The sequence below is a fragment of the Streptomyces sp. NPDC048473 genome (assembly GCF_043200155.1).
In the GTDB taxonomy this organism is placed as follows: Bacteria; Actinomycetota; Actinomycetes; order Streptomycetales; family Streptomycetaceae; genus Streptomyces.
Genome location: NZ_JBICXE010000029.1, coordinates 1 through 57,432 on the forward strand (window position 1 = coordinate 1; position 57,432 = coordinate 57,432).

The following is a 57,432-nucleotide window of genomic DNA, read 5'->3' on the forward strand; positions in this document are numbered from 1 at the left end:
GCGCCGGACCGGCTAACGGTCCGGCGCTGCTGTGCGCTCTGTTCCCGAGGTCTGCGCGGGCCGGTGATTCGTCCGTGGCGTCAGCCCACCATCGGGGAGGAAGTCAATCATCTTCGAGTTGCTCCGGGCCTGCCGCGAGGGTGGCCCGGTTTGCCGCTCCCTGCAGGCGGCCAGATACCCGCTGGAGGCGACACGTGGGAGACCAGGGCCGCGGTGCCGGGCGAAGCAGGAGCAGACGCTGCGCCAGAACACCAGCGACGTGGTCGGCGGGCTCCCCGGTGGGTTGCCGGGGCCTCGTCATGTCCGGTCGGTCGTGGCAGGCGATCGTGATTCCGCCGGCGCATGGGCCGGGCGGCGGAGGGCGGCCTGTAGGGGACGTCGGCAGCAGGATCTACTCGCCGCATGCTCCGCCGTAGGGCTTCATGAAAGCTTCACGGGCCCACCCGCACAGGGCAGATGGGTGGAGGAGAGCGTCAGCGGGCCTCCGGCAGATCCGCGGAGAGGTGTACGGCCCCGGTGCAGGCCAGTCGGTCCGCCATCTCGACGCACGCCTCGGCCCCCTTCGGGCTGGTTGCGGGTAGCATCGGGCTGCTTTTGCCGTGCGTCACCCTGTCCCGGTGCGAGGCGAGCAGCTCGTCCGATCCGGATCGGATCGAGACCTCTTGGGCGCCACCGCGCGCGTCCGTTTCCACCTCGGACCAGACAGTGGCGCAGGACGGGCTGAACCGGAGCCGTACGGCGTAGGCATCCTCAGTGACGGTGCTCTCAGTGCGGGCATCCCGGTTGCAGCGGGAGGAGTCCGGATACTGCCCCCGGCAGCTTTCCTTGCGGCAGGACGCCGCTTGCCGGTCCGGGCTGCCGCCCGACAGGGCCGGGGCACCCACGGCGCAGGCCACGGCGCCAAGCATGGCGGAGACAGCCAGCACGACGGCCGTCCGCAGCCGTTGCACCCGGGCAGCCACCGCTGGCGGCAGCCGCGGCGCAGGGGGCTGGGGCGCCGCGCTCAGCGGTCTGGTCTCGGCCCGGCAGGCGTTCTCCCACAGGGCGACCAGCGGCGCCATCTCCGTGTCCCCGAGTCGCCCCAGCGCCTCGACAGCGGTACGCGGCGGGAGCTTGACGCCGTTGAGATAACGGTGCCATGAGGACTTGCTGTGGGCGGTGCGTGTGGCCAGTGCGGCCAGGCTCAGCCCGGTCTGCTGTTTGAGGTCGCGCAGCCGCTCCACCAGCAGCTGCCCGTCGGGGCCGAGTGAGTCGGGCAGTTGCTGCCAGCGAGCCGTCGCTTGCTCCTTCATGCCGTTCCCAGTCCTTCTATCAGGCATCCGGTTCATTCCGGATCGCCTGATGTGTGCCCTGGGGGCAGGGCGGCCACACGCACGGCCGGAGTCATCGGGCGATCGGCTTGTAGTACAGAGAGAAGGTGCGGTCCGAGGGCGGGCCCTGGGTGAAGCCAAGGCACAGCCAGGGCCCGCCCCGGCGCAGCACAGCCAGGCCCTCCGGCTCGCGCGGGTAGAGCCCCCTCGCAGTGTGGTCCAGCACCTGCTGCACCACGCGGCCGGTACGCACGTCGATACGGAACAGACGGACGTCGCCGGCCGAGCCGGCGGGGTTGTCAGTGCCGTATCCGTGGCCGAGCAGCTGGTAGGCGTACGGGCCGTACAGCGCCATGCCCTGGAAGGGGAGACCCAGTTCGGTGCCGGGCTGAGCGAAGCCGGTGACTGGCCGGAAGTTCCCGGCCGCGAACTGTTTGAGCCCGTACACCCCGTAGCGCGGTTTGCCGCCCACCTTGTACCGCAGCAGCAGCCGGTTGTGCGCCGGGTCGAGGGCAACCTGGTTGTTCGTGGAGCCGGGGAGCGGGCGATGCGTGGCAATCCTGCGGCTGGCGCGGGTCAGCACCCGGCCCGAGGTGAAGGTGAAGCGGCAGATGCCGCGGCCGTAGCCGGAGGCCGGCTGTGCGTCCCACTCCGTCCACAGAGCGCCGGCGCGGCGGGCCGTGTCCTCCACGCCGAGGGCGCTGCCGTGGCCGAAGCCCAGCAGGTACATGTCGCCGGTGAGCGCGCCGCCCATGGTGAGCCGGTTCAGGCACATGTCGCCGCGGGCCGCGCGCTCGGCATGGGTGTACGCGCGCGGCTCGCCCGGCAGGCGGACGCCGCCCTCCATGACCTGGAGCGCGTACATGTGGCCGTGCCGCTCGTCGAAGGCGAAGGACTGCAGCACGGTGGAGTGGTGCAGCCGTACACCCTGGATCCACGGCTTGCCCGCCGGTGCCAGGCTGGTCGGCTGAGCCTTCGGCTGGGCTTCTGCCCTGCCGGCGGGGAATGCGGCGGCCAGTGCGACCGCAGCTCCGAAGCCGAGGACGGCTCTGCGGCCCGGACTGGATGGAAGGGAAAGGGACATGGGGGTCTCCTCGCTTGCTCGTGAGCTTCGTGGAACGGGCCCGCCCGCCCCGTGAGCGGGGCGGGCGGGCACAGCGGCTCAGCACCAGGGGATGGCGCTCACGTTGCGGACGTAGCGGGCGGAGACGTAGCCCTTGCCGTGGGAGAGCTTGTACCAGCGGTGGTTGCCGCGGACGTTGCTCCCGTACTTCTTGCAGGGGATGTGGACCGTGCTGGCGGGACGCAGCGAGCCGATGACCCGGTAGCCCGTACCCGGGCCGGAGCGGATCCTGAGCGGCATGTGGCGGGTTACCACACGGCCCTGGACGTAGCCGGTGCTGGTAACGGGCCGGGTCGTGGAGTGGCTGGGCGCCCACAGCTGGGGCGGGGCCGTGCGTCGGTGGGGCATCTGCTGGTGAGGCGCCGTGTGCCGCTGCTGCGCGGCAGCGGTGTCGGCGGAAACGACTGCAGCGGGCAACACCGCGATCGCCGCAATCGTGGCCACGAGGCTGCGCTGGATCGTGCGATTCATGGACTCTCCTATGAGGGTGTCTTCAGGATCGGCTGAGCGAGACCCTGTGGCGCTCAGCGTTTCCTAGCCGTCGGACAAAGATTCCGTCCCACGCGTTTCCGGGAGAAAGTGGGACGTCCCACCCGAGGGGACGGTTGAGTCTCAGCCGCCGTCGCCCGGGAGGCCAGCCCCACTTCCCGCCAGGCTGCGGATGAGGGCCCCGTCAGGGTGGGCGGTGGCCAGCTGTTCGATCTCGTCTTCCAGTGCCTTGAGGCGGGCCTTGCCGGCCGCCGGCTCGTCGGCGAGTTCGCGGATGAGTTCGGCGGTGCGCCGTTCGCCGGGACGCGCGACGTGGTGGGCCTGTGCGGAGTTCACGGCGGCGTCCGCCTGGGCCTGCGCCACGGTCTGCTTGCTGACGCTGTGCCTGCCCAGGTAGCCAGCGATGCGGGTGGTTCCAGCGCGCCGGATCTCGCTCGCGGTGAAGTAGCGGCCCGGCAGGATGAGTCCGGACTTCGTCGTGGGGTCCACGGCGCGTTCCGGGCCGGGGTGGATGCCCGTGAGCAGATCCCGCGGACACGAGGTCCGCGCTGTGGCGCCCTGCGGACGCGGTGGACTGTGCCGCTTGGGATTCGTAAGGAGGTAACGGAGTTGCTGCTGCCTGCAAGCCGGCCGCGGCGGTGTGGGAGCGGGGGCGGCCGGCCGGCAGCGTTGCTCTGGCCGCCGTCGACATCGTCGTCGTGGTGTACGTGATGCGCGGCGCGTTTTCCCTTCGGGACGGCTGTTCGCCGCGGATCGAATGACCTGAACTGCGGGTCGCTGGGCGAGACCGGCATGGGCGACGAGATGGTCGGCGATGGGGGAGTGCGCCGGCGTCGGTCCGGGTTACGCGAAGTGTTCGTGGTCGGTCAGGACCGCGTCGATCACATCGAGATGGATGGCGACTCGAACTCCCTTGCGGCGTCCGCTACTTGCGGCGAAAGCGTCACCTCTCGGTGAAGTACACCTGCGTCCGGGGGTGCTGGGTCCGGCCAGCATGTTTCTTACAGGCAACGACACCATCACGCCCTCGCAGTGCAGACAACGAGTGTCCAAGGTCCTCACCCCAGCCGAAACCCGACAACTACATGAACACGCCTTGGCGGCAGAAAGATCGAGTGTCCGAGATCACGGGGAAACGTCAGTTCAGGGCGCACCTACGAGGCGGTCCAGCGATGGCGCCAGAACCGGGGCAAGCGCATCGGCGTATGCCTCCGAGAGGTGGCTGTCGTCGCGGTAGACGGCGGTGTCGGCGACGACTACAGGGCAGATTCCGGTGCGGGGGGCGCAGAGCCAGGGGGTAGGGTCGATGACTGTGGCGGCCGTTGTGGATGCGGCGGTGCGGAGGGCGGTACCGCGGGTCGCGTTGCGGGTCGTGTCCGGCAAGTTGTTCGCGCAGGTGCGTAGTTGCAGGGAGTTCCTGGCGGCGCAGTCGATCGGGTCGCCCTTGGGCCATGGGGTGTCGAGCAGGGCGGCGACCCGGGCGCCGGAGGTACCCAGGTTGCGGAAGGTGTTCTCGAAGCCGGTGGTCCACTGGTGGAGGGGGTCGGTGGCTGAGTGGGCCGGGTCTCCGGCGTCCGAGGAGGAGACGACGACCAGGTCGGGGCGCAAGGTCTTGATCCTTGCCATGGCGTTGGAGCGCCAGGTGTCGCAGGCGGTGTACGGCTTGTGGCCGCTGACGATGGTCACGTCGGCGACCTTGCAGGAGGCCTTCGTCAGCGAGACCAGCTTCCAGCCGCGTGAGGTCGCGAGCCGTTGCAGGGCCGGGAACCACTGGGCCGCGTGGGAGTCGCCGAAAAGGACGACCGTACGGGAGGAAGTCCGGTCGCCGTAGACGCAGGGCCGGGTGCCGGTGGCGGCGTAGTCGACGTGGCAGCCGTCCCGGTAGACCGCGGAGCGGGAGGACTTCACCTTCGGCAGGGGCGGGGCGAGGTTGCTCGGCAGGGCGGTGGGGGAAGACGCCAGGAGTTCGGTGAGACGCGCCTGCGGGGCCGGTGCGTCGGAGAGAGCCTGCGCCAGCGTGGGCGCGGGGTCGCCCACCTCGATCGTCGGCGGGACCGCCGTCGCCGTCAGGGACAGCGCCGAGGCGCCAGCCGACAGCGCGGCCCCGAGAACCAGGGCGCGGCCGGGGCGCCTGCGGAAGGCCCGGTGGAAGCGGACCGGGTTCTCGACGAGGCGCAGGGTCAGCCACGCCAGGCCCAGCGCCGCCGCGGACAGCCCGAGCGCGAGCGGCACGTCGGCGGTGCCGTCTGCGCGGCCCAGCGCCGCCGGAGCTATGACCAGCAGCGGCCAGTGCCACAGGTACCAGCCGTACGAGAGTCCGCCGAGCCACACCAGCGGTCGCCGCCGCAGCAGCCACCCCGCGCCGTGTGGGGTGGGCGCGCAGCCGCCGGTCAGGACGAGCGCGGTACCGGCGACCGGCAGGAGGGCGTGGTAGCCGGGGAAGGGCGTCTCGCCGTCGTAACAGACCGCTGCCAGCGTGACGCAGGCCAGGCCGAGCCAGGTCAGCGGGGCCGCGAGGGCGGCGGGCAGCCGTTCCAGCCGGCCGGTGCCCAGCGCCAGGAGCGCGCCGACACCCAGTTCCCAGGCCCGGGTAAGGGAGCCGAAGTACGCCCAGGGAGCCGAGGAGTTCGTCACGAGGACGCCCGCCGCGAACGACCCCAGGCACAGTACCCCGAGCGGCACCGCGACCAGTCGGCGCCGACCGCGGGCGACCCGCCAGGTGAGCAGCAGGAGCAGCGGCCACACCAGGTAGAACTGCTCCTCCACGGCGAGCGACCAGAAGTGCTGGAACGGCGACGGCTGGCTGTTCTGGGCGAGATAGTCCGTACCGGCCGCCGCCAGCCGGAAGTTGACCGCGTACAGCGCGCTGGCGAGGGCGTCGCCCGCGTACTCGGCGAGCCGCGCCTTCGACAGGAACAGCCACGCCCCGCCCAGCGTGACGGTGATGACCAGGGACGACGCGGGAAGCAGCCGCAGTGCCCGGCGGGCGTAGAAGGAACGGACCGAAACCCGGTCGGTGGTGGCGAGTTCGCGCAGCAGCAGCGACGTGATGAGGAAGCCGGAAATCACGAAGAAGACGTCGACACCGATGTAACCGCCGCTGATCTGAGACACGCCGGCGTGGGAGAGCACCACCAGCCCGACGGCCACCGCGCGCAGCCCCTGGATGTCGAGCCGCAGGGCGTGGCCTTTGGGTGGTGCGGATCTGTCGCTCGCCGGGACGGTACATATCTCGGCGGACGGGATACTCGACATCAGGTGACTCCTCGGGGTGACTGACATGCTTCGGCTAAGAAGATCGGTCCGGCCGCCGCACGGGGTTCCGCTGTTGTCGCCCCAACTTCGCCTCAGCCGCGAAGGTTCAACCGTGTGAAACCATCGGTTCACCCCCATTCAGCCTTGTGACAAGAGACATCGAGCCCTTTGAGCGTTGCCCCTCCAGGGTGGGGTTTGGTCCGTGACCGGTCCGGAAGCACTGGTCGGGAGGGGTGCAGCAGTGGGAGGAAATGGGAGTCAGCACGCAAGCCGGGCTCGGTCGAGAGCGGGCTGAGTGAAAGGCGCCTGACGGGTGAAAGCCCAGGTCAGGCGCCTTTTCTTGTGCGTCTAGAAGAAGCCCAGCTTCTTCGGCGAGTACGACACCAGAAGATTCTTGGTCTGCTGGTGGTACAGCAGTGGCATGCCGTGTGACCTGTGTGAACAGCTACTCGCCGGAGGCCGCCGGCCCGTGGCTGGTCCGGATCTTGGCTGGACAGGGCTTGAAGCTGTTTGTTGTCCACGGCTGAACATGCCGACGCGCGGTCACCGGCTCGCCGAGCCCGTGCCGCTTCAGCTCCGGTTGGGAATGCGCTGCGAGTTGGACCACCGCTGGTGCGCTCAGAATCAGCCGTGAAGAGTCTCGCCGACACCCCAGCAGGTATCGCCCTTCGATGCTTGATTGTTCATCCGCGTGCGGCTGGGGCGTTCACGTGTACGCCAGGTTGAGGTCTTCATGCCGAATGGGCCGGCCCGTGCCGTTGCTGGCCGACTAGAGGTCGAGGACGACTTCGGTGGTCGGTTTGCTGCAGCAGACGAGGATGGTGCCGGCCTCGGGGAGTTCGAGAGGCTGGGTGCTGTAGGTGATGTCGCCTGCCACCAGGTGGGTGATGCAGGTGTGGCAGACGCCGGTGCGACAGGACCAGCGGGTGGGGATGTCGCAGGCTTCGGCGAGATCGAGGAGTGATGCGTGAGCGGGTGACCACGGGGTGATGATGCCGCTTCGGGCGAAGGTGATGAGGGGGCCGGTGCCCGGTGGACCGGGTGGGTGGTGCGGCCGGATCGCGGCCGTGGGCATTACGCCGGGATTGATGGCGGGCAGGGCGCTGAACTGTTCCGTATGGATCCGCTCGGGGCGCAGGCCGTGATCGCGCAGGTATTCGCCGAGGTCGTCCATGAAGGCGGGCGGTCCGCAGAGGTAGGCGTCGGCGTCGGTGGGAATGCCCATGGCCGCGAGTGAATGGGCGGTCGGACGCCCCTGGGTGATGTGGGGCTCGTCGAGATGTGGGGCGGCCTCGGCGGTGTAGTGGATGTGCTCGTGGGCGTTGGGGAGTTGCGCCAGGAGCGCGTGGGTCTCCTCCGCGAATGCGTGGTGGGCGCGGTCGCGGGCGATGTGGATCCACCAGATGGGGCGCGGGTCTCGTGTGGCGGCGAGTTGGTGGAGCATGGCGAGCACGGGAGTGGCACCGATCCCTGCGGAGATGAGGACGATCGGGCGAGTGCCTTCTTCGAGTACGAACGTTCCGCGGGGGCTGGCGATGTCCACGAGGTCCCCGGGATGGAGCGTGGCATGGATGTAGCTGCTGACTTTCCCGTGGGGCTCGTGCTTGACGCTGATGCGGTAGGTGCTGGCTGTGGGCGCGGAGGACAGTGAGTAGCTGCGTACTGCGGGGGCGGCATCGCCGATGGCGAGGCGGATGGAGAGGTACTGGCCTGGGCGGGCCTCGAGTAGTGGTGTGTTGTCGGTGGTGCCGAGGTAGATCGATGAGACGGTGGGGGTCTCGGGGACGATGCGGGCGACGCGCATGGTCTTGAAGCCCGGCCATCCCGGCGCTTCTCTGGGCTGTTGGGTGCTGGTGAGTTCGCCCGGCCATCCCGGTTCCTGTTTGGGCTGCTGGGCAGCGGCGAGTTCACGGAAGGACTGCTGCCATCCGGGGCTGAGGGCGGGGATGTTCAGTGCTTTGCGCAGCTTCGCAGGGTCGCGGTCGGGGAGGTAGAGCAGTGCGTCGGTGTCGGCGACGCTGAGTTCTTCGGGGCCCTTGCGGGTCAGGGTGATCTCGTCGCCGGCTTGGACGCGTCCCCCGGCGAGGACGCGCAGGTAGAAGCCGGGGCGGTGGTGGGCGACCAGCAGGGAGGCCATGGCGGGTTCGCCCAGGCGCATGCCGACGCGGTAGCAGGTGACGCGCGGCTGGGTGACTTCGAATTCGGCTTCGCCGATGCGGTACCGGTCGCCGATGCACACGTCGTCGTCGGGCATGCCGTCGACGGTGAAGTTTTCCCCGAAGATCCCGAAGGTCAGGTCGTCGCGACCGAGTTGCTTTTGCCAGTACTGGTAGGACTGCAGCTGGTAGACGAGGACGGCACGAATTTCGCCGCCGTGCCCGGCCAGGTCACCTTGGCCGTCTCCGTCGATGTTCAGCCGACGCACCATCCGGGGGCCGTGCACGGGGGACTTCCAGGCTCCGGTGTGGACGGTCCTTCCCTGCCAGGAGACGTCCTTGGGCATTCCTACGTTGACGGACAGCAGCGTCGCCATTGCGGACCTCCTGCGGGGTGGCCGGCCGGGTCAGCCCCTCATGGCGCTGTGATCTGTGCGCTCGGGCCGATAGTAGTTCGTGTGCCGGTGCCGCCGCGATTCCGTGATCACGAATTGTTTGGTGCATTCGCTGAGATTCTTCGAACGAGGGACCGGCAGGGAAGGCTGTGCCCATTCGTTTTTCCTGGGCGGATCATTCAAATCGTGCATGCTTGCAAGGTGGCGGGGCTGTTGCCGCGCTGCACCGGAATGATCACATGGAGTACAAGCTCGAGGTTGTCATCCTGCCTGTGAGTGATGTCGACCGCTCTTTGGCCTTCTATACCGAGCGTCTGGGTTTCAACCTGGACGTGGACTACGGACCAGCCCCGATTTCCGTGTCGTGCAGCTGACGCCTCTCGGCTCTGCGTGCTCGGTGCAGATCGGAGTCGGTCTCACCGACGCCGAGCCTGGCTCGGTGCAGGGCCTGTACCTGGTGGTTGCCGACCTTGAAGCTGCTCGGGCCGAGCTGGCGGACCGCGGCGTCGACGTCGGGGAGATCAGGCACAAGGCACCTCCCGACACGTGGCAGGGCGACTTCGAGCCCGGCGCCGACCCGGAGCACCGCGACTACGCGAGCTTCGGCGAGTTCACGTATCCCGACGGCAACGCGTGGACGCTGCAGGAGCGCGGTTTTCGTCCCTCGTGAGGTGAAGCCGCCGGATCCGGCTTCCTGACTTTGCTGTACGTCTCCGGGCCCGTACCCGTCATTCCAGCTCGGCGGTCGGACCCATACGCCGGGTACGTCCGCAGCCGATCACCAGGAATCACGCATGGCCACTTTGCGGGCGCTGGAGTGTCTGGTGGCGTTGGCCGACGAGGGCTCGGTGCCCAAAGCCGCAGGCGTACTGCACATCTCGCAGCCGGCGCTGTCCCAGCAGATCGCGGCACTGGAAAGAGAACTGGGTACCGCGGTGGTGGATCGGCTGGCCCGGGGCATCCGGGTCACGGCTGCCGGGCAGGCCGTTGCCGAGGAAGCCCGCGTGACCCTGGCGGCCGCCTCGCGGGCGTTGACCAGCCAGCAGTCCAGGCCACGGGCCTCCAGAAGGAAGAGGAACGGCCGCCAGTAAGCGCCGGTCGCTTCCATGACGACCCGGCTCACGCTCCGGCAGACCAGGCGATCACCCAGTTCGAGGATCCCGGCCGTGGTCGCCGGGACATTCCACCCTTCCTGCCTGCGCCGCCCCGAATGCTTTGGGTGCGGCAGGCGCATGCACACCATGCCCGACGCCTTGGCGATGTCGATCGCCGCGACGCGTACCACCAACTCCCCACTCCGGTCAGTCTCTTCCACATCCGCCATGGAGTCTCACCTCGTTTCGCGGTGAGACGGTCACGGGTGCGGCTGCCTGCGAGCGGAAGGGAATCTGAACGGCGTGCTCTCGGCAACAGTGCGCGGTCCCTCAGGCCAGCTACTGCACCGGACTGTGTTCGCGGGATCGATCTCTCAAGGCACTACCGGCGTCGACGGGCAGCCGCACACCGATTTTCGCGCCGGCGAGGCGTGCTGTCAGGGACATGGTGGACTGTGAACCAACTGATCGTCTTGTTCACAGGCACTGACTGAGAGGACTGCCGGAGGTGTTACTCGGCTGTGCCGTCGCGGGTGCGCCGGTAGTGGCGCCTGGCCTTCATCCTGTTGCCGCAGACGGCCATGGAACACCAGCGGGCCTTGTTGGTCTTACTGCGGTCGAGGAGGAACCGTCGGCACTCCGGGTTGGCGCACGGCCGCAGCCGGCCAGGCATCGTCTCCTGCAGCGCGCTCCACGCCATGACCGCCTCTACCGCCATCCGGCGCTCCATAGGGGCGTCCAGCTCCCAGGACATCCCCACAGGGGAGAGGCGCGGGCGGGAGACGACGTCCTTGAGGAGCGGGGCCAGCGACGCGGTCGGCCGGCTGGCGCGCACCATGCCTTGCAGGGCATCGCGCGCCTGTAGGAGGTGTCGGTGCTCCTCTGTGCTGCCATTGCCGCCGTGCGCCTGCTGCCAGGTCCTGGCCGCATCCGGGTCTGCCAACTGGTCCCGGACCACCCCGTTGACGACCGGCGTGGTGTTGAGGAGCTCCAGCAGCGCGTCCTGCTGCTCTCGGTCGGCCACCATTGCCGCCTCCTAACCAGATTGGTTCGTTTGGCAGGTTGCATGGACTAGGCCATCTTAACTAGAGAAACGAATTTGATCGGTTAGTTTCATTCTCGGCTGAGGGGCTGCATCAGCCGGACGGGCGGCGGGCGCGACGGGAAGGCCGGCGCCCGGGCATCTCAGGCCGGTCGGTCACTCCATGAGGGTTCAGAGCCGAGGCGACGCGCTCCTGACGCAGCGCGAGGCAGGCGGACGGGCATCGACCGCCCGGGCGGGCTCAGGGCAGGCGGCTGCGCTGGCTGGTGACCATTCATGGGCGGAGGCTTGAGGCAGGTCGATGTCCTGCCGTCCGAGCTCGGCGACGTCCCCAATCGCATCCGGAATATAACCAGCAAAAGCATCTTAACGGGTTAGGTTGAGCGTGCTCGACTGAATGTATAACCACTAAAACTCGACAGAAGGGTTAGGGAGATGGTCTTCGCAGTTCACCACCGCACTGCCACCGTCAACGGTCTCGAGGTCTTCTACCGGGAAGCCGGCGACCCGAAGGCACCCGCCGTGGTCCTCCTCCACGGCTTCCCGACCAGCTCGCACATGTTCCGCCATCTGATCCCGGCGCTCGCCGACCGCTACCACGTGATCGCTCCCGACCACATCGGGTTCGGCCAGTCCGCGATGCCCGCCCTGCAGGACTTCCCGTACACCTTCGACGCCCTCACCGAGGTTACCTCCGGCCTGCTCCAGCACCTGGGCATCGACCGGTTCGCGATGTACGTACAGGACTACGGCGCCCCTATCGGCTGGCAGCTCGCCCTTCAGGCCCCGGACCGCGTCACCGCGATCATCACTCAGAACGGCAACGCCTACGAAGAGGGCTTCGTCAAGCCCTTCTGGGACGGCGTCTTCGCCTACGCCAAGGCCCCGGGACCGGACACCGAAGCACCCATGCGCGGCGCCCTGACCCTTGAGGTCACCCGCTGGCAGTACCTGAACGGAGTCGCCGACCCGAGCCTGGTCAGCCCCGACAACTGGGTCCACGACCAGGCGCTGCTGGACAGGCCCGGCAACGAAGAGATCCAGCTCAAGCTCTTCCGCGACTACCCCACCAACGTGGACCTCTACCCGCAGGTCCACCAGTACTTCCGCGACTCCCAGGTCCCGCTGCTGGCGGTCTGGGGCGCCAACGACGAGATCTTCGGCCCCGACGGCGCCACGGCGTTCAGCCAGGACCTGCCCGATGCCGAGATCCACCTGCTGAAGTCCGGGCACTTCGCCCTGGAAAGCCACCTCGAGACCATCACCGAGCACATCCGCGGCTTCCTCGCCCGCGTCCTCGCCTGACGCGCAGGGGGCAAGGCGGCTGCGGCAGCCGCGGACCACACACCCCCCTCCCACCGCGGCCGGCAAAGGACTCGCCATGCGACACCTCGCCCAACACGCCTTCAGCGCCACCCCGCAAACCGTGTGTACCGCCCGCGACTTCGCGATGCAGGCCCTCGACACCTGGGGCGGGTGCCGCCGCCGCGACGACATCAGGGCCTGCGTCTCGGAACTGGCCGGCAACGCCGTCCAGAACGGCAGCCCGGACGGCCGCGACTACCTGGTCCGCGACGACTGGGGAGTCAGGGCCCTTACCGGCGAGGGCAATGCCGTCTGGACCTGCTACCGCAGACCCGAGGCACACACCTCCCGCTGTTTCTGCACGCCCTGATCGACAACAACCACCCCACCCCGGGGTGCGGCTACCCGTCCACCCCGCACCGGAAGGAACCCGCCATGGGACTGTCCTGGCAGCAAGGCCCCCTCTCCGCCGGCGCGATCGGACACTTCCTCACCCCCGAACCCCTGCCCGAGCGTCTCCTGTTCGCCGAGCGGCTGCGCCGCCGCATGCGCGTGAAGTTCAACGACACCTGGATCGCTGACAGTGAGAACGTCATCCTGCTGCACGAGCCGGGCCGCTACCCCGTCGCCTACTTCCCCCGCGAAGACGTCGACGAGCAGGCCCTGGTCGCGAGCGACAAGGTCACCCACCACAAGGACCTCGGCGACACCGCCTGGTACGCGGTGCACGCCGGCGAACGCACCACCGAACGCGCCGCCTGGGAATTCACCGCACTGCCTGGGCACGCCACCGAACTCCAGGGCCGCATTGCCTTCGCGTGGCGCGCAATGGACGCCTTCTACGAAGAGGACGAACGCATCCTAGGACACGCCGCGGATCCCTACCATCGCATCGACATCCGAAACGCCTCCCGCACCCTGGAAGTCCGCCTCGGCGACACCGTGATCGCCCGCTCCGAGCATCCCGTCGTGCTCTTCGAGTCCGGATTCGCCCCCCGCTGGTACGTCCCGCGCGCCGACATCGACGAGACCCGGCTGCGCCCCGCCGAAGGCCAGACCTTCTGCCCCTACAAGGGCCTGTGCGACTACTACGACATCGGCGACGTGCACCGCGCCGCCTGGTCGTACCGCAACGCCTACCGGGAGGTCGACCGGATCACCGCCCTGGTGTCGTTCGAAGCGGACAAGGTCGAGGTCTGTCTCGACGGCGAGCGCCTGCACCCCGAGCCCGGGCAGAACGTCGTCCCCCACGGCATCGATCGCGGCCTGGACGTCGACGAGGTCAAGGCCCGCTGACCCCAACGAGCGCGTGTCCCCATCTCCTCCCGGTATTCGAAAAACCTGGGACCGCACACGGAAAGCCACCTGCCAGAACCGTTCGGAACAAAAGCCGGTGCGCCTTTAGCCTCTGGGTGAATTGATCAAAAGGAGGGATTTCCGAGACAGCAACCCTGCAGGGACAAGACCGTTCTCGTGGTGGGCCGCAGCAGCGGAATCGCCCGTGCGGTCAGCGACGCAGCCCTGAAGGAGGGCGCCCGGGTCATCGCGGTCGGCCGCAACCGGGCCGTACTGCAGGCGAGGCCAGCGCCCAGGCGACCATGCCGCCCCAGTTCTGAGCCAGCCGCGCTGGTCGACGGCGACGGCCCGGTATCCGGCCGGATCGCCGCGTTGTTCCGTGCCGGTCTGTGAGAGCCGCACGGCCATTCCGGCGATGTTCCCAGGGCACACGGCGACTCGGAGATCAAGCGCTGGTTCATCGAGAACCAGTCCCGCGGCGGACTCGTCGAACCAGTTCACTGCATTCTGTGACATTCGGACGTTTCTCGAGCCGCCGTGATCGATACATTGCTGAGTGTCGGCTTCGAGGACCTCGATCCCAGCCGGCTCCTCGCCGGTGGCGGCGGTGGTGCGGGCGAGGGAATCCCCGGCGGAGAGGCTCCGCTTGCAGACAAGCGGAAGCAGAGATGCCATCTGCAGGAGGAACGGCGCCGGGCGTGCGGTGGTGACGGTGACGGTGCGGGTGGCATCGTGGGCGGCGGCGGCGGCAGCAGTCGGCGGGACGGCGATGCCGAGCAGCGGCGACCGGCTCTCGGGGTCGGCGATGTGGTTGTACTCGCGGGTGCGCTTGGCAGAGGCTCGCGTCGCCGTCGCCGTCGCCGTCGACCGCCGTGAAGCCGGACTGGAAGCTGCGTTCACACCGGAGCAGCGAGGCGCGATCCGTGACTGGCTCGAAGGTATCTCCGAAGCCTGCCGCTGAGCCTCTGGCCTCGATCGGAGCGGGCGGCCCGGATCGTGGCCAGGGCCTTCGGGCCGGCCGCGGCGAGGGTGTCGATGAGCCGGGAGACGGTCGGGCCTGAAGCCACCGGCCCGAACACGGCCGGCTCGGCCCGCAGCATCCCGACACACGACCGCGAGCGCCACATCCAGCAGGATCTTTTGGGCTTGATCCGCTTTGACGTAATCGGCTCGAATGAAAGGCGCCTGACGGGTAAAAACCCAGGTCAGGCGCCTTTTTTGGTGGCCCTGGACGAAGCCCGGCAGGTGCCGCCCGGGCGAGACGGCGGTGCGGCGCGGCAGCGCCCGCGGCCGCTAGGGCCGGCCGTTGATGTCCTCGGCGGCCTGGGCGATGACGGCGGCCACCGTGGCCGGACGGGAGACGTAGACGGCGTGGCTTCCCGGGGTCTCGGTGACGGTCGCGCCGGCCCGCTCGGACATGGCCCGCTGGGCGGGCGGCGGGATCATCCGGTCGTCGGTGGCGACCAGGTACCAGGACGGCTTGGTCCGCCAGGCCGGTTCGGAGACCGTCCCACCGAGCGCGTCGACGCCCCACGGAACCTGGGAGTCGGCCATGAACGCCGCCTGCGCCTCGGGCACGTCGGCGGCGAACGATGCCGCGAACTTGTCCCGGTCCAGGAACAGGAACCCGTCCTTGGGCGGCAGGATCGGCGGGACCGGTGCGCCGGGCGGCGGGTCGGCGATCAGGGAGCTGACCGACTCGCCCTTGTCAGGGGCGAACGCGGCGATGTAGGCGAGCGCGGCGACGTTGGGGTGGCTGCCGGCTTCGGTGATGACGACGCCGCCGTAGGAGTGGCCGACCAGAACGGCCGGGCCGTCGAGGCCGTCGAGGACCTGGTGGGTGGCGGCGACGTCACCGGCCAGCGACAGGGTCGGGTTCTGCACGACGGCCACCCGGTAGCCGTCGGCGGTCAGCTGCTCGTAGACGCCCTGCCAGCCCGATCCGTCCACGAAGCCACCGTGCACGAGCACGATGTTCCTGATTGCCGTCATGGTCACTCCTGACGTGGATGGACAGGCCCAACGCCCGTCCGGTGCAGCCAAGTTAAGTAGCGTGGGAGCGGCCGGACCATGCAGAACAGCACGCAGAAGTTCTGCGCACATCGGCTTAGGCGTGTCAGGGTGCGGCGGTTGCCAGGCCGTGGCAGCGGCTGTGCGCCTCGGCGTCACCGATCGCCTCGAACATCTCCGCTGCACGCGTGTAGGCTCTGCGGCTCTCGGCGGTCCGGCCTTCCTCGGCCAGCAGGGTCGCGAGCGTCTCCAGAGCGCCGGCCTGCAAGTAGTTGGAATCGAACTGCTCCATGAGAGCGGTCGCCTCGGTGAGCGTGGTGATCGCTTCGGCGCGGCGGCCGAGCAGCCCCAGACACCGGCCGAGATAGGCCAGCGTGTATGGCCGCAGGTGCGCCGCGATACTCGGTGTCATCCCGGATTCGTCGTCGCTCACCAGGGCGAGCACTTCGCGGTATCGCTCCAGGGCTTCGTCGTAGCGTCCGTCGTCACGAAGGCAGTGGCCGAGGTTGCTGATGCACGAATGGTAGGAATTGGTGTCACCGATGGACTTGAACGTACCCGCAGCCTGGGATGCCGACGCAGCGGCTTCACCGAGCCGTCCGAGCTTGCGTAGCGCGATTGCGGTGTAGTGGTGCGACCAGGCGATCTGCACCGTGGTGCCGCTGCGGGTGGCGAGGTCCAACGCCTCATCCGCGTACCGCAGCATGGTTTCCGGGCTGTCCAGCTGGATCCCATGCACCCAGGCCAGATAGTTCAGCTGGGTTGCGTGCTGGGCCGGATCACCAAGGGCGGCGGCGGCCTGCGTGCCGAGGGTGAAGACCTCGTGCCAGTGCGGGCCATGGATCCACCGGTCGGAGAACCAGTGCATCGACTCGGCGCAGTCGAGGACGGCGGCGTGCTGACCACTGCTCGCCGCAAGCCGCGTCGCACCCAGCCAGTTGTCCACATTCACGCGCAGCCACACTTCGGCCTGCTCCGGCGAGGACAGGACCGCAAGGTCGGCATCAGGCCGGTCGGGACGGCCGTAGGCTGGTTCGAACCACCGCCCGGCCGTCGTGGCCATCCGCAGCAGCCACGATGTCACCCTGCCGGTGAGCGCATCGCGCTCGACCGAGCTCTCCTCCTCCTGAAGCCGCTCGCGGGCGAAGAGCCGCACCAGGTCGTGGAAGCGGTAACGGCCCGACGTGCTGTCCTGCAGCAGGCCGAGGTCGACGAGTTCGTCCAGCGCGTTCCAGGCATCCTCGGTCGAGGTCCCGCCGACAACTGCCGCGAGGGCGGCGTCGAAGTTCCGGCCGGGCACCACGGCCAGCCGACGGAAGACCCGCCGGGCGGAAGTCGCCAGTTGTTCATAGGACATCCCGAACGCATTGGCGATCTTGAGGTCGCCGGCCTTGAACTGATCGAGACGGCGCTCCTCATCCGACAACCGTGCGGCGAGTTCGACGGCGCTCCACCCGGGCCGGCTGGCCAGCCGGTTTCCGATAATACGCAGCGCCAGCGGCAGCCCCCCGCACAACTGCGCGAGCCGGGCGAGCGCCGGCTCCCCGTCCGAAGCGGAACGCTCGCCCACAATCCCGGTCAACAGCTCCGTGGCCTCCGACAACGGCAGTGGCCCCAGGACAAGCCGGCGCACACCCTCCAGGCCGGCCAGCAACCGCCGGCTTGTGACCAGAGCCCTGCCCGCGCCTTCTCCCGGCAACAGCGGGCGGACCTGCTCCTCGGACGCGGCGTTGTCGAGCACGACCAGGACACGCCTGTCTCGCAGCAGCGAGCGGTACAAGGAGCTACGCCCTTGAGTGTCGGCCGGTATTTGCTGATCCGCGACACCGAGCGCACCGATCACCAGCCCCAAGGCGTCATCGATGGCGAGAGGCTGCTGGGACATACCGAACAGGTCGAGGAAGAACACTCCGTCGGGGAAGCTCGGTCGTAAGGCATGGGCAGAGCGGACGGCGAAGGTCGTCTTGCCCGACCCTGCGGAGCCGGTGATGATCCCCACCACGGGGGCACCCGGGGCGTGTTTGGCGTGAACGAGATCACCGATCCAGGCCAGTTCCGCAGCGCGGCCGGTGAAGTCGTCCACGGACCGGGGCAGCTCACACAGGCCGGTCGGACGCGTCCAGTGATCTCGCAGGCGGCCATCTCGCGCAAGCTCGACGAGCTGTTTGCGGGCGTCGTTCTCCAGCGCGAGCGCGTCCGTCACAGCGATGACGGTCCGGTGCTGGGGCCCTTTGCTCCGTCCGCGCTCCAGGTCCGACAGGGTCCGTACGCTGACCCCTGAGGCTTCGGCGAGCTCCTCCAACGTCAAGCGGGCTGCGCGCCGATGACGGCGCAGCAACTCCGCGAAGTTCGGACGCTCGGCGATGGGGCCACCCCCTCTCAGTAATATAGACATTTGATCCGCTTCGAACGGGTGAAGCCTACTCAGCGGCCACGGCACGCGGGGTGTTCGACCACGAACCCGCGCGCGCTTTCGCCGTGCGGCATCTGCCTCGCGGCCCTGGACGGCTGTGCCGAGATCATCCCCATCGGTCACAGCTTCCGCGACAAAACTTCCGCATGGCTTCCGCCCATTCCCTCTGCCCAACCGGCGTCCTGATCTTCCATGCCCCGAGGAGTCCCCACGAGCGCCGTCGCCGGGTGGGTGCAGGTCACTGGCCTGTCCTTCCGTGGGTGTCAAGGCGGCTGAGGCTGATGAGATGTGCGGCCGGGCCGGGTTTGGCCACTCTGTATGGAGCGAGCGACTGGGCCGGTTGAACCGGAAAGTCGATCACCACGGAGCGGCAGCCGCCGACTTGGCGAGTTGCCGGCGGTATGGGAGCCATCGGTCTGCTGCGCGCCAGCTGCACCGTCCAGGGCTGGGGGAGCGGCTGACCTGTTCGGGTGCGGCAGGCTCATGTGGTGGTGTGTTCGAGGGAGTTGTTCCAGGCGTTGATGCCGTCCGAGGCGAGGAGGGGGTGCCTCTATGCCTTTGGTCAAGCGGCGCGTGGGGTTCTGGGTTCGTAGAAGGTTCCGTCTCGGAGCATGGCGAACAGGACGCTGGTGCGGTGGCGGGTGAGGCGGAGGAGGGTTTGGGCGTGGGTTTTGCCCCGGGTGCGGCACCGGTCGTAGTAGCTGCGGGAGGCGGGATCGTGCAGGGTTGCGAACGCGGACAGGAACATCGCTCGTTTGAGCTGGCGGTTCCCGCCTCTCGGGGCGTGTTCGCCGTGGATGGATGTGCCGGATTGCTTGGTGGCGGGCGCGAGGCCGGGCGCGCGGCCGGTCACCGTTGCATCGCGAGGCCGGGCAGGTAAGCGACCTTCCGCGTACATGATGGCGATGTCGTCCGCGTGGCCGGCGACGACGCCGAGGTCGCGTACAGCCTGGCCTGCCCGCTGATGGCCGCGGCCAGTAACCGGTTCGGCCGCAAACCGATGCTGCTCGTCGCGTGCGGCGGCTTCACCGTGGCCACCCTGCCCGCTTTCTGGCTGATCGGTACGGGGCTGACGGGCGCGATCGCGGGCACGGTGGTGCTTGCCGTACTGGTCGCGGTGATCGGCACGTCCAATGTGCCCGCGATGGTCGAGATGTTCCCCGGCCAGCTGCGGGAGAGTGGTTCGGCCATCGGCTACACCGCCGCGTACGCTCTCTTCGGCGGCACCGCCCCCTTCGTCGCGACCGGTCTGGTCTCCCTGGGCGGAACTCCCCTGGCCCTTGGCTTCTACCTGATGGGGCTGGGGCTGGTGTCCGCTCTGGTGGTGCTCTTCTCCTTCCGGGAGACGCTGCGCCTGCCGCTGACACGCACCACCGTGTACGAGGAGTAGCGCCGTCCCGACGAGCGGCGGTGGCCGGCCCGGAACTCCGGGCCGGCCACCGCCGTGTGCTCCTCGTCCTCGCCGTACGGGATGATCTCGCGATCGGCGTGGAGGTTCCTGCTTCGAAGTCGGCCGGCTGAAGGCCAAGCTCGCCATCACGCCTTTGCGGAGATTCCCCGGCCGGGGTGCGACCAGGGCCTCTCAACCGGGTCGTGAGTGCGAGCTCCGGGCAATTGCTTCGAGGGCGATCTCGGCGGCGCGGGCGATGAGCGCGTCGTCGCGTTCGGCGTTCTTGGTGTCGCGGCGGGAGAGGACGGCGAGGGCGACGGGGGCGGCGCCCGGGGGCCAGACGATGGCGATGTCGTTGCGTGTGCCGTAGCCGCCCGTGCCGGTCTTGTCCCCGACCTGCCACCCGTCGGGGGCGCCTGCGCGGATGGTGTTGTCGCCGGTCGTGTTGCGCTTGAGCCAGTCGGTCAGCACGGCCCGCTTGTCCGCGGGGAGCGTGGTGCCGAGGACGTACGCGTTGAGATCCATGGCCAGGGCGCGGGGTGTGCTGGTGTCGCTGAGGTCGCCGGGGGCGGCCTCGCTGAGGTCGGCTTCGTAGCGGTCGCAGCGGGTGACGTCGTCACCGAGCGTGCGAAGCGCGTCCTGCAGGCCCCGGGGGCCGCCCAGTTCGTGGAAGAGGAGGTTGGCCGCGGCATTGTCGCTGTAGCGGACGGCGGCGTCGCACAACTCACGCAGGGTCAGTCCGGTGGCGACGTGCTTCTCAGTGATCGGCGAGTTGCTGATGAGATCGTCGCGGCCGTAGCGCACGAGCCGGTCCATCTGCCGGAGGGAGTGCTTGTCCAGCATGGCGGCGGCAAGCAGCGCCTTGCAGGTGGAGGCGTAGGCGAAGCGTTCGTCGGGCCGGTGGGTGACGGTCCGGCCGCTGCCGGTGTCGAGGGCGTACACCCCTAACCGGGCGTCGAACTTCCGCTCCACTTCGCCGAATGCGCGCTCCGTATGGGGATCGACCGGTGTCGATGTGGCGGGCTCGGTGGCGGGTGGAGTCGTGCCCGATGGACTCGGGGAGGCGGCACCCGGCGTGGCCGCGCATCCGGAGAGTGGCAGGGCCGCGAGCCCGGCCAGTGTGGCGAGAGCGGCACGACGGGAGACAGGGGGTCGAGAGTGCATGATGTGCGGGCCTTCTGTTCCGAGGTGTGTTCACAGTGTTCGCATCGCGGCATGGGCGGCGGGTGGTCGGCATGCCGACGCCCACGACTTGCGGCGGTGGTGGTGCCGAGCTGTACGACCGCCATCCTCTCAGCGGGCGAGGTTGCCCAGGAACCGGGCAGCGGCCGGACCTGCGTCGGCACCACAGGAACCCCCGTCTTCCAGGAGCACCGCCCACGCGAGGTCGGAGTCGCCCTGGTACCCGATCATCCAGGCGTGGGTGCGCGGCGGGCTGTCGGTGCCGAATTCGGTGGTTCCGGTCTTGGCGTGCGGCCGGCCGGGCAGGTCCCTCAGCATGTGGGCGGAACCGTCACGTCGTTCCCGTCGGCTGCGGAGGCGTCGGAATCCGTGGAGCCAAGCGATGGTGCGTTCGAGGACCCAGCGGTGAACCCCGGCGCCGCACGGACGGCTGGGCACAGTGTCGAGGAGTACGGCGCATCGAGCTTTGTCGCACTGCGTGTCCCCGCCTCCTCGGCGGGCGCCCTGTGGCTGCCCAACGAGGCGCGTCGGGGGTGCAACCCTGATGGAAGCATTGTCCCGCGCCACGGCGACCACCTGCGGGTTCGGGCGCGTGGTGCGCCGGCCCACCGGCGGCCTCCGTGGTTCTGCGCGGAGGTGGTTTGCGGCTCCTACTGGTAGGTCACGGTGATCGGGGCGTGGACAGTGTGCCGCGGTACGGTGACGGTCAGGATCCCGGAGGCGGCGTCCCAGTGGTAAGCGTGCGGGGACAGGCGCGCGTCGTTGGCGGTGACGCGGGTGGGCGCGCTCGCCCCCATGATCGAAAGGGTCCACTGGCGGTCTTTCACCTGACCGCGGAAGGAGCCCTGCGTGGGGCTGATCGACACCGTGTGCCGCCCGCCGGACTCCTTGTACCGGATCTCTGTCGTGGCGCTCCGGCCCGGGCCCGCGGTGGTCCCGTTGTCCTCGTAAAGGCTGGAGGACCCCGAGCCGCCCGCCGCGATGGTGAGCGTGACGTCGGTCAGCGCGCTCCGGTCGTCGTGGGCGACGTCGTGCGTCCGGGTGGGCACGATGCCACCGGCCTTGATGAATACCGGCATTGAGTCCAGGTCGGTGGTGACATCCTGGGTGGTGCCACCTGCGTACGTCTTGCCGGTGAAGTAGTCGGTCCACTGGCCGGGCGGGAACCAGACCGAGGTCGTGGTGGAGGTCCCGGGAGTAGTGACGGGGGCGACCAGGACGTCGGAGCCGTAGAAGTACTCGCTGCCGGCGCTCGCATACGCCTGCTGCTCGTCCGGGTACTCCAGGTACGTGGGCCGGACGATCGGCACGCCGGTTCGGTTCGCCTCCTCGGCGAGCGTGTAGGTATACGGCACGAGGTTCTCGCGCAGGTTGAGGAACTTCTTCGCCGACTCCTTGGCCGCCGCGCCGTACTGCCAGGGCAGCCGGTCGCTGTGGTTGCTGTGCAGGCGGTCGATGGGCTGGAAGGCGCCGAACTGGACCCAGCGTGCGTACAGGTCGTCCGGCAGCTTGTATGTGGTGCGGTTCTGTCCACCGTCGGTGTACGTCTCCGAGCCCTTCAACCCCGTGGTGTCGTTGTGGCCGCCGATGTCATGAGTGATGGCGGCCATCCCGGTTGCGGCCGACTCGCCGGGGGTGTAGCCCACTTCGAGCTTCAGCGTTCCCCAGGTGGAGGAGGTGTCGCCGGTGAAGTGCACGGTGGTGCGCTTGTCCGCCCAGGGACCGGTGGGCAACGCCTGCTGGCCGCTGTATCCGCCGGCCTGAAGGGAACCGTAGGCGCGCGACAGGACGAATCCGCGACCGAGGGTTTTGCCGGTGGCGGTGGCGTACTGCTGGTTGATCCACGCGTCCGGAGTCACCCCCGGCAGCGAGGACTGCGCTGCGTCACAACACCAGTCCAGCCACCAGAAGTCGTTGCCCTGCTGGTCCATGGTCCGGTGCAGGTCCATGTATGCCTTGAGCTGGTCGGGGTCGGCGAAGTCGAAGGTGTAGCAGTCGTTGTTGACGCTGGCACCCGCCGCACAACCGCCCTTCTGCAGCTTGCCCGCGGCAGTGGCCTGTGCCTGGGCGAACTGAGGATCGGAGGCGAGGATGCTGGGGTGGACGTTGAGCGTGTTGTGCAGGCCCTGGGAGGCGGACCAGTCGAAGAAGCCCTTCGGGTCAGGGAACTTGGCGGGGTCGATCTCCCAGCCGCTCCAGGAGTTCACGGCCTTGAAATCGGTGTCCGTGACCAGCACGTCGAGCGGCACGCCCTCGGACCGGAACTTCGGCAGGATCGTGCTCTCGTAGTCCGTCGCGGTGCGGTCGATGTACTCCGAGTACCAGATGCCGTACGCCCAGCGGGGCAGCAGCGCGGGCGGCCCGGTGAGCGTGGCCAGGTCGGTGAGCCCCCGCTTGTAGTCGTGTCCGTAACCGAAGACGTAGCCGTCGTGGTAGGGCGCGCCGCCGTGGCCGGGGCGTGGGGTGACCGTCTGCGAGGCGGTGTCGTACAGCGCCGACGGGGTGTCGTCCAGCAGGTACCAGCCGTCCTGGTTGAGCAGGCCGGGCGTGGTCACGGGGGAGTTGCCGTTGCCGGTGACGCCGTCGAGGCCGCGGCGATATCCGCCGAGCGCCACGTGCGGCGGCGGGGCGGCGGCCGTGGGCGCGGCCACGGAGACGGTGTCCGCGTTCACGTGGCAGTTCGCCGCTTCAGGGCAGTTCAGGGTGATGTCGTTGGCCCCCGCCTTCAGCATGACGGGCAGCGAGGTGGTCTCCCACGTGTCCCAGTCCTTCGTCGCGGGGAACGACAGGGTGTCGGCGATCCCACCGGCGGATACGGTGGCGGTACGCGTCTCGTGCTTGCCGTCGCCGCCCACGCCGTTGGCGTAGCGGACCCGCAGGGTGTAGACGCCGTCGGAGGGAACCTCCACCACGTGGGTGGTGAGGCTCGACCCCTGGTCGAGGTCGGCGACGAAACCGCTGCCGGCGTATCCCTTGTGGTCGGTGGCGCTGACCGCGGTGCCGTCGATGCGCCCGGCCTCCGCCTCGCAGCTCACGCCGAAGCGGCAGTCCGCGATCGCGGTGCTGGAGACGGGCGGGTACGCGTCGCCCGCGTGGAGCAGGGCCACGCTGTCGATGTTGACGTTGCCGGAGTCCGAAGCGGTGCGGGCCAGCGTGATCGTGTGGTGCCCCGCGCCGAGTTGGACGCTTGCGGAGGCGAGGTTCCACGTATTCCAGTTCGCCGTGGACGGCAGGCTCACCTTCTGCTGCGCGCCGCCGTCCACGGAGAGGGTCAGGGTACGGGTCTGGGCCTGACCGTCGCCGCCGAGGGAATTGGCGTACCGCAGGTCGAACTGGTAGGCGCCTGCACTCTTGACATCGATGTCAGCGGACACCGAGCTTCCGGCGCTCTCGAATCCGGCAGCGAAGCCGGTCCCGGTGTAGCCGCTGTGATCGGACGCCACGGAGACCCCGCCGGCCTGCAGGTTCTCGGCCTCGCACAGGGTCCCGAGCGTACAGCTCAGGTGCTGCCAGGGGGTGGCAGTCACCGGGGTTTCGCCGGTTGTCAGTTGCACCGAGAGATTCTGCGCGTCGAACTGCCCCGAGCCGACCTTGTATCGCAGAGTCATGGCGCTTGTCCTGATGGTGAGCCAGCCCCCGGACGTTTTGGCGGTGTACGCCGCTGCGGTGAACCCGTCGCGGCCGATCGCGTTGAACGTCGGGTCGTCGGTGAATTTCCCGTCGCCCGCGTACTCGGTGCGTATCAATGTCGGCGAGAGGATCTCGAAACGGGCATCGCCGGCCGAGACGGTCGGTATCCGGTGACTGTGCGATCCGCCTGCCGATGCGGGACCGACGCCGGCCACCATCGTCATCGCGGCGGCGGTGCTCAGGGCGGCGGCAAGACCGATCTGCCCGCGCAGGGATCGCGACCGCCGCCTCGTTGGTACGGGTCTCATGGGCGACTCCGTTTCTCACGTCGACCGGTCGGCTCGTCCGCACCGATCCGGTCGCTCTTCCATCGTTGGAAAACGTTCAAGTGGCATGACAGCACGCCCACAGCGCGATGTCTATGAGGATGATTCACAACGTTGAAAACTGCATGGATGAGGAGGCTGCAGTCGCACGAGGCCGAGCGGTCGGTTACTGAGGCGCGCGGCTGTCGCGACGGCTGGCCGCTCAGTACGAAGTGGGCTTCGCCCCCGCACCAGGTGCTGAACTACCTCGTGACAGGGAGCGACTCCGCTCTCGGCCGGCTGAAGGGGCTGCCCGCTGAGGCGGTGGAGCCGGCCGTCCGCTGGGACGGATGGCGGGAGATTCTGGGCCGCCGGGACCGGCTCGCCCTCTTGTCGAAGCGCATAGCAACCGCCCGGTTGCCCTTCAACTTGTTGATCAGCCGCTCGACTTCGTTCCTGCGCGCAGACCGTGCCTACTTACTCTGCAGCTTCCCCAGCGGGTTGGGGTCTTCCTCCAGTGCGGCGGCCGCCGTCTTCCAGCTGGTGTCCTCGGCGTAGAGGGCGCTGCGCAGGAAGGCCGAGCGTCCTGGAATCGAGGTGGGTGGGCTGCAGGACCACGAAGCCGTGAGCGGCCCAGAAGTCCGCCAGCGGGGCGTAGCCGTTCATCGACCAGCCGAAGCCGTGCGAGAAGGCGATGACGGGTAAATCGCTGCCGGTCGCGGGGGCGGACACGCGGACCTGGAGGTCCTCACCGCGGCCCGGGGCGGACAGGACGACCGGCTTCGCGGATACCACCGTGGTGGGCGCCCCACCGTTCTTCTGCGCGTTTGCGGTGTTCGAGTCGGACATGGAAGCGCCTTCCGTTCAGATTCTTCACACTTGTGGCACGGTGAGCCCGGCGGTCAGCGGCGCCGCAGTGCCGGGTCGAGCAGCGCGGGCGGGGTGTCGTTCTTCTCGTGCGCGGCCAGGTCGGTGCCGGGAGCGACAATCGCGTCGAGCGCGTCGAGCACGTCGGCGGAGAGCACGGTGTCAGCGGCGGCGAGCTGCGGGTGCAGGTGGTCCAGTGTGCGGGGACCGATGAGCGCGCTGGTCACGGCGGGATGCGCGGTCACGAATCCGAGCGCGAGCTGGATCATGGTCAGGCCGGCCTCGTGGGCAACCGTGGCCAGCTGCTCGACGGCATCGAGCCTGGCCCGGTTGGCGGGGATGGCGGTGTCGAAGCGTTGCGGCAGGAACGTGGAGCGGCTGGTGGTGATGGACCGGCCCTCGCGGATCGCGCCCGACAGCCAGCCCGAAGCCAACGGGCTCCACACCAGCACACCGAGCCCGTACTGCTCGGTCACGGGCAGCACATGGGTTTCGATACCGCGCTGCAGGATCGAGTAGCTGGGCTGTTCGGTGACGTAACGGCTCAGGTGATGCTCGCGAGCGGCCCACTGGGCCTGCACGATGCGGTAGGCGGGGAACGTCGAGGAGCCGAAGTAACGGATCTTTCCCGCGCGCTGCAGGTCGGTCAACGCCGACAGCGTCTCCTCGTCACTGGTGCTCGGGTCCCACCGGTGGATCTGGTAGAGATCGACGTGGTCGACACCGAGGCGGCGCAGGCTGTTGTCCAACTCGGTGACCAGCCAGCGGCGCGAACTGCCCTGATGGTTGCGCTCGTCACCCATCGGCAGGCTTGCCTTCGTGGCCAGCACGATGTCGTCGCGACGGCCGGCGATGGCCTTGCCGACCAGCTCTTCCGATTCGCCGCCGCTGTACGCGTCGGCGGTGTCGATGACGTTGATCCCGCCCTCGAGAGCGGCATCGACGATGGCGGTGACCTCGTCCTGGGTGGTGCGCCCGATCTTGCCGAAGTTCATCGCGCCGAGCGCGAGGGAGCTGACCTGCACACCGGTGCGGCCCAAGGTGCGGTACTGCATGACCGTGTTCCTCCATTGCGGGTGAAGCGTGGTGGCAATGCATGGCTTGGTTGTCGGGCCCCTGCTCTGACATCATGAGCAAACGGAACCTTGTTCCGGTTGACGATACGGAACGCTGTTCCGCTTTGGCAAGCTCGTTAGCAGAGGAAGTGGCGCGGTGAACGACAGCGACGAGGGCGCGGGGCACGCGGCCCAGTCCAAGCGCAAGGACGCCCGGCGCAACCAGCAGACCCTGCTGGATGCGGCCGCCGCGGTCTTCGTCACCTCGGGCGTGGAAGCGCCGGTACGCGACATCGCGGCCAAGGCCGGCGTCGGGCTGGGCACGATCTACCGCCACTTCCCCACCCGGGCGGACCTCGTCATCGCCGTCTACCGCCACCAGGTCGACGCCTGCGCCGAGGCCGGCCCGGCCCTGCTGGCAGCCAGCCCGACACCTCACGCCGCCCTCGGACGGTGGGTCGACCTCTTCGTCGACTTCCTGGTCACCAAGCACGGCCTCGCGGCCGCACTGCAGACCGACAACGCCGGCTTCGAAACGCTGCACGCCTACTTCCTCGACCGCCTCCTGCCGGTGTGCACCCAGCTCCTCGACGCTGCCGCCGCCTCCGGTGAGATCCGCTCCGGCCTCGACGCCTACCAACTCATGCGCGGCATCGGAAACCTCTGCATCGGCGCCGACAGCGACCCCCGCTACGACGCACGCCAACTGGTCGCGCTCCTCGTCGCGGGACTACGCCAACCGCGCTGACCGCGGCACCCGTGAATGACAGGGTCCTCGCGTAAACGGTCATGTGCGAGAGTTCCGCGAGAGCCCCGGACGTGATCACGTTTCGCAGGTCGGCGAACGTGTGGTACCCCGGCAGGCATGACCCGCCGCCCATCACTCGTAGCTCTTCACGGAACTTGAGGGTGCGTCACTCACGGCGTCGGCGTCCTCGACGGTCAGTGCGGGCAGGACGGCAAGGAGCACGGCGACGAGGAACGCGGTGTGGTAGGCGGTCAGGTTCGGCATGGAGCGGCCGGCGATCGTGCGCGTGGTGCCAACGGTGGCGAGCAGGGCGATGCCGGTGGCGCTGCCGAGCTGGCGGGACATGGTGAAGGCGTAGTGGTGCGGGACGGCGGCGCCTCCGACTACCGGCAACTCCTCGCCGCGATCCGCGCCGATGTGCGCCCGGGTGAGACCTGCGTCATCCTCGGCGACTACAACACCGACATCCGCCACCAGTACATCCAGACGGCCCGGACCACTGCCGGCGCCCAGGCGAACGAGATCCTCGCCCGGCCCGACCGGGCCACCCACCAAAACGACAGCGAACTCGACTACGCCCTCACCAAACGGCACCCCGAGTATGCAGGCCAGGGTGCCCCGCGGACTCGGCTCGGACCACTTCCCCGTCGAGTTCAACGCCCCCGGACGACCGGTGCCCCCGTCGCCCGGCCGTCCCGCGAACACCTACTCCGTGGGCTACGTCAACGTGGCCACCGGCTCCGCCATGGACGCCCCCGACGACGCCTCCGGCCGCGTCATCACCCACCCGCAGCGCTTCAATGCCCAGTGCTTGCCTCGCGGGCCGGGGTCCGCGTGCGCCACGACGTCGGCTGCAAGGAGGCCGACCACTTCGGTGGCCGCCTCCACGTTCCCCGGCCACCGGCACATCGTCAGCCGCGTCCGTGCGCCGTGCTGTCCCGTACCACGAGCCGCGTGGGCACCAGCGTCGTTCCCCGCTCGGCCTCGCCCAGCCGCACCTGGCGCAGAGCGCTCTCCACGCAGCGGCGGCCGACCTCGGCGAAGTCCTGGTGGACCGTGGTCAGCGGGGGAAGGAACGAGCCCGACTCCGGGATGTCGTCGAAGCCGATGACCGAGACGTCCTGGGGGACCTTGCGGCCGCGCTCGTCGAGGGCGCGCAGCAGGCCGAGCGCCATCTGGTCGTTGGCGGCGAACACCGCGGTGCAGTCGTCCTGTTCGGCCAGGTGGAGGCCCGCGCGGTAGCCCGACTCCGCCGACCAGTCGCCGCGCACGAGGGGTGGTGGCACGCGGCCCGCCTCCTCAAGTGTCTTGCGCCAGGCGTCTGTTCGACGTTGCGCCGCGTACGACGCCTCCGGTCCGGCGAGGTGCCACACCGTGCGGTGACCGAGGTCGAGCAGGTGCAGCACGGCGTCCCGCGTGCCGCCCGCCTGGTCGGTGTCGACGACCGCGTACCGGTCTCCGGCGTCCGAGTCCGCGACCACGATCTTCACGTGCGGCGGCAGCGACAGGCTCGCCGAGTCGAGCAGATGGACCTCCATGATGACGATGACCGCGTCCACCGCCAGCTCCCCCAACCGGGAGAAGGCGCCGCGCACTTCGTCCTGGGTGGGGACCGCGACCGGCAGCAGCGTGACCGAGTACCCCTCCTGTGCGGCCGATGTTGCGATGGCCTCCAGTGTGCGCACGTTGCCCGTCGTGGACAGCGTGAATGTGATCACGCCGATCGTGCGGAAGTCGCCCCGCTTGAGCGCGCGGGCCGCGCTGTTGGGCCGGTAGCCGAGCTCTTTCATCGCCGCGAGCACCCGTTGCCGCGTCTCCTCGTTGACGCCGGGGAAGCCGTTCGAGACGCGGGACACCGTCTGCGAGGAGACACCCGCGACCCGGGCGACGTCCGCCATCGACGCGTTCTGTGTACGGCGTCGGCCACCGGCCCTGCCTCGCGCCGGGGCGCCGTCCGTTGCTCCCACCGTCTTCCCTCACCAGCTGTCTCGTTCGTATACCGAGAGACGGACTCTTGACCGTGATCAACGGGGCGGTGTAGACATGCCGCCACCGAATGTTTACGTAACCATAACAGCCGTCGGCTCCTTGCGCGTCGAAATGGTTACGCAAACATCAGGGTCACCACCCGCGAGGGATGTATGAGCGAGGGACGCGAGATGACGACGCTTCAACCGTCGGCGGCCACAGGGCGCCGCCCGGCCGGACCACCGGCCGGGCGGGCGCGCCGCTCGTGGGCGGGATGGGGGTTCATCGGCCCCTTCGTCCTTGTCTTCACGCTGGTCTTCCTGGCGCCGCTCGGGTACTCGATCTATCTGAGCCTCTTCAGGACCCAGCTCATCGGCGGCACCACCTTCGTGGGCCTCGACAACTACCAACAGGCCCTGCAGGACAGTCAGTTCTGGGACGGGGTCGGGCGCGTCGGCCTGTTCCTCCTGATCCAGGTGCCGATCATGCTGGGCCTCGCCCTGCTGATCGCGCTCGCCCTCGACAGCGGCCGCCTCTACGGCAAGGACTTCTTCCGGATATCCGTCTTTCTGCCGTACGCGGTGCCCGCCGTCGTCGCCTCCCTCATGTGGGGCTTCATTTACGGCACCCGCTTCGGCCTGGTCGGCGACATCAATGACGCGTTCGGCGTGAAGCTGCCCGACCCGCTCTCCTCCGACCTGATCCTGGCGTCCATCGGCAACATCGTGACCTGGGAGTTCGTCGGCTACAACATGCTGATCTTCTACGCCGCGCTGCGTGTAGTCCCGCACTCGTTGTACGAGGCGGCGGAGATCGACGGCGCGGGACAGTGGCGCGTCATCTCGGCGATCAAGCTGCCGGCCATCCGCGGTGCGCTCGTCATCGCCACCATCTTCTCGATCATCGGCAGCTTCCAGCTCTTCAACGAGCCCGCCATCCTCCAGAAGCTGGCACCGAACGCGATCACCACCGACTACACCCCGAACTACTACACGTACTCGCTGTCCTTCTCGGGCCAGCAGCACAACTACTCCGCGACGGTCGCCATCGTCATGGGCGTGATCACCATGATCGTCGCCTATGTCGTCCAGCTGCGCGGCATGCGCAAGGGAGCGTGAGCCCAATGACTGGACTGAGCAGTACCACCACCGCTTCCCGGCCCGCGACGCCGCCGAAGTCCGCCGCCCCGCGCCTGCGGGCCCCGCGCCGCCATACCCCGGGACGCCCCAAGCGGAGTGTCCTGCTGACCGTGCTCACCGTTCTCGTCCTGCTCTACAGCCTCGTACCGCTGCTGTGGCTGCTGATCAGCGCCACCAAGACACAGCAGGGCCTGGCGGGCTCGTTCGGCCTGTGGTTCGACGGGGACTTCGCCCTGTGGGACAACATCACCCAGACCTTCACGTACCAGGACGGTGTCTTCGGCCGCTGGCTCCTCAACACCCTGCTGTACGTGGTGGTGGGCGCGGGCGGCGCCACCTTCCTGGCCGTTCTCGGCGGGTACGCGCTCGCCAAGTTCGACTTCCCGGGCAAGCGGGGCGTGTTCGCGGTCGTCATCGGCGCGGTCGCGGTGCCGACGACGGCGCTGGCCGTCCCGACATTCCTCATGTTCAGCAAGATCGGCCTGACCGACACGCCGTGGGCGGTCATCATCCCGTCCCTGATCTCGCCGTTCGGCCTGTATCTGATGTGGGTGTTCGCCACCGAGGCGATCCCCACCGAACTGATGGAGGCCGCCCGCATCGACGGCGCGAGCGAGGTGCGCGCCTTCTTCCAGGTCGCGCTGCCGCTGCTCGCGCCCGGCACGGTCACCGTTCTGCTCTTCACCACGGTCGCGACGTGGAACAACTACTTCCTGCCGCTGATCATGCTGAAGGACCCCGACTGGTACCCGCTGACCGTCGGACTCGACGCGTGGAACAAGCAGGCGTACGCGGCCGGTGGCGAGGTCGTGTTCAACCTGGTCATCACCGGCTCGCTGATCACCATCGTGCCGCTGATCGCCGCGTTCCTGCTGCTCCAGAAGTACTGGCAGTCCGGTCTCGCTGCCGGAAGTGTCAAGGAGTAGACGCAGCAAAGATGTTCAGCCTTCACCGTTTCTGAAAACACTCTGTAGGACCACGACGAAGTGGAAGCATCGCCATGCCCAAGCACCCCCGCCGCCTGCTGCGCGGCATCGGTATCGTCTGCGCCCTCGCCCTCGGGGTGACCGCCTGCGGCAGCTCCGACGACGACAACTCCAGCCAGAAGAAGGTCGGTTCGGCCGATATCCAGGCCGCCCTGAAGAAGGGAGGCACCGTCACCGTGTGGGCGTGGGAACCCACCTTGAAGCAGGTCGTCGCCGACTTCGAGAAGAAGTATCCGAAGGTCGACATCAAGCTGGTCAACGCGGGCACCAACAACGACCAGTACAAGGCTCTGCAGAACGCGATCTCGGCCAAGAAGGGCGTCCCCGACGTCGCGCAGATCGAGTACTACGCGCTCAGCCAGTACGCGCTGACAAAGTCGGTCACCGACCTCAAGTCGTACGGTGCCGAAAAGTTGGCCGACGCGTATTCGCCGGGCCCGTGGAACTCGGTGCAGGCCGGTGGCGGCATCTACGGCCTGCCGATGGACTCGGGACCGATGGCGCTCTTCTACAACAAGAAGGTCTTCGACAAGTACAAGATCGCCGTGCCGACGACGTGGGACGAGTACGTCGAGGCGGCCCGCAAGCTGCACAAGGCGGACCCGAAGGCGTACATCACCAGCGACCTCGGCGACGCGGGCCTGACCACCAGCCTTCTGTGGCAGGCCGGTTCGCACCCGTACAAGGTCGACGGCACCAAGGTCGGCATCGACTTCACCGACGCGGGCGCGAAGAAGTACACGGAAACCTGGCAGAAGCTCATCGACGAGAAGCTCGTCTCCCCGATCGCCGGGTGGAGCGACGACTGGTACAAGGGCCTCGGCGACGGCACCATCGCCACGCTGCCCACCGGTGCGTGGATGCCGGCCAACTTCGCCTCCGGTGTGAAGGGCGCCTCCGGTGACTGGCGCGCGGCCCCGATGCCGCAGTGGACCAAGGGGGCGACGGACAGCTCGGAGAACGGCGGCAGCTCGCTCGCGCTGCCCGAGCTCGGCAAGAACAAGGAACTCGCGTACGCCTTCGTCGAGTACGCCAACTCCGGTGCGGGCGTGCAGACCCGCATCGAGAACGGCGCGTTCCCCGCGACCACGAAGGACCTGAACTCCGAGGCGTTCCAGAACACCGAATTCCCGTACTTCGGCGGCCAGAAGGCGAACAAGGTCTTTGCCGAGTCCGCGAAGAACGTGCCTGCCGACTGGAAGTACCTGCCGTACCAGGTGTACGCCAACTCGATCTTCAACGACACCGTCGGCAAGGCCTACATCTCCGGCACGAAGCTGGCCCAGGGCCTGAAGGCGTGGCAGGACGCGTCCGTCAAGTACGGCACGGAGCAGGGCTTCACCGTCGAGAAGTAGCCCCCGGAGCCTTTGAGGCTCCCCTTCGCACCATCGGATCTCGGAAGGACCTGCATGACCTCCCCCCTCACCTCCCGTTTCCCGTACCCGGCGGGCAGCGACGGCAGCCGACGCCTCGGCTACGGCGCCGATTACAACCCCGAGCAGTGGCCGCGGGAGGTGTGGGAGGAGGACGTCCGGCTGATGCGCGAGGCCGGCGTGAACGTCGTCTCCCTGGCGATCTTCTCCTGGGCTCGGCTCCAACCCACTCCTGACACCTGGGACTTCGTCTGGCTCGACGAAGTCATGGACATGCTGCACGCGGGCGGCATCGGCGTCGACCTGGCCACCGCGACCGCGTCCCCGCCGCCGTGGCTCACCACCGCCCACCCGGAGATCCTGCCGGTGACCGCGACCGGCGAGACGCTCTCGCCAGGCGCGCGCCAGCACTGGCGGCCCACCTCGCCGGTCTTCCGCACCCACGCGCTGCGCCTGGTACGGGAGTTGGCGAATCGCTACGCCGGCCACCCCGCCCTGGTCGCCTGGCACGTCAACAACGAGCTGGGCTGCCACAACGTCTACGACTACTCCGACGACGCCGCCCACGCTTTCCGGGCCTGGCTGCGCCGCCGCTACACCACTCTGGACGCCCTCAACCAGGCCTGGGGAACCGCCTTCTGGTCCCAGCGCTACAGCGACTGGGACCAGATCCTGCCGCCGCGCCTCGCCGCCTCGCACCCCAACCCGACGCAGCAGCTCGACTTCAAGCGGTTCTCGTCAAACGCGCTCAAGGACCATCTGCTCGCGGAGCGCGAGGTGCTGCGCGAGCTGACCCCGGACGTGCCGGTGACCACCAACTTCATGGTGATGGGCGGCACGAAGGGCATGGACTACGCGGACTGGGCGGGCTCGGGTGCGATCGACTTCGTCGCCAACGACCACTACGTCGTCCCCGGCCCGCAGGACCGCGACGAGCTGTCCTTCTCCGCCAACCTGACCAGCGGCATCGCGGGCCATCGCCCGTGGTTCCTGATGGAGCACTCCACCAGCGCCGTGAACTGGCAGACCGTCAACCTGGCCAAGAAGCCGGGCGAGTTGGCGCGGGACTCGCTGCTGCACGTGGCGCACGGCGCCGACGCCGTGTGCTTCTTCCAGTGGCGCCAGTCGGCGGCCGGAGCCGAGAAGTACCACTCGGCGATGGTGCCGCACGCCGGTGCCGACAGCGAACTGTTCCGCTCTGTCACCGCGTTGGGGCGGACCCTCGAAACGCTCGCACCGATCGCCGGAGCCGAGCGTGAACCCGCCCGCGTGGCCGTCCTGTTCGACTGGGACTCGTGGTGGACCAGCGAGCAGGACTCCCACCCCACGTCACGGCTCGACTACCACCGCGAGGCCCTCGACTGGTACTCCGCGCTGCTGCGGCTCGGCATCCGTGCCGACGTGGTGCCCGCGCACCGCACCGACCTGACGTCGTACGACGTGGTGATCGCGCCCGTACTGCACGTGGTGCCCCAGCCTTTCGGCAAGGAGCTGACCCGGTACGTCGAGGGCGGCGGACACCTCGTCACCACGTACTTCTCCGGCGTCGTCGACGAGAACGACCACATCTGGCTCGGCGGCTACCCTGGCGCCCTGCGCGAGCTGCTCGGCATCCGCATCGAGGAGTTCGGGCCGCTGCTCGACGGCGCCACCGTCGACCTCGACAACGCGACGACCGGCAGCCTGTGGACCGACCGGATCACCGTCACCGGGCTGGATGTGGAGGTGCTCGCCCGCTACCGCAGCGGGACGTACGCCTCCCGCCCGGCCGTCACACGCTGTACGGCGGGCCGCGGTTCGGCCGCGTACGTCTCCACCCGACTCGGCGCCGAAGGCCTCGCCACACTGCTGCCGGAACTGCTCGCACCGGCCGGCGTCACCAGTGAACTTCCGGACGGAGCACGAGGGCTGGTCGAGCTGACCGTGCGCCGCGACGTCGACAGCCGCTACCTCTTCCTGGTCAACCGCGGCGATGTGCCGGTGCCGCTGCCCGGCGTGACCGGTGAGCTGCTGCTCGGCCCCGCGGCGGAGGGCGGCCTCGTGCTGCCGCCCCGGGGCGTCGCCGTGCTCCGGCAACCCGCCCCCTGAATCGCACCACAGCAGTACCAACTATCCGCCCATACATACAATTTGGGAGCACACGTTGGCACGCCGTACCCGCACAGGACGACTCATCGGCCTCGTCGGCACCGCCGCCCTGGTCTCCGGAGCCGCCCTCACCACCGCCCCGCCCGTGACGGCCGCAGCGTCGACCGCCGCCGTCACGGTGACCCCCGACCCCTCGTACCAGCAGCAGAAGTTCGAGGGCTGGGGCACCAGCCTCGTCTGGTTCGCCAACGTCACCGGCGGCTACCCGAAGGAAATCCGCGAGAAGCTCGCCGACCTCCTCTTCGGTGACGACGGGCTAGCCCTGAACATCGCCCGCTACAACATCGGCGGCGGCAACGCCCCTGACGTTAAGGACTACTTGAGGGCCGGGGGAGCGGTCGACGGGTGGTGGAAGGCCCCCAAGGGCGCCACCCGCGACGACACCGACTGGTGGAGCGCCGACGACCCGGCGGACTGGAACCCGGACGCCGACGCGACGCAGCGCTGGTGGGTGGACCGGATCAAGGACGACATCGACCATTGGGAGACGTTCAGCAACTCGCCGCCGTACTTCATGACGGAGAGCGGGTACGTCTCCGGCGGCTTCGACGCGACCAAGGACCAGCTCAAGGCCGACTCGGTCGACGACTTCGCCGCGTACATGGCGGGCGCCACGAAGCGCCTGGAGAAGGCGGAGGGCATCAAGGTCGACACCGTCGACCCGTTCAACGAGCCCAACACCGGTTACTGGAAGACCACGTTGGGCGCCGACGGCGAGCCGACCGGCGGCCGTCAGGAAGGCGCGCACATAGGCCCCGAGCTCCAGCAGAAGGTCATACGCGCCCTCGCCCCCGCGCTGAAGAAGGCGAAGACCGGTGCGGAGATCTCGGCCATGGACGAGACCAACCCGGGCATTTTCTCGACGAACTGGAACAGCTACCCGGCCGACGTGAAGAACCTCGTCGGGCAGATGAACGTCCACACGTACGGCACGGGCGGCCGCACCACCGTCCGCGACCTCGCCAAGGCGGCCGACAAGCCGCTGTGGATGAGCGAGGTCGAGGGCGACTGGGGCGACGGACAGTCCTTCACCGACATGCGGCCCGGCCTCGGCCTCGCCCAGCAGATGGTGGACGACCTGCGCGAACTGGAGCCCACCGCCTGGGTGTTCTGGCAACCGGTCGAGGACTACGACAACATGAAGCCCGGCGGAGAGTCCGCCAAGGGCGGCAACTGGGGCAGCATCCAGGTCCCGTTCAGCTGCACCTCCAAGGACACCCTCGCCAGCTGCCCGGTCCAAACGAACACGAAGTTCGATACGGCCCGCAACTTCACGCACTACATCAAGCCGGGCGACCGGCTGATCAAGACGGACGAAACCTCCAGCGCCGCCGCCGTCGCGCAGTCCGGCAAGGGCGCCACCGTCGTCCACGTCAACCGCACCACGGACGCCCGCACCGTGACGCTGGACCTGTCGAAGTTCGCCCGGATCGATCAGGACGCCACGGTCACGCCCGTCGTGACCAGCGCCGCCGGCAAGCTGGAGCGGCACGACGCCGTCCCGGTCGGCGACAAGAAGGCCACCTTCACGGTGCCCGCGCAGTCGGTGACCTCGTTCGTCGTCGACGGGGTGTCCGGTGTCACGAAGGACGCGGCGACCCTGCGCCAGGGCCGCACCTACGAGCTGACAGGCATGCAGAGCGGCAAGGACCTGACCGTCGCCGACGACGGCAGCAAGCTCGTCATCAAGGCCGGCGCCTCCGCCGCAGGCCAGCAGTGGCAGCTCCAGCGGATCAGCGGCGACGACGCGGACAACCGCAAGCGGTACGTATTCACCAGCGCGGCGAGCGGCAAGCGTCTTGCCGTACGCAACGATGTACCGGTCGTTGAACCAGACACCGGCCGGCGTGACGCGGCCGTCCAGTGGATCACGTCGTCGACCGGCGACGGCACCTGGACGCTCGTCAACGCCGGGACCGGCAAGCTCCTGGAAGTCGGCGGTCAGGCCACGAACGACGGCGCCGCCGTCAGCACCTGGCAGCCCAACTCCGGGGCGAACCAACTGTGGAAGGTCACCGACGTGACTCCGTAGACGTACTGGGCCCCACGGTGATCCGCCGTGGGGCCCGGCCGTACGTCGCAGATGGTGCGTCCTGCGCTCCCGCAGCGGCAGCCACGCCGGACACAGGCTGCCGCGCACCCCCGTCACCGCACCGACCGGCATCAAGGGCTGAACAGGGACGAACCAGACTCGGCATGCTCCCCCCAAGGCCCCTCGACAGCAGCTATTGACTGGTGGAGGAACCACCGTGACAGCACTCCGGCCGCGCCTGCGCGGCCTCGCAGCAGCACTCACCCTGATCCTCGCGGCCCTGTTCGTGCCCCTGCCGGCCGCCGCCGACGAACAGCCGGTGCGTTACGACTCCTTCCGCCCCGGCCAGCCGTGGCTGGACGACAAGGGCGAACCCATCCAGGCGCACGGCGGGCAGGTCGTCACCTCCAAGGGCGAGGACGGCAAGCCGCTCTACTACTGGTACGGCGAGGTCCGGAGCAACGGCTACTACGACAGCCCCGGCATCCATGTGTACTCCTCGACCGACCTCTACAACTGGAAGGACGAGGGGCTCGCGCTGCGGTCCATGGACTCATCGGACCAGTTCGATTCCGACGACTACTTCCGCTCCCTGTACGGCAGTTACGACGCCGAGCAGAAGGAGGCCGTCTACCGGGACCTCGGCACCAAGCAGGTCAGCACCACCGTCAACCCCGCGATCCTGGAGCGGCCGAAGGTCATCTACAACGAGCACACCCGGCAGTGGGTGATGTGGGTGCACGCGGACGGCCCCTCGGAGACGTCCAATGCGCAGTACGCCAAGGCCCGGGCCGGAGTCGCGGTGTCGGACTCACCGACCGGACCGTTCCGCTGGATCGACAGCTACCGCCTCCACGTCGCACCGCCCGACGAGCCGAACCACTACCCGAGCCAGACCGGCATGGCCCGTGACATGAACCTGTTCGTCGACGACGACGGCACCGCCTACATCATCTACTCCAGCGAGGAGAACTACTCGCTGTTCATCTCGCGGCTCAACGACGAGTACACCCAACTCGCGACCCCGCCGGAGAAGGCCGTCAAGGGAGTCGACTTCACCCGCCCGTACATCGGCGCACACCGTGAGGCGCCCGCGCTCTTCAAGTTCGACGGCACCTACTACCTGATCACCTCCGGGGCGACGGGCTGGAGCCCCAACCCCGCGAGCTATGCGACGGCGACGTCGATCCTGGGGGAGTGGACCGACCACGGCAATCCCGTCAACGGGGACGGCGCCGAGGACACCTTCCAGTCGCAGAGCACCTCGGTCATCCCCGTCGACCCCGAGAACGGCCGGTTCGTCTTCATGGGAGACCGGTGGACGCCCGACTCGCTGGGCACTTCGCCGTACATCTGGCTGCCGCTCAGCTTCGGGGAGGGCGACTCGATGCGGCTCGAGTGGCGGGACACCTGGACCCTCGACGACCTCAAGGCGCAGCAGCGATACACCGTCCGCGCGCATATGCCGGAGTTCGTCCGGCTCGGCGACGACAGGCGGCTGCCGCGCCGGGCCCGCGTCACCCGGAACGGCGAGACCACCACCTTGGCGGTCACCTGGGACACCGAGCCGCTGTCCCGGCCCGGGGTCGTGTCCGTGACCGGCACATTGACGGACGCGGGCGGCCTCACCTTCACCCGAAGTGTCCTCGTCGTCCCGAAGGGGCTGCGGTACGCCGTCAACGCCGGCGGAGAGGCCACCTCCGACTGGACCAAGGTGATGGGCATCGGTGACGAGGACGGCGAGATGCTGAACTCGACGCCGGAGCAGGAGCTCGGCAAGGACCCGGACACCGGCGCGACCTGGGGCTACACCAGCGAGGGAAGTCTCCCCCGGACCGTGTCCGATGGAGACATGTACACGACGCTTCGGTACGCCGTCTCCCACCGCGACCTGACGTACACCTTCGGTGGTCTCGACCCCCGCCGGACCTACACGGTCCACGTCGGCTACTACGACCCCTGGCCGTGGGCCGACAGGGCGGCCCGGATCTCCGTCAACGGAACCGTCGTCGACGCACAGCGCCTGTTCAGCGGCGAGCCGGACGCCGGCGCGTACCGCGACATCCGCCCCGACAAGGACGGCGTGATCCGCCTGGACGTCGGCCCCACCCGTTCACCCGACATCCAGCTCAGCTGGGTGATGGTCGCGCAGGCCGACGACTGACCGGCTCCTGGCATTCGTACGAGAGGAACCTGTTCATGCTGCAACGGCTCGGACACACCCGACACCGCGCCGCGCTCGGCTGCGCGGTGCTCGTCCTCAGCTCGCTCCAGCTCACCGGCACGTCCTATGCCCGGGACGCGCCCTCACCGGAGGAACGGAAGGTCACCGAGGCCGCCGAGGCCCTGGCCGTCCGGGACGCCGACGACGTCCGCGGCAACCTCACTCTCCCGACCGAGGGCCTCTACCACTCGCGGCTGTCCTGGAAATCCACCGACGGGGAGACCGTCACCCAGACCGGCGAGGTCTCCCGCCCGGCCCACGGCGACGAGCCGGCAGAGGTACGGCTCACCGCCACCGTCCGGCTCGGCGGGACACAGGCCAAGCGCCGCTTCGACCTGACCGTACGGCCCTTGCCCAAGAAGGAGCCCTACGAGGGCTATGCCTTCAGCTACTTCACCGGCGAGGGCACCGCCGACGGCGAGCAGATCTACTTCGCCGCCAGCCGCGGCAACGACCCCTTGCACTGGGCGGAGCTCAACAATGGCCGGCCCGCCCTCACCTCCACCAAGGGCGACAAGGGCGTCCGCGACCCCTTCATCATCCGCTCGCCCGAGGGCGACAAGTTCTACCTCATCGCCACCGACCTCAAGATCAATGGCAACGGCGACTGGGACGCGGCCCAGCGCACCGGCAGCAAGTACATCGAGGTGTGGGAGTCCACCGATCTGGTGCACTGGTCCGACCAGCGCCATGTCCGCGTCTCGCCCGACACCGCGGGCAACACCTGGGCCCCGGAGGCGTACTACGACGACGAGCTCGGCGCGTACGTCGTCTTCTGGGCCTCCAAGCTGTACGCCGACGACGACCCGGAACACCACGGCAGCTCGTACAACCGCATGATGTACGCCACCACCCGCGACTTCCACACCTTCAGCGAGCCCAAGGTGTGGAAGGACCCCGGCTCCTCGATGATCGACTCCACGGTGATCAAGGAGGGGGACACCTACTACCGCTTCACCAAGGACGAGCGGGACAACACCTCCTCCACGCCGTGCGGCAAGTTCGTCATGGAGGAGAAGGCAACCCGGCTGCTCGACCTGGACTGGGACTCCGTCTCCGAGTGCATCGGCAAGGGCGACGACGGCGCCCCGGGCATCGCAGGCGGTGAGGGCCCGACCGTCTTCAAGTCCAACACCGAAGAGAAGTGGTACCTCTTCATCGATGAGTTCGGCGGCCGCGGCTATGTCCCCTTCGAGACCACCGATCTCGACTCCGGGAAGTGGACGATGTCCAAGGACTACGACCTCCCGTCCAGCCCCCGCCACGGCACGGTCCTGCCGATCACCAAGGCCGAGATGACCCGACTGCGGGGTGTCCCCATGTCTCCCGAATCGTGATCGGCACGGCCTCTGACGTCTGAGGGTAGTGTGAAGGCCTTCCCGACACGCCTCGTCCTCTCAGAGGTCTCTGCCCGGTGGCCCAGTCGGTGAGTATGAGGGATGTGGCTCGCGGCGCCGGGGTGTCCGTGGGCACGGTCTCGAGCGTCGGCAACCGTCCCGATGTTATGGCCGCGGAGACGAGGGCGCGGGTCCTGTCCGTGATCGACCGGCTCGGCCATGTCCGCAGCGAGTCAGCGCGCCAGGCGCGCGCGGGCCGCAGCCGGATCGCGGGCCTGCTCGTCCCGGGCCTGGGGGGCGGCCCTGGTCCCCACGTTGGCGTTAACGGGTGAGCAGCGTCGCCTGATCGCCGCTCGGCAGTGTCACCGGCGCCACGGGTCATGTCTGCCGAAGCCCGCCCACTGCTCCGGCGGCTCCAGCGCCGAGGGACTGGCGATCGGGTGGTCGAGCGCCTTCGTGTCCTGGTCTTCGCTCACGTGGTGCCGCCACGGCCCGGCGGTTCGTGCCGGCACCACCAGCCAGATCCGGCAACCCCGTAAGACGTTGCTTCTTATGGCGGGCCATTTGAATGAGGTCCGTGGCCTGCGTGGCCGGCCACGCCACCGCCCTCGGCGGCTGTTCGCCGACCGCGGCTGCGACTTCGACAATTACCGCCGTCTGATCCGGGCCCTGGGATCACACCCAAGATCGCCCGCCGCGGCACCCCCCACGGCTCCGGCCTGAGCAAGACCCGATGGGCCGTCGAGCGCACCTTCGCCTGGCTCCACCAGTTCAAACGACTCCGCATCCGCTACGAGATACGCGCGGACCTCCACCTCGGACTACCCCAACTCGCTTGCAGCATCATCTGCTTGAGACGACTCCGAACCTCATTCTGAAGCGATCAGTAAGAGCCACCGGGTAACCCGTGTCGCCCTCGATGCCCGCCGGGCGTCGAGAGTTTCATGGTCATTCCCGAGACGCTGGGCCATCGAGCCAGGATCGACTGACCTTCGCACCACCGTGACCATCGAACCCAACCGCACCGGTCCGATAACATGATCGAATTCATGGCGATCGCCCTCATCGCCCGCCCTTCACCGGAAAACCGTGCTATTCGGCACGAACAGTGACTTACTTAACCAAAATCTAACAAATCGGCCAAACAATTGATATCGATAGCATCGCGGGTGTTTTCGCGAATAAACTGCAGATTTACGTTCGCCGCGTGGCGTCAACCACGGGCGACGCTGTGGGCCACGGTGGCGGTGGTGGCCCTCGGATTCCTCATCGCGCTGGAGGTCGCCGCGCGTCGCTACGGCCTACCGGGGCCGATCACCACCCAGGTGCAAGAGGTGGTATTCGCCCCCAAATCGGGTTTCCTGTTGTACGCCAGTATGGCGTTGATGATGGTGGTGCTCACCTGGCGGCAACGGTTCATCGCGGCCGGTGCCGCGATCGGCATCGACGTCACCTTCTTGCTGGTGCGGTGGGCGGCCGACGCCAAGGTGACCGACGGCCACCCCTTCGGCAACGGCGCGTTGTGGGTGATTTTGGGCTATGCGGTCATCGCTGTCACGCGCCGCACAGGCCGGGAACGTGTCCTGCTGCTGAAGGGCGTCGGGCTGGGCCTGCTGCTGGTGGCCGGCCGCAAGACTGGCGATACCTGGCTACTCATCACGTCGAAGACCCGCCCGGCGGTGCTCGACCAATATGTGGCAACCGCCGATCACGCGCTGGGCAACCCGTCGTGGCTGGTAGGCCGGATTGTCACGGCCACCGGCCCGATCGGCGCCCATTTTCTCGACTACGTCTACACTCAGCTTCCGGTGGCCGCGGTCATCGTCGCGCTGTACCAGCTGCGTAACGTGGCGGTCGAGCGTCGCTTCCCGGGCCATCATCTGGTGCGCACCTTTCTGGTCATCGGCCTCCTCGGGCCGGGCATCTACATGATCTTCCCGGTGGTCGGACCGATCTTCGCCTACGGCGCCGACGGCGGGCACTGGGCGGTGGCCAACCTGTGGCCGGACATGCCGCCGCCGATCAATACCCCGCACCACATGCCATTCGACGAGATCACCCCACGCAACTGCATGCCCAGCCTGCACACGGCGTGGGCTACCGCGATCTTCATTCATTCCCGCCAGGGCCCACGGATTCTGCAATTCGCAGGCGCGTTCTGGCTGATTGCTACGCTCGGCGCAACCCTGGGCTTCGGCTACCACTACGGCGCGGACATCGTCGCCGGCGTGGTGTTTACACTCACGATCGAGGCAGCGCTGCGCTCGCTCGAACGTGGCTGGGACCGGTCAGGAATCCAGTTGGTCACCTACGGTGCAACGGTCTTCGCTGCGCTCTTGGTGTCATATCGCTATCTGCCGATGGAGATGGCCGGACATCCGTGGGTGTTCGGGCCGCTGCTCATTCTGGCGATGACCTCAGTGGTCTACGGCTACGTACGAACCACCAAACTGTGGGAACCGAAGGCCGCACCAGCGCGGCAACCGGAACCGCAACCCGAACTGAGCGCTGTCCCGTAAATGATCTACGACGTGCTCGTTGACCTGGCCGTTTCTTCGTCACCCGGCGAGGGTGAGGTTGTGCAGGCGGGCGATGCGGAGCATGGCGTGGTGGACGCCGTCGCCCTTGAGGCGGCAGTCGCGGAGGATCTTCCAGGTCTTCATGCGGGCGAAGGTGTGGTCGACGCGGGCGCGGACCTTGCGGTGGGAGGTGTTGTCTTCCTCTTTCCAGGCCGGGAGTTGGGCTTGGCCGGGTTCGCGGCTGTGCGGGATGACCAGGCCGGTGCCCCGGTAGCCGCCGTCCGCGATCACCGTGGTCCGAACAACTCCTCGTATTTGATCACTCGGACTGGTAACTGCCGTACGTGCAGGCGGTCTTCGGCTGAGCATGTGCTCCGACCAAGGAACACACAACCTCAGCACGAAGGCCGTGGGGATGAGTCTGTTGCATCATGCTGTCCGGCAGGATCCGTTTGCGGAACTGTCACGCTTCCGGGGTGAGTTCTACTTCTGTCTGACCCTGCGTGCGGATGCGTTGTTCGAGCTGGCCGATGCTGTGCTGTGTGCGGACGGTCCGGTCCGGTCGCTGGTGGAGCTGTCATTGGTGGGCGAGCACCGTCGCGGGCATGGTGGGCTCTACGACTCTCTGGCCGCAGGCCGGGTGGATATCGCCCGGCTGCGACGGGCTCTGGCCGCCGATATCACCTGCTGGCTGCGGCCGAGCGCGCACACCTCACCGCAGCGGATCCTGTGTCACACCTACGGGCGGGGCAAGGACCAGCGACTTCCGCCAGGGAGGGCCCGGTACAGCGAGGCGACCGAGGGGCGCTTGCCCGCGTACGCATTAGGCCAGCGGCGGCCCTGGTACGGCTGATGCGCGGCTGACAGGTTCCCGGCGGCAGGGAGCCGGATGATCTCTTCGTGTTGGGCGGCGAGCCGGGCCAGGGCCTGGGTGCGGTAGTCCGTGAGCTCGTCGATCGTCTGCTCCGATCGGTCCAGCCGCTCCCTGAGCTTGGCGTTCTCCGTCTTGAGGCGGGTGATCTGGGCTTCGCGCGGGTCGGGAATGTCGCCGGCCTGCTGCAGGGCCTGAAGGCGTCGCTCGAACTCGACGCGGAGGTGAGCGTAGGGGTGGGTGCCGTAGATGGCGGTGCGGTCGACGTCCGCTTCGCGGGTGAGGGTCTTGATGTCGCGCTTCCCGCCGGGCGGGATCTCGCCGCGCAGGAGCCGGTCCGTGGCGGCCTGGATGCGGTTTTCATTCTCTCGGCTGAGGGCGAATGGTCCCTCGAACTTGATCGCTCGCGCTGGTAACCGCCGTACGTGGGAGCGGCCTTCGGCTGGTCTTGTGCTCCGACCAAGGAACGCGCACATGACCAGCAAAGGTCGTGGGGATGAGTCTGCTGTACGAAGAGATCCGGCGGGAGCCGTTCGCGACGCTGTCACACTTCCGGGCAGCGCAAGAACCTGTGGCCCACGGCATCTTCGACCAGCTGTGGCCGCCGTGTGTACTCCCCACGGAAATACTTCCGAAGCCGTTCGGCTTCGGCTGGCGTGTTTGAGGGCGGCCCGCAGCTCAACCCGTTTTCTCTCGCCGCCACCTTCGTCACGCTACGTGTTCTGATCCAGTAGGTCCCCAGGCGCACTACCGCTGGGACAGCAGCCCCACCAGCCGGCGACCCGAGCGACGGCTACTGCCGGACGCTTTTTTAATTAAGGCTTTTGAGTAGTTCTCCCCTGTTTGAGCGGTGCAGTCTGCATTAAGACTGAGGTCCATGTTCAGCCGACGCCGTGGACCCGCTGCTCGCGGGGGAGTGTCTCCCGGTGACGCGTCTCCTGCCGAATACGACAGGACCTCAACCAACGACCGATCAGCGCCCTCGAACTCACGCCCAAGACACATGGCCCAGTCGGGTGATGAGGACCCTGTTTTCCCCCCCGGAGGTCTGAGATGTTTACACTCCACACCCCTAAAGTCCGGTATGAGTCTGTCTTCTCCACCACCCCGCAGTCGGTGCCCGCCGTGCGGCACCAGGCCAGAACCATCCTCACCCAGTGGATGCCGGGCATCACCGAGGGCAGCCTGGACCGTGCTCTCCTGATCGTAGGCGAGCTGGTGGCCAACGCCGTCAAACATGCCGCCCGGCTCTCCCCCCGCGCAGAGCTGTCGCTGGAGACTGCCGACCACCAGCTGATCATCAGTGTCCATGATCGGGATCCTCACCACCCTCAAGCTCTGTCGGCCGCGAGCCCCGACGGAACCGGGGGCCGGGGAATGCGAATTGTGTACGATCTGGCATCCGAGGTCGGCGGCATAGTGGAGGTCCACTCCGACGCTGACCTGGGCGGGAAGCTCGTACGCGTCTGCGTTCCCCTCCGAACGAATAGTCGGCAGCCAACTACAACGGCCCCCCGAGAGCATGCCCCGCGCGGGACCGAGCAGAGCCGTCGCCCGAACGAACCAACGGGTGCAGGTCCAGCCGTACGCCACTGAAAACGCGGCACCACCTGGTTCAACAAGCTGAAGCAGTAGGCCAAGGCCCCGACCTGGTGACACTTCCGCTGCCGGGCCGAGCAACTGGAATGGGCAGACGAGCTCGGCGAGAGTGAGGTGTGGCGGCTGACCGGCGTCGCGCGCTGCCGGCGTGCCTGGCGCACAGGGCCCGGATGCGTGCCCACGACGCGCTGACCAGATGTTCTGCACGCGGCTCGCGTTGCAGGTCAAGCGGGCCGAGGTGGAGCTCGCACAGAACCTCTGTTTCCACGTTCCGGGGGCAGCTGTGGGCATGCCCACCTGCTGGATTGTCTGTCCGCTGCAGCGACAAGTTTCGACAGCAGCGGCGCCACCCTGATACGGGAAAGCTACCTAATGCGGGGAAAGCTACTCAAAAACTTCGGCGCAGTATGTTGATTTCATGGGAACGCGGGCAGGGGTGGGCAGAGGCACGGGCATCTCCGCTGAACTCACCGTCCTGGTCGGCCGACGCGCAGAGGTCACCGAGGTCAGACGGCTGCTCTCGGTATCGCGCCTGGTCACGCTCACTGGTGCTGGAGGTGTGGGCAAGACCAGGCTGGCGTTGCAGGCCGCCGCTACGGTCACCCGGGCGTTTCCCGACGGAGTCTACGTGGCAGAGCTGGCAGACTTGCGCGACCCTGAGCTGCTGGTCCAGAGCGTGGCCACCGTCATGGACCTGAAGAACCAGTCCGGCCGTGACACTCTCCACGTGGTAATCGACCACATTCGCGGCAGACGACTGCTGCTCGTACTGGACAACTGCGAGCACTTGGTGGACGTCTGCGCACGTACTGTCGACGCCCTGCTCCGAGCCGCGCCCGGCTTGCGCGTCCTGACCACCAGTCGCCAAGTGCTGGGCGTCACCGGGGAGCAGGTGTTTCCGGTCCCGCCCCTTCCCACCCCAGTACCTGGCGAGCGGCACCCGGTCAGGGAACTGCTCCAGTACCCGGCGGTCGCCCTGTTCGAGCAGCGCGCCGCCTCCGTACTGCCCGGGTTCAAGGTCACCCAGGAGAACGCCGAGGCGGTGGCCCAACTGGTTGGCCGCCTGGATGGGCTCCCGCTGTCGATCGAGCTTGCCGCGGCCCGGATGCGGACCCTGACCCTGCACGAGATCCTGGCCCGGCTGGCGGACCGTTTCGCACTGCTGACCCTCGGCAGCCGTAGCGCGATGCCCAGGCAGCGGACACTGCGGGACCTGATCGACTGGAGCTACGCACTATGCACCGAGCAGGAACGCACGCTCTGGGCCCAGGCCTCGGTCTTCTCGGGAGGCTTCGACCTGGAGGCTGTGGAGGCGGTCTGCGCGGCGGACGACCTCCCGAAGCATGCGATGGTCGAGCTGGTGGACGGCCTGGTGGGGAAGTCGGTGCTGACTCGGCGCGAGAACGGCGACCGCGCCCGGTACCAGATGCTGGAGACCATCCGTGAATACGGCTACGAGCGGCTGGCCGAGTCCGGCAAGGTTCCCACCCTTCGCCGTCGCCACCGTGACCACTACCTGGGCCTGACCACGCGGGCCCAGGCCCAGTGGTTCGGCCCGCACCAGGTGGCGTGGTTCACGCGGCTGCGCCTTGACCATGCCAACCTCCGGGCGGCCCTGGACTTCTGCCTTGTCACCCCCGGCGAGGCCGCCGTCGGCATGGCCCTGGCGGTGGCGCCACGCCACTACTGGATTACTCTCGGTTCCCTGAGTGAGGGGCGCCACTGGCTCGCTCGCCTGTTGGCAGCTGAGAGCGAGGACAGCGCTGCGCGCACCTCGGCGCTAGGCACCTACGCCTACCTTGGCATCCTGCAGGGCGCTACCGAGGAGGCGCTGCCCGTGCTGGGCGAGTACCGTGAGGCCGCCGAGCGCCTTGCTGATGTCTCCGGCCTCGCCTGGGCGCAGCACCACCTGGCGATGACTGCTTTGTTCCGCGGGGACCTGCCGCGGGCCGCCGCACTGTTCGAGGACGCCGTCACAGTCCACCGTGACCTGGGGGATCTTGGCAGTGCCACGGAGTGCATGTTCAAGCTGGCCCTTGTGGTCTGCCTCCAGGGAAACCATGACCGCGCCCTTGAGTTGTGCCGGGAATGCGAAACCCTCACCGTGGCACACGGAGAATCGTGGATCAGAGCGCTCACACTGTTCGTTGAGAGCCTCATCCAGTGGCAGGGCGGCGACCACCGCACCGTCGACGCACTGGCCCGGGAGGCTATCCGGCTCATGCGACCCTTTGAAGACTGGTGGGACATCGCCATGTGTGTGGAACTCATGGCATGGAGCGCGGCAGCTGCCGGCGGGTTCCTACGCGCCGCCCACCTGCTCGGCATCCTCCAGTCTCTTTGGGGGACGACCGGAGGCACGCTCTTCACCGCGCCCTTCATGATCGAGTCCCATCAGCAGTGCGAGAACGTAGTGCGTACAGCGCTGGAGACGACAGCATTCGATCGGGCATTCCGGCACGGCGCGGAGTTGTCCGTGCCAGCGGCCCTGGCCTACGTGCTGGAGGAGGCGGCCGAGGCGCTCACCGCACCGTCAGCCGACCGTAGCGAGCACGCTGACATAGCGTTGACCCGGCGTGAGCGTGAGGTCGCTGACCTCGTCGCCGCCGGCATGAGCAACAAGGAGATCGCCGCCAAGCTGGTGATCGCCCAGCGCACCGCCGAGAACCACGTCGAACACATCCTGGCCAAGCTCGGCTTCACCTCCCGCTCTCAGCTCGCCGTATGGGTCCACGAGCAGCAGACCCCCGGATTCCCAGGATTGCCGGAGTCAGCGCCCTGACTGCGGCCCGCGCCCGTTTCCATTCGCCGAACGCCGCTGTTGGCCACCATGCGGCGCATCGGCACGGTCAGCCTGGGTCAGGTCATCGGCGAAATCGGCCCGATCCTCGAACGAGCCCGGACCAGCGAACAACTCATTGCCGAAGCCGGAGTTGTGCCCATCACTCGTGCTTCGGGCAATTCCCGCACAGTCGCCTTCCGCTACACGACCAACCGCAGAGCCCGCCTCGCCCTGACTGTGTTCGCCGACCGCAGCCGCCGTGACAGCGACTGGGCTGCCAAGATCTACAACGATGCCCGAGCACGCCAGAAGCGACACCCTCATGCCGTCCGCATTCTGGCCGCTCTCGGCTCCGTGTGTTCTGCGCCTGCTGGCACGACGGCGCCTGCTACAACCCTGCTGCCCACCAAACCGACGGCAGGTCAAAGAAGCCGAGACGCCCCTGGCGGTATAGAGGTTGACTCAGGGAACTCATGCACCGCCGCCGCCCCGCCCGCGACTACGAACCCCACCCACACCGATCAGCAGCCATGATCCAAATCGCCGCCATCAACCTCATGACCCGACCTGCGGCGATGGCTTCGCGAACGAGGCATCAAGCACCGCATCGCCCGCAAGGGAATCGACTCCTTGCAGCGACTGGGCTGCCACCGCTGGACCATCGAACGCGAGTGACCACGTATCTGTACGGTCCGCGGGTGTTGAGACAAGTGGCCTGGTCAGTCCACTACAGCTCGCGGGACCTGCTACCGCGCCCTGACCTCAATCCTGGCACCTGCAGATTTGCCCGGAGGACTGGGAGTCGTGGCTCGATGACCTGGGCATCAGCGGAGGAAGTCCAGAACATGACCTCCGAACAGGTCAGCATGCTGGAAGAGGAATCCGTGTCCGGCGTTGCTGTAAAGGGTGAGTGTCGCGTCGGGCAGGTTCTGGGACATGGCGTAACTGAGGTAGGCATGAGCCATCACGTCTTGGGCGCCGTTGGCGACCAGTACCGGCAGCGTGAGTTCCTGCAGCCGATCCCATGCCGCGTCCTCGCCGCCGCTCCATGCGCGGATGGCGGCGAACTGTGCCTTGACACCGTCGGCGGCCACGGTCGACTGCGACGACCTCAACCGCGTACGCAGCCTGTGGAGCGATGCTGTTCCGGCCGCGCGAGCGGATGGGTTTTCGGGGAAGAACAGGTACAGGAAGTCCTCGTCGTCATTGACCTCCTTGAGGGCCGTCGGCCACACCTTGTCCGGAGCGGCAGGCGCGTCCGGAACACGGCCAGGACCGCTGCCGGCGACGACGAGCCGACGGACGAGTCCTGGCTGGGCCAGGGTGAGCGCCTGGGCGACGAAACCTCCCATTGACCAGCCCAGGACGTCGGCCTCGTCCACACCGATCGTTTCCAGGAACTCGGCGGCACCCGATGCCATCGCCGCCACCGTGCCGGGTACGTCCCCTGTGGACAGCCCCACTCCGACGTTGTCGAAGACGATGACCTCGCGCTCACGGGCCAGGACGTCCAGCAGCGCCGGATCCCAGTGGTCGATCGTTCCCCGGAAACGGTTGGTCAGGACGAGAGGTATGCTGCCGGCCGTGCCGAATCGGCGATAGGCGAAGCGTGCCGACCACCCGTCGGTGAACTTCGTTTCCGCCGTATCGGACAGAAACCGGGTCTGGGACATGAGTGCTCCGTGAGGTGTTGGGTGGCCCGCGAGGACCGGATGCGGCTGTTCGGTGTTGCCAGGTCACCTGGCTTGTGCGGGTTCTCCGGCCGCCGAATGCTCGGCATCGGCCGGGCTGCCCCGTGCTCGTTTGCCGAGCTATTGGAGCGACTCCAGGATGGTGGCGTTGGCGAGTCCGCCCGCCTCACACATGGTCTGCAGGGCGTAGCGCGCATGTCGTTGGTGCATGGCGTTGACGAGGGTGGTCATGAGCCGGGTGCCGCTGGCACCGAGTGGGTGGCCGAGCGCGATGGCGCCGCCGTTGACGTTCACCTTCGCGGGGTCGGCGCCGGTCTCCTGGAGCCAGGCCAGGACCACGCTGGCGAAGGCTTCGTTGACTTCGAACAGGTCGATGTCGTCCAGTCGGAGCCCGGCCCGGCGCAGCACTTTCTCGGTGGCGGGGATGACTCCGGTCAGCATCATCAGCGGGTCGGAACCCGTGACGGCGAAGCTGTGCAGCCGGGCTTTGGGCCGTAGTCCCAGCTTGGCGGCGGTTTCGCTGGACGTGATCAGGACGGCGGAGGCGCCGTCATTGACCGGACTGCTGTTCCCGGCCGTTACCGACCAGTTGATCTGCGGGTAGCGGTCGGTGAAGGCGGAGTCGACGAAGGACGGCCGGAGGCCGGCGAGCACCTCCGGTGTCGTGCTGGGGCGCACGGATTCGTCGGTGTCGACCACACCGGCATCCGTGGCGACGGGGGCGAGCTCGGCGGCGAAGCGACCGTCGCCGTGTGCGGCGGCCGCGCGCCTGTGGGACGTGGTGGCGAAGGCGTCCATCTGATCACGCGTGATGGACCACTTCGCGGCGATCAGCTCGGCGCTGATGCCCTGCGGCACGAGCCCGTCGGGGTAACGGGCCGCGATGCCCGGGCCGAAGGGGTCCGCGCCGGGCGGCACGTTGGACCACATCGGCACCCGGCTCATCGACTCGACACCACAGGCCACGACCAGGTCGTATGCCCCGGCGAGAACACCCTGCGCGGCGAAGTGGACGGCCTGCTGCGAGGAGCCGCACTGGCGGTCCACCGTGGTCGCCGGCACGGACTCCGGGAATCCGGCCGACAGCCAGGCGTAGCGGGTGGTGTTCATGGCCTGCTCGCCCACCTGGTCGACGCAGCCGCCGACCACGTCGTCGACGAGCGCGGGATCGACGCCGGCGCGGCCGATGAGGGTGCGCAGGGTGTGGGCGAGCAGCTCGACCGGGTGCACGCCGGCGAGCGTGCCGGTCGGCCTGCCTTTTCCGATCGGGGTACGGACGGCTTCAACGATGACGGCGTCGCGCATGGCGGTCGCCTCCTCAAATCTCGAAATCTCTCGAATGCCGTGCGAAGAACTGCAGGGTCAGTGGCCGTAGGCCGGCGGGACGTTCAGGAGGGGCGGCGGCTGCGCCCAGCTGTCATGCCTGTTCGCCCAGCACCGTGCGGGACTGCCGGGCGAGGGCCAGCAGCCGTCCGTCGGCCGCCCACACCGCGCTGTCGTCGACGGCCCAGCCGCTGCCGGCATGCTCGGTACGGATGCGAACCAGTGCCCACTCCTGGACGGGACCGCTGACCAGGGCGTCGGTGAAGTGGACGGTCAGCTGAGCTGTGGGCACCGGCCGTGGCACCGTCCAGCAGGCGAACAGTGCGGGCGGCAGGGCGTCCACCAGGACCACCAGCGCCTCCGCGTCCAGCGGACGCCCGTCGACGAAGCGCACCCAGGCGGTCAGTTCGGCGTCCGGGCCGCCGGCCAGCGGTCGCGCCGCGGTCGCCGGACGGATCTCAAGGTATTGCGCGAACGCCGCCAGCTGCATCGGCAGGGTCTGAGGTTCACACCGCGCCGCCTCGGGCAGGGCGGGCATGGGCAGGCCGTCGTATCCCGGGCCTCGGTCTGGGGCAGAACCCGGTCGCAGGCCGGCTGCGCCGAAGACTGCGGATCCTACGAGCACCGCCGTGCCGTCCTGCTCGCCGCTGAAGGTGGACACCGAAGCGCGGCGCCCCGCGCGTTCGACGACCGCATTCAGCGTGAGCGGACGCTCGTCGACCGGTGCCAGGAAATGTGCGCTCAGCGCCTGCACCGGCCCTGGTTCACCGTGCTGCTCGGACAGGTGCGCTCTCATCTCGGTCAGGGCCAGCGCTGCCACGTACCCGCCGTGAGCTCCGGCCCAGGACCACCAGGAGGGGTCGATCGTGACGTTTCCTGAGCAGTCGGACCGCAGTACGTCCCTGACGTCCCTGACAGCCGTGACGTTCACCATTGCCCCGTCCATGGGACCACCCCGCCGATCAGTAGGTTGGAAAACTGGATCCACCATAACCACATGAGTTGGATAAGCAAACTCACTTGGTCTACGGTGGAGCACATGAACACACCGCGCCCCTGCTCGATCGCCGATGCGCTCGGCCTGATCGGCGAGAAGTACTCCCTGCTGGTACTGCGCGAGGTCTTTTTCGGCGTCCGGCGCTTCGACGCCATCGCCCGTAATACCGGAGCCCCGCGCGACATCCTCGCCGCACGGCTGCGTCGCCTGGTGGAGGCGGGAGTGCTGGACAAGTCCCTCTACAGTGAGCGGCCTCCCCGTTTCGAGTACGGTGCGACCGCTGCCGGCCGCGAACTGCGCCCGGTTCTCCTCATGCTGATGCGCTGGGGCGACCACCACCTGGCGGACCTGCCCCCGACCGTCTTCGAGCACTCCTGCGGCGCCGACCTCGATCCCGCCATCACCTGCCGCAACTGCGGCGGGGAAGTCCGCAACGCGGACCTCGCGCCCCGGTTCCAGGTCCAGGGCTGGAACGCCGAGGGTGCGGCCTGATCCGCTCGGCCCGGCCTCGAGGCGCGGTCCCGCAGGTGGCCCGGCAGCGTCTTGGCCATAAAGGCGCGGCAGGACCCCCGAGTAGTGGCTCGGGGGCCCGCGCTGAGCAGCCGGGCCCGGCCGCTCGAATGGGCCGGGAGCCCATGGCTCAGCTGCGCAACCGGTTGGCAACGCAGGCGGTCAGAGTTTCGCGGCCAGCATCTTGACGCGAGTATTGATTAGCCGCCATACTATTTTCCATGGCGCCGGATATCAGACTTGAGGAAATCCCGACGCTGGAGCAGGCCAGGCATCAGCTCCAGCGGTACGATCTCGACGTCGATCCCCAGGCGGTGCTTGTCGCGGTGAGGCTGATGGCGGCAGGTGCGCGTCTGGGTCAGGCGGTCGAGGTCCACTTTTCCAGGTTTGGCCTGTCTGCAGGGCGCTATCGTCTGCTGGCGGATCTGGAGGACGCGGATGGGGAGAAGTCCCCTTCGCGGCTCGCGGCGAGTCTTGGTGTCTCCAGGGCCACGGTCACAGGCCTGCTCGACGGCCTGGAGCGAGACGGTCTCGTACTCCGTCGCCCCTCGGCCGAGGACGGCCGCTCCGCCGTCGTCGTCCTGACTGCCCGGGGTGCGCGCAAGATGCGCGAACTGGCTCCGGAGCATTTCAATCGCCTGCAGGCGATGGTGGACACGCTCAGCACCGAGGAGCGAACGATCTTCCTGGACCTGCTCGGTCGGCTGGTCCGGGGCATTCCGGCACTGACGCGGGAGTAGTCACCCAGTCATCGGACGCCGTGGACCAGCCGCGTCGGTCCCACGTCACCATTTTCGTCGCCCGCCACTGGCGGGCATTCTTGCGCCCATATAGTTAGGAGCCTAATTACATGATCGATGATGTCCTTGCCGACATGCTCCGTGCCGACGTCCAACCACCCCCACTGAACCGAACGGAGATCGACATGGGTACGCGCAAAGGCAGTCCGGTCGTGGGCGACCCCGGTCCGCCCCCCTTCAAGCTGTGGCGAGAGGTCCTCGTCGCCTACCTGGCACCCGCGCTGATGGCCGGTGCCGGCGGCGTGGCCGGCGGACAACCGGACCTGGTCATCGCGGCCTGTACCTCGATCGCGGGCACCTCGGCTGTCGTAGCCACCTTGATCGGCACATGGCTGCAGCGCCGCGGCATTCGACGTGCGTGGCTGACATCGATGCCACGGATCGTGCCGACGGCGCTGCTCGCCATCGGGGCCGCCGTCCTGGGGGGTCTCCTCGCATGGCTCGTCACCGACTGGGTGCCCGACGGGGTCATCGGGCACCACGGATCCTGGCCCGACCGCCTCCGGCTGGACCTGCCGCTCTCCTCGGCCCTCGCCGTCGGCATCATCACCTGGCGCTGGCGCGGGTCGCGACACGGCCGACCGCAGTCCGCCCCCCACCTTCACGAGCACACACCGCGTCGGAACCACGACCGCCGGACCACACGAAGGGCACAGCGATGATCGTCATCATGGGAGCGACCGGAGCGACCGGCGGCGCACTCCTGGAGCGCCTGGTCACGCTCGGGGTGCCCAGCAGGGCACTGAGCCGCGACCCCGACCGGCTGCGCGCCGGCCTCAGTGAGGCGGCCCGCCCGCTCGTCGAGGTCCGAGCGGCGGACGCAGCGGATCCCGCATCGCTGCGGAACGCGTTCCGGGGCGCGAGTCAACTGTTCCTCAGCATGGTCAACAGCCCGGCACAGGTCTCACTAGAGACCCGCGCCATCGCCCTCGCCGCCGAGAGCGATATCCGGCACATCGTCAAACTCTCCGCCCCGGCTGCTGCCCCGCACTCCCCGGTCGCGATCTCCCGATGGCATCACACCATCGAGGAGTCCCTTCGCAGCACCGGCCTGACCTGTACCGTGCTGCGTCCCTACGCGTTCATGCAGAAGCTGGTGACCCTCGCGCCGGCGATCGTGGCCCGAAGCGTCATCCTCGGCACCATGGGGGATGCCGCATGTAACTACGTCGACTGCCGCGACATCGGCGACGTCGCCGCCGAGGTGCTGATGCGACCCGGGCTCGCCGGGCAGACCTACACCCTCACCGGCGGGCGGACCTTCAGCCAGGTCGAGCTGGCCGATCTGCTGACTTCCCTCCTCGGCCGACGGATCGAATACCTCAACCTTCCTCCCCACGCCATGCACCAGAGCCTCGTCGAGCACGCCGGCATGCCCGACTGGCTTGCCTCCCACGTCGTCGAGATCCAGCAACTGGCCGTGACTCAGCCGGAAGAGCCCACGGACACCGTCAGCCGGATTCTGGGCGGGGAACCCCGCACCCTGGAGGCCTTCCTGAGCGAGAACATCCGGCACTTCCAGCCAGGCCCCGTCGCTGAACGGACCTGATCGGGGGAGGCCGGGGGCTCGCGTGCTTCGGCGCCCAGTTCCGGCGCTACGAGCCCGGGACCCCTTGTCCCTGCTCAGACGCCGGCCGATGGTCCGCTGGAGTTGTCCCGGCCACGGCATACACCACGATAGGGCCCTGTGGCGCTCCACCTTGGTCCAGCAGCGCATCCTGGAGCTCATCGAGTCGGGCTCTGGTGCGGCTACAGGTCAGGGCGTGGCTGCGCCGGACTACCGCGAGAGCCTCGCTTGATGCGGCGGTCCGGGCCGGACCGGCCGCCGCGAGCAGCGCGGCCGAGCAGCTCGAACTGATCCCGCCACTGCCGTCGAGGAGTTCGCTCATGGTGTGAATGCTGCCGGGTGCGGGCCCCGGCAGCCCCGGTAGTCGCACGCCGCCTCGCTTGGGGCGAAACCTGCCCGGCTACCACCGCGCGGTCCGCCACCTACTGGCGGACCTCCCAAGTGGTCAACCCTCGAAGTCCTTCGAGGGTCGACGAAGGGGTGGAACCTGAGGGAGGTGCGAGATACAAACGGGCGATGTGCGACAGGTCCCTGAGCTGGTGGATGCGACAGCCTGATCGTCCTCATGCCGGGCGGATGAGCCGGGTCTCGTAGCCGAAGACGACGGCTTGTACCCGGTCGCGTAGTTCCAGCTTCGTCAGGATCCGGTTCAGGTGTGTTTTCACGGTGGCCTCCGCGAGGTGCAGAGCGGCGGCGATTTCGGTGTTCGACAGGCCGCGGGCCACCTCGACGAGTACTTCGCGTTCGCGTGCTGTGAGCCGTTCCAGACGCTCGTCCTCCACCTGCTCGCGGTTTACGGGGAGTTGGTGGGCAAAGTTCTCCAGCAGGCGACGGGTGATGCGTGGGGAGACCGCCGCGTCGCCCGCGGCGACGCTTCGGATGGCCGCGAGGAGTTCCCCTGGCAGGGCGTTCTTCAGCAGGAAGCCCGACGCCCCGGCCTTCAGTCCGGCGAAGGCGTATTCGTCGAGGTCGAAGGTGGTGAGGATGAGGACCCGGGTCTGCGGGCAGTCCCGGATGATCCGGCCGGTTGCCTCGATGCCGTCGGTACCCGGCATCCGGACGTCCATCAGGACGACATCGGGGTGCAGCAGCCGGGCAAGCCGTACGGCTTCGGTGCCGTCCCCGGCCTCCCCGACCGGCTCCATGTCCGGCTGGGCCTCCAGGACCATGGTGAACGCCATGCGCAGCAGTGGTTCGTCGTCGGCGAGCAGGATGCGGATCGTCACGCGGCACCGGTCCCTGCTGTCCCAGCTGCGCTCACGTCGAGGTGGGCCGAGACCCGCCAGCCGCCGCCTGGGAGCGGTCCCGCCCACAGAGTTCCGCCGTACGCGGCCGTGCGCTCGCGCATGCCGGGGATTCCGTGCCCGTGCGGCGGGTCGGGATCCTGCGCGGTGCGGCCGTGGCTGTCGTCAGTGACGTCGATGGCGATGGTCTCGGGCGAGCAGTGCACCCGGACCTCTGCGCGGGTGCCGGGAGGGGTGTGCTTGAGGGTGTTGGTCAAGGCTTCCTGCACCAGGCGGTAGATGGTGAGCTGTGCGGCGGTGGGGACGTGGGAGGGATCGCCTGTCAGACGGAGGCGGGCCGGCAGCCCGGCGGCGCGCACCTGGTCGAGGAGGGACTGCAGTTGGGCGATGCCGGGTATCGGGTGACGCAGTGCGTCCGGTTCGTCAGCACGCAGGATCCCGAGGAATCGTCGCATGTCGGTGAGGGCTTGCCGCCCGCTGTCGGAGACCTGCCGCATGGCGGTGGCCGTCTTGTCGGGGGTGCGGTACTGGGCGAAGACGGCGGCGTCGGCGAGCGCGATCATCACGGACAGGTTGTGGCTGACGATGTCGTGCATGTCGCGGGCGATACGGGCCCGTTCTTCGGCCACCGCGAGCTGGGCCCGCTGGTCGCGCTCACGTTCCAGACGTACCGCCAGGTCCTCCACGGACGCGAGATGGGCGCGCCTGGTCCGCATGTTCGTGCCGATGACAGCGGCGGCGGTGGCCATGGCGGTCAGGCTCACGGCCGCGCCGAGGAATCTCCCCTCGGACGACCAGCGCACGGAAGCCATCAGGATCCCGGCTTCGGAAACAGCACCAGCCAGCAGGAGCTGCAGGTGGCCGGCGTGTGCGGCCACCGTGTAGAGGGCGACCAGCAGCGCGATGTCGGCCGGTAGCTGGACGTCGACGAGCCACTGGGCGAAGGCCGCCGCGGCCACCGCGGCGAACACCGCCAGAGGTGCCCGGCGCCGCCACAGCAGGGGCAGGAGCAGGGCCGCCTGGAATACCAGGAGCCAGGGGCGGTCGTGCAGGTCGATGCGGACGGCGAAGGCGGTGAGGATGAAGAGCGCGGCCACCAGAGTTGCGTCCACCGCCACCGGCGGCAAATGGGCACGCGCCCACAGCAGCCGGGCACACCCGGTCAGGGTGCGCCACGGCTGCCTGGCGGGCGCGGTCGCCGTCATCGGCTGCCCGACCCGGTCCGGCCTGCGGGCAGCACCGCTGCAGCAGGCCCCC

General features: G+C 68.3%; 44 protein-coding genes and 11 pseudogenes. 29 read left to right on the forward strand and 26 right to left on the reverse strand.

Features of this window, described 5'->3' with window-relative positions:
* Window positions 1-473 precede the first annotated feature (473 nt).
* From ACGFU7_RS33610 to ACGFU7_RS33635, 6 genes are all read right to left on the reverse strand, one after another.
* Entirely contained in the window at window positions 474-1,292 is an 819-nt protein-coding gene (locus ACGFU7_RS33610; RefSeq protein ID WP_393700935.1) for a DUF2690 domain-containing protein, read from the reverse strand.
* 91 nt (window positions 1,293-1,383) lie between these two features.
* On the reverse strand, window positions 1,384-2,394 hold the full coding sequence (locus ACGFU7_RS33615; protein WP_393700937.1) for a teichoic acid biosynthesis protein C: 1,011 nt from the start codon (window positions 2,392-2,394) through the stop codon (window positions 1,384-1,386).
* A 78-nt stretch (window positions 2,395-2,472) separates the two neighbouring features.
* On the reverse strand, window positions 2,473-2,904 hold the full coding sequence (locus ACGFU7_RS33620; protein ID WP_393700939.1) for an SH3 domain-containing protein: 432 nt from the start codon (window positions 2,902-2,904) through the stop codon (window positions 2,473-2,475).
* A gap of 141 nt (window positions 2,905-3,045) precedes the next feature.
* Window positions 3,046-3,411, reverse strand: a complete 366-nt coding sequence (locus ACGFU7_RS33625) for a hypothetical protein (RefSeq protein WP_393700940.1) — start codon at window positions 3,409-3,411, stop codon at window positions 3,046-3,048.
* 654 nt (window positions 3,412-4,065) lie between these two features.
* A complete protein-coding gene (locus tag ACGFU7_RS33630) occupies window positions 4,066-6,177 on the reverse strand; it encodes an acyltransferase family protein (protein ID WP_393700942.1) in 2,112 nt (703 codons plus the stop codon).
* 769 nt (window positions 6,178-6,946) lie between these two features.
* The gene (locus ACGFU7_RS33635) at window positions 6,947-8,710 is read right to left on the reverse strand and encodes an MOSC domain-containing protein (protein WP_393700944.1); all 1,764 of its coding nucleotides are present in this window, start codon (window positions 8,708-8,710) and stop codon (window positions 6,947-6,949) included.
* A 257-nt stretch (window positions 8,711-8,967) separates the two neighbouring features.
* On the opposite strand from ACGFU7_RS33635, the gene ACGFU7_RS33640 reads away from it, so the two are divergent.
* The 3 genes from ACGFU7_RS33640 (at window position 8,968) to ACGFU7_RS33650 (ending at window position 9,819) form a co-directional block, all read left to right on the forward strand.
* Complete coding sequence (locus ACGFU7_RS33640) at window positions 8,968-9,102, forward strand: VOC family protein (RefSeq protein WP_393700946.1); 135 nt, start codon at window positions 8,968-8,970, stop codon at window positions 9,100-9,102.
* A gap of 23 nt (window positions 9,103-9,125) precedes the next feature.
* A complete protein-coding gene (locus ACGFU7_RS33645) occupies window positions 9,126-9,398 on the forward strand; it encodes a hypothetical protein (RefSeq protein WP_393700948.1) in 273 nt (90 codons plus the stop codon).
* Between the two features lie 124 nt (window positions 9,399-9,522).
* Window positions 9,523-9,819 (forward strand): LysR family transcriptional regulator, encoded by a 297-nt coding sequence (locus ACGFU7_RS33650; RefSeq protein WP_393700950.1) that lies wholly within the window; start codon window positions 9,523-9,525, stop codon window positions 9,817-9,819.
* Window positions 9,820-10,333: 514 nt separating this feature from the next.
* Here the strand turns inward: ACGFU7_RS33650 and ACGFU7_RS33655 are convergent.
* Window positions 10,334-10,849 (reverse strand): CGNR zinc finger domain-containing protein, encoded by a 516-nt coding sequence (locus ACGFU7_RS33655; RefSeq protein WP_393700951.1) that lies wholly within the window; start codon window positions 10,847-10,849, stop codon window positions 10,334-10,336.
* Between the two features lie 450 nt (window positions 10,850-11,299).
* On the opposite strand from ACGFU7_RS33655, the gene ACGFU7_RS33660 reads away from it, so the two are divergent.
* From ACGFU7_RS33660 to ACGFU7_RS33680, 5 genes are all read left to right on the forward strand, one after another.
* The gene (locus ACGFU7_RS33660) at window positions 11,300-12,169 is read left to right on the forward strand and encodes an alpha/beta fold hydrolase (RefSeq protein WP_393700952.1); all 870 of its coding nucleotides are present in this window, start codon (window positions 11,300-11,302) and stop codon (window positions 12,167-12,169) included.
* Between the two features lie 76 nt (window positions 12,170-12,245).
* Complete coding sequence (locus tag ACGFU7_RS33665; protein ID WP_393700954.1) at window positions 12,246-12,539, forward strand: hypothetical protein; 294 nt, start codon at window positions 12,246-12,248, stop codon at window positions 12,537-12,539.
* Between the two features lie 65 nt (window positions 12,540-12,604).
* A complete protein-coding gene (locus ACGFU7_RS33670) occupies window positions 12,605-13,465 on the forward strand; it encodes a DUF427 domain-containing protein (RefSeq protein WP_393700956.1) in 861 nt (286 codons plus the stop codon).
* A 180-nt stretch (window positions 13,466-13,645) separates the two neighbouring features.
* On the forward strand, window positions 13,646-13,858 hold the full coding sequence (locus ACGFU7_RS33675; RefSeq protein WP_393700958.1) for a hypothetical protein: 213 nt from the start codon (window positions 13,646-13,648) through the stop codon (window positions 13,856-13,858).
* A 310-nt stretch (window positions 13,859-14,168) separates the two neighbouring features.
* Window positions 14,169-14,426: a hypothetical protein gene (locus ACGFU7_RS33680; protein ID WP_393700960.1), complete on the forward strand. Its 258-nt coding sequence runs from the start codon at window positions 14,169-14,171 to the stop codon at window positions 14,424-14,426.
* Here ACGFU7_RS33680 and ACGFU7_RS33685 read toward each other — a convergent pair.
* From ACGFU7_RS33685 to ACGFU7_RS33700, 4 genes and pseudogenes are all read right to left on the reverse strand, one after another.
* Window positions 14,425-14,605, reverse strand: a pseudogene (locus ACGFU7_RS33685) (IS1380 family transposase); the annotation flags it as partial. The gene ACGFU7_RS33680 and the pseudogene ACGFU7_RS33685 sit on opposite strands and share 2 nt — an antisense overlap.
* A 153-nt stretch (window positions 14,606-14,758) precedes the next feature.
* On the reverse strand, window positions 14,759-15,457 hold the full coding sequence (locus tag ACGFU7_RS33690; protein ID WP_393700961.1) for an alpha/beta fold hydrolase: 699 nt from the start codon (window positions 15,455-15,457) through the stop codon (window positions 14,759-14,761).
* Window positions 15,458-15,581: 124 nt separating this feature from the next.
* Window positions 15,582-18,011 (reverse strand): ATP-binding protein, encoded by a 2,430-nt coding sequence (locus ACGFU7_RS33695; RefSeq protein WP_393700962.1) that lies wholly within the window; start codon window positions 18,009-18,011, stop codon window positions 15,582-15,584.
* 439 nt (window positions 18,012-18,450) lie between these two features.
* A pseudogene (locus tag ACGFU7_RS33700) lies at window positions 18,451-18,723 on the reverse strand (transposase); the annotation flags it as partial.
* 81 nt (window positions 18,724-18,804) lie between these two features.
* Between ACGFU7_RS33700 and ACGFU7_RS33705 the strand changes: the two are divergent.
* Complete coding sequence (locus ACGFU7_RS33705; RefSeq protein WP_393700964.1) at window positions 18,805-19,278, forward strand: MFS transporter; 474 nt, start codon at window positions 18,805-18,807, stop codon at window positions 19,276-19,278.
* A gap of 192 nt (window positions 19,279-19,470) precedes the next feature.
* On the opposite strand, the gene bla is transcribed toward ACGFU7_RS33705, so the two are convergent.
* The 6 genes and pseudogenes from bla to ACGFU7_RS33735 form a co-directional block, all read right to left on the reverse strand.
* Window positions 19,471-20,442: a class A beta-lactamase gene (gene bla, locus ACGFU7_RS33710; RefSeq protein ID WP_393700966.1), complete on the reverse strand. Its 972-nt coding sequence runs from the start codon at window positions 20,440-20,442 to the stop codon at window positions 19,471-19,473.
* 129 nt (window positions 20,443-20,571) lie between these two features.
* A pseudogene (locus tag ACGFU7_RS33715) lies at window positions 20,572-20,793 on the reverse strand (penicillin-binding transpeptidase domain-containing protein); the annotation flags it as partial.
* A pseudogene (locus ACGFU7_RS33720) lies at window positions 20,794-20,874 on the reverse strand (IS5/IS1182 family transposase); the annotation flags it as partial.
* A gap of 236 nt (window positions 20,875-21,110) precedes the next feature.
* Entirely contained in the window at window positions 21,111-24,308 is a 3,198-nt protein-coding gene (locus ACGFU7_RS33725; protein WP_393701086.1) for a TIM-barrel domain-containing protein, read from the reverse strand.
* A 645-nt stretch (window positions 24,309-24,953) separates the two neighbouring features.
* Window positions 24,954-25,244 (reverse strand): annotated as a pseudogene (locus ACGFU7_RS33730) (chlorophyllase); the annotation flags it as partial.
* Between the two features lie 53 nt (window positions 25,245-25,297).
* The gene (locus ACGFU7_RS33735) at window positions 25,298-26,317 is read right to left on the reverse strand and encodes an aldo/keto reductase (RefSeq protein WP_393700968.1); all 1,020 of its coding nucleotides are present in this window, start codon (window positions 26,315-26,317) and stop codon (window positions 25,298-25,300) included.
* A gap of 157 nt (window positions 26,318-26,474) precedes the next feature.
* Here ACGFU7_RS33735 and ACGFU7_RS33740 point away from each other — a divergent pair, with 157 nt between their 5' ends.
* The gene (locus ACGFU7_RS33740) at window positions 26,475-27,065 is read left to right on the forward strand and encodes a TetR/AcrR family transcriptional regulator (RefSeq protein ID WP_393700970.1); all 591 of its coding nucleotides are present in this window, start codon (window positions 26,475-26,477) and stop codon (window positions 27,063-27,065) included.
* Between the two features lie 132 nt (window positions 27,066-27,197).
* On the opposite strand, the gene ACGFU7_RS33745 is transcribed toward ACGFU7_RS33740, so the two are convergent.
* On the reverse strand, window positions 27,198-27,539 hold the full coding sequence (locus ACGFU7_RS33745) for a hypothetical protein (RefSeq protein WP_393700972.1): 342 nt from the start codon (window positions 27,537-27,539) through the stop codon (window positions 27,198-27,200).
* Between the two features lie 437 nt (window positions 27,540-27,976).
* On the reverse strand, window positions 27,977-28,963 hold the full coding sequence (locus ACGFU7_RS33750; RefSeq protein ID WP_393700974.1) for a LacI family DNA-binding transcriptional regulator: 987 nt from the start codon (window positions 28,961-28,963) through the stop codon (window positions 27,977-27,979).
* 261 nt (window positions 28,964-29,224) lie between these two features.
* Here ACGFU7_RS33750 and ACGFU7_RS33755 point away from each other — a divergent pair, with 261 nt between their 5' ends.
* From ACGFU7_RS33755 to ACGFU7_RS33800, 10 genes and pseudogenes are all read left to right on the forward strand, one after another.
* Window positions 29,225-30,151, forward strand: a complete 927-nt coding sequence (locus ACGFU7_RS33755) for a carbohydrate ABC transporter permease (protein WP_393700975.1) — start codon at window positions 29,225-29,227, stop codon at window positions 30,149-30,151.
* A 5-nt stretch (window positions 30,152-30,156) separates the two neighbouring features.
* Entirely contained in the window at window positions 30,157-31,098 is a 942-nt protein-coding gene (locus ACGFU7_RS33760; RefSeq protein WP_393700977.1) for a carbohydrate ABC transporter permease, read from the forward strand.
* Window positions 31,099-31,172: 74 nt separating this feature from the next.
* Entirely contained in the window at window positions 31,173-32,513 is a 1,341-nt protein-coding gene (locus ACGFU7_RS33765) for an ABC transporter substrate-binding protein (RefSeq protein WP_393700979.1), read from the forward strand.
* Window positions 32,514-32,567: 54 nt separating this feature from the next.
* On the forward strand, window positions 32,568-34,619 hold the full coding sequence (locus ACGFU7_RS33770; protein WP_393700981.1) for a beta-galactosidase: 2,052 nt from the start codon (window positions 32,568-32,570) through the stop codon (window positions 34,617-34,619).
* A gap of 55 nt (window positions 34,620-34,674) precedes the next feature.
* Window positions 34,675-36,711, forward strand: coding sequence for an RICIN domain-containing protein (locus ACGFU7_RS33775; RefSeq protein ID WP_393700983.1), 2,037 nt, complete (start codon window positions 34,675-34,677; stop codon window positions 36,709-36,711).
* A gap of 217 nt (window positions 36,712-36,928) precedes the next feature.
* Window positions 36,929-38,875, forward strand: coding sequence for a glycoside hydrolase family 43 protein (locus tag ACGFU7_RS33780; protein WP_393700984.1), 1,947 nt, complete (start codon window positions 36,929-36,931; stop codon window positions 38,873-38,875).
* Between the two features lie 35 nt (window positions 38,876-38,910).
* Window positions 38,911-40,272, forward strand: coding sequence for an immunoglobulin-like domain-containing protein (locus ACGFU7_RS33785; RefSeq protein ID WP_393700985.1), 1,362 nt, complete (start codon window positions 38,911-38,913; stop codon window positions 40,270-40,272).
* A 77-nt stretch (window positions 40,273-40,349) separates the two neighbouring features.
* A pseudogene (locus ACGFU7_RS33790) lies at window positions 40,350-40,568 on the forward strand (LacI family DNA-binding transcriptional regulator); the annotation flags it as partial.
* A gap of 277 nt (window positions 40,569-40,845) precedes the next feature.
* Window positions 40,846-41,150 (forward strand): annotated as a pseudogene (locus tag ACGFU7_RS33795) (transposase); the annotation flags it as partial.
* Between the two features lie 369 nt (window positions 41,151-41,519).
* Window positions 41,520-42,791, forward strand: a complete 1,272-nt coding sequence (locus ACGFU7_RS33800; protein ID WP_393701088.1) for a phosphatase PAP2 family protein — start codon at window positions 41,520-41,522, stop codon at window positions 42,789-42,791.
* Window positions 42,792-42,830: 39 nt separating this feature from the next.
* Here the strand turns inward: ACGFU7_RS33800 and ACGFU7_RS33805 are convergent.
* Window positions 42,831-43,097 (reverse strand): annotated as a pseudogene (locus tag ACGFU7_RS33805) (transposase family protein); the annotation flags it as partial.
* 109 nt (window positions 43,098-43,206) lie between these two features.
* On the opposite strand from ACGFU7_RS33805, the pseudogene ACGFU7_RS33810 reads away from it, so the two are divergent.
* Window positions 43,207-43,566, forward strand: a pseudogene (locus ACGFU7_RS33810) (transposase); the annotation flags it as partial.
* Here the strand turns inward: ACGFU7_RS33810 and ACGFU7_RS33815 are convergent.
* On the reverse strand, window positions 43,530-44,138 hold the full coding sequence (locus ACGFU7_RS33815; RefSeq protein WP_393700986.1) for a hypothetical protein: 609 nt from the start codon (window positions 44,136-44,138) through the stop codon (window positions 43,530-43,532). The pseudogene ACGFU7_RS33810 and the gene ACGFU7_RS33815 sit on opposite strands and share 37 nt — an antisense overlap.
* Window positions 44,139-44,715: 577 nt before the next feature.
* Between ACGFU7_RS33815 and ACGFU7_RS33820 the strand changes: the two genes are divergently transcribed.
* From ACGFU7_RS33820 to ACGFU7_RS33835, 4 genes and pseudogenes are all read left to right on the forward strand, one after another.
* Window positions 44,716-45,258: an ATP-binding protein gene (locus tag ACGFU7_RS33820; protein WP_393700988.1), complete on the forward strand. Its 543-nt coding sequence runs from the start codon at window positions 44,716-44,718 to the stop codon at window positions 45,256-45,258.
* 421 nt (window positions 45,259-45,679) lie between these two features.
* Window positions 45,680-48,043, forward strand: coding sequence for a LuxR C-terminal-related transcriptional regulator (locus tag ACGFU7_RS33825; RefSeq protein ID WP_393700990.1), 2,364 nt, complete (start codon window positions 45,680-45,682; stop codon window positions 48,041-48,043).
* A 48-nt stretch (window positions 48,044-48,091) separates the two neighbouring features.
* Window positions 48,092-48,271: pseudogene (locus ACGFU7_RS33830) on the forward strand (transposase); the annotation flags it as partial.
* Between the two features lie 242 nt (window positions 48,272-48,513).
* Window positions 48,514-48,609 (forward strand): annotated as a pseudogene (locus tag ACGFU7_RS33835) (IS5/IS1182 family transposase); the annotation flags it as partial.
* 258 nt (window positions 48,610-48,867) lie between these two features.
* Here the strand turns inward: ACGFU7_RS33835 and ACGFU7_RS33840 are convergent.
* The 3 genes from ACGFU7_RS33840 to ACGFU7_RS33850 form a co-directional block, all read right to left on the reverse strand.
* Window positions 48,868-49,716 (reverse strand): alpha/beta fold hydrolase, encoded by an 849-nt coding sequence (locus ACGFU7_RS33840; protein WP_393700991.1) that lies wholly within the window; start codon window positions 49,714-49,716, stop codon window positions 48,868-48,870.
* Window positions 49,717-49,854: 138 nt separating this feature from the next.
* Window positions 49,855-51,039 carry a thiolase family protein gene (locus tag ACGFU7_RS33845; protein ID WP_393700993.1) on the reverse strand — a complete coding sequence of 395 codons (1,185 nt, stop codon included), beginning with the start codon at window positions 51,037-51,039 and terminating at the stop codon, window positions 49,855-49,857.
* Between the two features lie 112 nt (window positions 51,040-51,151).
* Window positions 51,152-52,003, reverse strand: coding sequence for a thioesterase family protein (locus ACGFU7_RS33850; protein ID WP_393700995.1), 852 nt, complete (start codon window positions 52,001-52,003; stop codon window positions 51,152-51,154).
* A 93-nt stretch (window positions 52,004-52,096) separates the two neighbouring features.
* Between ACGFU7_RS33850 and ACGFU7_RS33855 the strand changes: the two genes are divergently transcribed.
* From ACGFU7_RS33855 to ACGFU7_RS33870, 4 genes are all read left to right on the forward strand, one after another.
* Entirely contained in the window at window positions 52,097-52,546 is a 450-nt protein-coding gene (locus ACGFU7_RS33855; RefSeq protein WP_393700996.1) for a winged helix-turn-helix transcriptional regulator, read from the forward strand.
* Between the two features lie 239 nt (window positions 52,547-52,785).
* Entirely contained in the window at window positions 52,786-53,304 is a 519-nt protein-coding gene (locus tag ACGFU7_RS33860; protein WP_393700998.1) for a MarR family winged helix-turn-helix transcriptional regulator, read from the forward strand.
* A 110-nt stretch (window positions 53,305-53,414) separates the two neighbouring features.
* The gene (locus ACGFU7_RS33865) at window positions 53,415-54,026 is read left to right on the forward strand and encodes a hypothetical protein (protein WP_393701000.1); all 612 of its coding nucleotides are present in this window, start codon (window positions 53,415-53,417) and stop codon (window positions 54,024-54,026) included.
* Window positions 54,027-54,034: 8 nt separating this feature from the next.
* Entirely contained in the window at window positions 54,035-54,913 is an 879-nt protein-coding gene (locus tag ACGFU7_RS33870; RefSeq protein WP_393701002.1) for an NmrA family NAD(P)-binding protein, read from the forward strand.
* Between the two features lie 581 nt (window positions 54,914-55,494).
* Here the strand turns inward: ACGFU7_RS33870 and ACGFU7_RS33875 are convergent.
* Entirely contained in the window at window positions 55,495-56,157 is a 663-nt protein-coding gene (locus tag ACGFU7_RS33875) for a response regulator (protein WP_393701004.1), read from the reverse strand.
* Window positions 56,154-57,380 carry a sensor histidine kinase gene (locus tag ACGFU7_RS33880; RefSeq protein WP_393701006.1) on the reverse strand — a complete coding sequence of 409 codons (1,227 nt, stop codon included), beginning with the start codon at window positions 57,378-57,380 and terminating at the stop codon, window positions 56,154-56,156. Before ACGFU7_RS33880 ends, ACGFU7_RS33875 begins: the two co-directional genes overlap by 4 nt.
* Between the last annotated feature and the right edge of the window lie 52 nt (window positions 57,381-57,432).

Excerpts from the sequence above, each read along its gene's own strand:
- ACGFU7_RS33610 (WP_393700935.1), bottom strand. The coding sequence starts at position 1,292 with ATGAAGGAGCAAGCGACGGCTCGCTGGCAGCAACTGCCCGACTCACTC.
- ACGFU7_RS33615 (WP_393700937.1), bottom strand. The coding sequence starts at position 2,394 with ATGTCCCTTTCCCTTCCATCCAGTCCGGGCCGCAGAGCCGTCCTCGGC.
- ACGFU7_RS33620 (WP_393700939.1), bottom strand. The coding sequence starts at position 2,904 with ATGAATCGCACGATCCAGCGCAGCCTCGTGGCCACGATTGCGGCGATC.
- ACGFU7_RS33630 (WP_393700942.1), bottom strand. The coding sequence starts at position 6,177 with ATGTCGAGTATCCCGTCCGCCGAGATATGTACCGTCCCGGCGAGCGAC.
- ACGFU7_RS33635 (WP_393700944.1), bottom strand. The coding sequence starts at position 8,710 with ATGGCGACGCTGCTGTCCGTCAACGTAGGAATGCCCAAGGACGTCTCC.
- ACGFU7_RS33640 (WP_393700946.1), top strand. The coding sequence starts at position 8,968 with ATGGAGTACAAGCTCGAGGTTGTCATCCTGCCTGTGAGTGATGTCGAC.
- ACGFU7_RS33650 (WP_393700950.1), top strand. The coding sequence starts at position 9,523 with ATGGCCACTTTGCGGGCGCTGGAGTGTCTGGTGGCGTTGGCCGACGAG.
- ACGFU7_RS33655 (WP_393700951.1), bottom strand. The coding sequence starts at position 10,849 with ATGGTGGCCGACCGAGAGCAGCAGGACGCGCTGCTGGAGCTCCTCAAC.
- ACGFU7_RS33660 (WP_393700952.1), top strand. The coding sequence starts at position 11,300 with ATGGTCTTCGCAGTTCACCACCGCACTGCCACCGTCAACGGTCTCGAG.
- ACGFU7_RS33665 (WP_393700954.1), top strand. The coding sequence starts at position 12,246 with ATGCGACACCTCGCCCAACACGCCTTCAGCGCCACCCCGCAAACCGTG.
- ACGFU7_RS33670 (WP_393700956.1), top strand. The coding sequence starts at position 12,605 with ATGGGACTGTCCTGGCAGCAAGGCCCCCTCTCCGCCGGCGCGATCGGA.
- ACGFU7_RS33690 (WP_393700961.1), bottom strand. The coding sequence starts at position 15,457 with ATGACGGCAATCAGGAACATCGTGCTCGTGCACGGTGGCTTCGTGGAC.
- bla (WP_393700966.1), bottom strand. The coding sequence starts at position 20,442 with ATGCACTCTCGACCCCCTGTCTCCCGTCGTGCCGCTCTCGCCACACTG.
- ACGFU7_RS33725 (WP_393701086.1), bottom strand. The coding sequence starts at position 24,308 with ATGGTGGCCGGCGTCGGTCCCGCATCGGCAGGCGGATCGCACAGTCAC.
- ACGFU7_RS33735 (WP_393700968.1), bottom strand. The coding sequence starts at position 26,317 with ATGCAGTACCGCACCTTGGGCCGCACCGGTGTGCAGGTCAGCTCCCTC.
- ACGFU7_RS33750 (WP_393700974.1), bottom strand. The coding sequence starts at position 28,963 with ATGGCGGACGTCGCCCGGGTCGCGGGTGTCTCCTCGCAGACGGTGTCC.
- ACGFU7_RS33755 (WP_393700975.1), top strand. The coding sequence starts at position 29,225 with ATGACGACGCTTCAACCGTCGGCGGCCACAGGGCGCCGCCCGGCCGGA.
- ACGFU7_RS33760 (WP_393700977.1), top strand. The coding sequence starts at position 30,157 with ATGACTGGACTGAGCAGTACCACCACCGCTTCCCGGCCCGCGACGCCG.
- ACGFU7_RS33765 (WP_393700979.1), top strand. The coding sequence starts at position 31,173 with ATGCCCAAGCACCCCCGCCGCCTGCTGCGCGGCATCGGTATCGTCTGC.
- ACGFU7_RS33770 (WP_393700981.1), top strand. The coding sequence starts at position 32,568 with ATGACCTCCCCCCTCACCTCCCGTTTCCCGTACCCGGCGGGCAGCGAC.
- ACGFU7_RS33785 (WP_393700985.1), top strand. The coding sequence starts at position 38,911 with ATGCTGCAACGGCTCGGACACACCCGACACCGCGCCGCGCTCGGCTGC.
- ACGFU7_RS33815 (WP_393700986.1), bottom strand. The coding sequence starts at position 44,138 with ATGTGCGCGTTCCTTGGTCGGAGCACAAGACCAGCCGAAGGCCGCTCC.
- ACGFU7_RS33820 (WP_393700988.1), top strand. The coding sequence starts at position 44,716 with ATGTTTACACTCCACACCCCTAAAGTCCGGTATGAGTCTGTCTTCTCC.
- ACGFU7_RS33825 (WP_393700990.1), top strand. The coding sequence starts at position 45,680 with ATGGGAACGCGGGCAGGGGTGGGCAGAGGCACGGGCATCTCCGCTGAA.
- ACGFU7_RS33840 (WP_393700991.1), bottom strand. The coding sequence starts at position 49,716 with ATGTCCCAGACCCGGTTTCTGTCCGATACGGCGGAAACGAAGTTCACC.
- ACGFU7_RS33845 (WP_393700993.1), bottom strand. The coding sequence starts at position 51,039 with ATGCGCGACGCCGTCATCGTTGAAGCCGTCCGTACCCCGATCGGAAAA.
- ACGFU7_RS33850 (WP_393700995.1), bottom strand. The coding sequence starts at position 52,003 with ATGGACGGGGCAATGGTGAACGTCACGGCTGTCAGGGACGTCAGGGAC.
- ACGFU7_RS33855 (WP_393700996.1), top strand. The coding sequence starts at position 52,097 with ATGAACACACCGCGCCCCTGCTCGATCGCCGATGCGCTCGGCCTGATC.
- ACGFU7_RS33860 (WP_393700998.1), top strand. The coding sequence starts at position 52,786 with ATGGCGCCGGATATCAGACTTGAGGAAATCCCGACGCTGGAGCAGGCC.
- ACGFU7_RS33865 (WP_393701000.1), top strand. The coding sequence starts at position 53,415 with ATGATCGATGATGTCCTTGCCGACATGCTCCGTGCCGACGTCCAACCA.
- ACGFU7_RS33870 (WP_393701002.1), top strand. The coding sequence starts at position 54,035 with ATGGGAGCGACCGGAGCGACCGGCGGCGCACTCCTGGAGCGCCTGGTC.
- ACGFU7_RS33880 (WP_393701006.1), bottom strand. The coding sequence starts at position 57,380 with ATGACGGCGACCGCGCCCGCCAGGCAGCCGTGGCGCACCCTGACCGGG.